The sequence below is a fragment of the Pontibacter locisalis genome (genome assembly GCF_042684605.1).
Taxonomy (GTDB): Bacteria; Bacteroidota; Bacteroidia; order Cytophagales; family Hymenobacteraceae; genus Pontibacter; species Pontibacter locisalis.
The window spans coordinates 1-57,671 of record NZ_JBHULU010000013.1 but is presented as its reverse complement, the minus strand read 5'-3'; the positions used below and the strand labels follow the sequence as shown (position 1 = coordinate 57,671).

The following is a 57,671-nucleotide window of genomic DNA, read 5'->3' as shown; positions in this document are numbered from 1 at the left end:
TTTCTCAGATTAACGAGACGGAACTAGAGTTAAAGGTGCAACTGCAAGATAAGTTAAGACAAACTTTTGAAGCGGAGATAGCTGACTTTAGGCTTGCTAGGTTAAATAATGAAAGTAGTAGTGAAGCATTAGATGGTGAGATAACCATTTTGCAAACAGAGGTGGTTAGCCTGAATAGCATCTTGGATGATTTAAGAAGCTCCTTATAAAGCTCTTCCTTTCATTTTGTCAAGTTTAATAACAAAAAATTAGATATTAGATAGTTCGCTATATACGACCTGCACGCCATAGTAGAAGTACCTGCGGCAATCTTCTTTCTAGACAGAGTGAGGACTTCTTCAGAATGATTTGGGCTGTACAGGCCGATGATGCCCGCAACAGCAGTTCTAGGGGGACTGGGCTATGCAACCATGGGAGGCCTGTTTGCTGTTCGCCTATGTAAGAGGAGTCTGGAGTTCTTTAGAGACTGCCTATCAGCAGGAATTCTGTTCCCTCGTGTTTGACACACTGTCTGACCCAGAGGAGATTACTGCAGCTTTAGAACTAGTCTCTACACGTCTTAATGAATACGTAAATAGATTGCGTTAATTATATGGCCTATGCTGAATATTGAGATATGTGGTTATTCTCATAGTAATAAGAATCATATGGGCTTAATATTCTTTGCGCTATAAAGCCCATATGATTCAGGGATTATGTTCCTTTACAAATAATATGTTGTAAGTACCTCAATCATGAAAATAATTCATAATTACAAGACGAAGCTGTTTGGGTTAGCAGACGAAACAGGTATTATTATCGAACCTTGCTTCGAAACTATTGATAAAGTTGATGAAGGATACACCTGTGTTAAGAAAAATCGCTGGTATAAATATTTATCCAAGTACGGGCACAGTCATACTGTTTCAAATTATGAATACCTAAAGCACAAGAATGACGAACTTGGGAAGGTACTGTTTGAAGAATTTTATATCAATGAATGGATTTTTCTCGATTATTTCGGCAACCAGAAGCCGAGAGAAAAATTTGCTGTACTTGAGCCTTTTAGTTATGGTTTAGCAATTTCTGCAAAAATAGATAGTGGGTATGATAAGGTTGTTAAGGGTAAGGCTGATATTATGATCAATGAAGATGGTCAAATAGTATTTGATAGAAATGAAATGAGAGCAAATATCCTAGCAAGCAACATAAGCTATGTTCACTATAACTTGTCAAGAATTTCCTATAACAAGGTAGCTGTTGATGGGGAGTTCTATAGACCAGGGAAGGCGGCAGACTCAAGAGAAAACACATATCTATGGTCTTACAATATTGAGGGTAAATGTATAAAGTAGATGTACAAGTTTTTATATAAAGGTAAGTACGGGTTTTCAGATAAGGATGGAATAGTTTTTTATGAACCTCAATTTCAAAATGTATATAAGGTTATTGAAGGGTGGGCATGCCTCTCAGTAAACCCATGGCTTGTATACAGTTCTAATAAGCAATTCTACATTTCAAAAGAGAAGCCTTCATATTTCTCAGAAAGTATTGATAATGTATTTACGGATACAAATGCTTTAATTAAGTATGAAGAAAAGGAATTTATAGAATGGACTTTTTTAGACGATCATGGAAATAAAATTAATAGTAGCGGCTTAGGCTTTGTAGAGCCCTTCCATTACGGACTTGCTATCAGTTATAACATAATTGACTACTTTAAAAATCAACTTCTTATTGATGAAAAGGGAGAAATTAGATTTGAAATTGATTTCTTCAAAAAGATGATCGGCTATGATTTCAAGCAATATTTTATTGAAAGATACTTATTTAACTTGATCGGAATTGTTACCATTGACGAGAGCAGGAAACGATATGAGCACCTTTTTCAATATATATCAGACTTCAGCTTCAAATTAGTTAAATCTGGACGATATAATTCAGATAAGTCATTCTATTACAGAAACCCGAAGGGTATACAGTTTTATAAAAATATAGTTAATCAAAAATAACTGTTCTTCTAAGTAGAGATTAAGAGGCTTTTTTGGAAGCAGCCAGTCTGAAACTTGTGAAACTGGCTGGTTTAAGCTTTAGAATCAAACTCATAGGCTACCTCACAGGCCTTACAAAGCCTCTTCTCAGGGAAGTACTCAGCTATATCACATCGGCCACTCGTCATCTGAAAAATTCCAGCCCACGGCTAGGACATTCTTCAAGCAATTATCTAGTTCAATTGATCAATCATAGATATTATTATCAATTCTTTGACTACCTTCATTCGCAGCCTTTATATGGCACAACTGAGCTATATACAGTCCATTGTTGTTAAGAATCGGTGGTCACACCCCGGAAATGCACATTCATCCCCTGACCTAACACAAAGCAGTCTTAATGTTTCTTTACTCGGAGGTTTTGTTGACATTTTCAGATTGTAAATTGATGTTATCAAAATAGCTACCACTCCAGCTTTAGAGAAAAAGAAGACATGGTCATAGACAAGGAATCAAATGTGGTCTACTTCTCTGACTTGATCCAGACTGGTAACAACTACAAGAATGCTTTTGAAAGAGTGCGGCCAGTTCTGGAAAAGCACCAAATTGACTACCGATTCCTAAAGGAGACAAAGGACATCTGGTGCCGGGACTACTTACCTATTCAGAAGGGGGAAAACAACTTTGTGCAGTTTCGCTACGAACCTTCCTACCTGAAAGAAGAACTCGAGCTACAGTCTGACCCTTCTCTAGTCCTTCCTGCAAATAATATCAAAGCCAGGTTCTCCGGTATCAACCTGGACGGTGGCAATGTGATCAGATGGTCAGACAAAGTGATCATGACCAGCCGGATCTTTGCAGAGAACACGGGAGCTGACAAGAATGAGTTGCTTCGTGAACTGAAAGACCTGCTGGAAGTGGACGTGCTACTCATTCCTGACATTAGAGAGGACATGACCGGGCATGCAGACGGGCATCTGCGCTTTGTTGACAACAAAACAGTTCTGGTAAACCAGCTTAATAACGAGTACAAGTACTGGCGGGAAGGCTTCCTTAAAATGATTAGGCAAGCAGGGCTTAATTATGTGGAAATGCCTTGGTTTACGCACAAAGACAAATTGCACAAAAACACAGCCATTGGCAGCTATGTAAATTATTTGGAGATTGGTAACCTGATTATCTTCCCCATTTTTGATTTGCCTGGCAATCTGGATACTAGAGCAGTAGAGACAATCAAAGCGGTTTTTCCTGACAGGATCATTGAAACCGTGAACATCAACGAGATAGCAAGCGAAGGTGGCCTTCTCAACTGTGTCTCCTGGACTATAAAGGAAAATAACTCAAATACGAGCCAACAGTAGGCCAGGTGTCTACCTTATTCTCCTGTTCTCGCTACACCTGTTCAGGCAAGACTGAAAGTAAGCCGGAACCTGAACATGTTCTATACCCAAAATGGTAGCAAGGTAGATGCACCACCACCGTAAACGGGGTTCGATGTGGTTACCCAAATTCCCTCAAATAGGAGGATTAATCTGTTGTTTTTGATTTTTGTTTCCTGCAAAACTACCAGCACCTTCTTTACCACTGCTTATAATGAACTTGATCAAGATATATTGATCCCAGATATAGGCTCCGTCCACTGCTCTTTAGAGAATTAGGTGAATTCTCTCATAAACGAGCAGAAGCTCCTTTGATCTCATCACACTAACAATGGTTTTACATCCATGTGGTATTAACACCCCCTTCTCCTACCTGGCCGCCCCCATGGCTTCTCTAAAGACTCAAGAATCTCTGACCTGTAGAAATATATCCTGCCGCCTTTACGATGGTAGGGGATCATACCTCTCTTCCTCCAGTTGAGAAGCGTTACACTGGTGATGCGAAGAAGAGCACATGCCTCATCCGTGTTGATAGGGTCTTCTTTGCCATTTTCCAAGGTCGGCTTCTGCTCTTGCCTTGAGACACTTAACAGCTCAACGACGCGCCGGGCGATAGCCTCAATGGCCTCTTCCGCTTTCATTTGGAATAGAAACTGGTTCTCCATAGTCAAAAAAATAATAATAAAACACAATAACTATCTTTACAATATATATAGATTATGTTATACTTGTAAAAGAAATTTTAACTACCCCTATGAAAACATCCTTTCGCCTCCTGTTAACCCTCCTTCTCCTTAGTTCCTGTACCTCCAGAGAAGAGCTGGCTGTCACTCGCTTTCAGGCAGCGGGCGGAGAAGTCGCCGCCGTTCTGTACTCCGAGGATTTCCTTAACCCGGACGGACTGGTGGGGAGGACCATCGAGCTCAGGTACCAGGATAGCGAGAAAATTGAATGGGAGCTGCACACCGCCCACTACAGTGATTCTGTTCAGCTCAAAATGCTGGAGGGGGACGGGCAGTCTTTCCTCATTGCCGAGGACAGCACGGGCTACTCGGCCTGGAACCTGCAGGGCAAGCGCGTGGCCGCGGTGAGCGGCATCGGGGACAGCGGGAATAAAGGAGAATCCGGCACTGCAAGAGACTACATGGCCCATGCAGCACTCACCAAACAAAAGTGGGCAAGGGTACTGGGGCTAAGGGCCGCAGAGAACTTAAAAATAACAGCCATTCACTGGCAATAAGCGAAGACCTGGATGAACAGCATGAAAAAGCTTTCCCTGTACCTTCTGCCCTTGTTGTTGGCCCTCTCGGCCATGGTGGCTGTAAATGAGTACGCCAGAGGCACTGTCAGCAGCGCAGGCTTAAAGGGGCAAACTAAGATGAACTCCGCCGTTGCCACGCCCGATGCCTGCACCTGGAACTGCTACAATGACACGGGCTACTGCAAGCGGCACCACGTGAAGCTGGTAAGCGGCTACTTCGGCTTTATCGATCCGCTTTACTTCGGCATGATCCGCGCTTTGATGTCGACGGGCGACTACGGCGTGGCAAACCTGCTCTTCCTGGTGGCCCTCTGGCCAATGCTCATGTCTTACCTGCTCATAAAGCCGCTGCTGATCCAGCTCCAAATTAACAAACTAAAGAAGCGCCATGGTTAAGATATTAACATACCTGGTGGAGCTCGTTTTCAACTACTGCACGGACTTCATGATCAACCTGGCAAACCTCACGCACCTCTCCTACTATGAGGTGAACGCGCTGATCTTCTGCCTCATCTGGCCCCTGCTCACTGCTGGCCTGCTCTTGCTGCTCTTCGTGCAGAAAGTAAGGTTAAGGCAGTACAAGAAAGTGAACCGCAACAGTTCGCCTGCACCAAAGGAAACCGTTGCAATGTAGAAGATGGTCTCACCTAATAATAAAATATAGATAAATTCTTAAGAGGATTTATTGCAGTACAACAATGAATTCGGCTCCTGATTAGCCTGAGACAGTTTTAATAAAAAAACAAGTTTACAAAGAGTAAACAGATCAGCTAAGAGTCAAAAGCCTGACTCACTAAAATAAAAGCAAAGAACAACTATGGAACGCAAACTACAGATCACAGGCAAGGGCAAACTCTCCGTCTCACCTGATATTGCCATCCTTTCTTTCGATGCTGAGGCACATGAGTGGGAATACGAGAAGGCGGTAAATGCGCTTAACAACAAAGTAGAGGAGCTACGCTCTATCATTGAGAAAGAAGGCATTGAACGGAAGAGTCTGAAGACAAAAGACTTCAGGGTCCGGAAAGAAACCACCTGGAGCAAGAAAACAGAGAAGAGCGAGTTCAATGGGTTCTCTGCCTCGCATAGCCTAGAGTTAGAAATTCCATTGGATAAAGGGATCATCAATAGCCTACTGAACCAGGTGGCAAAGCGACTAGACAATCTGGACTTCAGTATCTCCTTTGGCGTGAAGGATGCGACTCAGCACCAACAGCAGCTCATCTTGCAGGCCATTTCCAAAGCCAAGGAAAACGCCACACTTATAGCCGGGGCCACAGGTGTCCAACTGAAGGAGATTATGGACATCGATTACTCCTACCGAGAGCTGACTATTCGCTCACGACGCTACGACTACGCAGTTTATGAATCAGAAATGCTGATGTCCACTGCCGATGCCGCTCCTGACTTCGAACCGGATGATATAGATGTTGCAGAGACGGTGACAATTACCTGGAGAATAGAGTAAGTTCCTTATACTATTTCATTTTTCTTTATGTACTTTCTTACTGAACAAGATCCGAACTACACTGTCAAAGGCTCAAGAGACCCACTGGGTTTCCAGGTACTGTGGCAAGCTGCTGGCAGAACAATGATACCACATATATCCACTGTGTCTAATAGTGTGAAAGACTTTCAAATCTTATGCATTGCACATTACCTAAAAGAAAGATTTGATATTGATGACGCAAACTTTGAATCGTTCTTTATTCGGTTAGAACAAGTGATGGCCTATACCCGATATGAACGTGATAAAGAAGAAGGATTCAACGGCATAGACAAAGTTAGAAGGGTTTATGAAAACTCAAACAAAGAACTAAAGGTCTCTAGTAGCCTTTCTGATCAGATACTGTCTAATCAAAAAGCCTATGGAATCTGGGGTAAATATACACGCCCTTTTAGCGACATGCATTTTACCTCAGACAGCTCTTTTATAGAAGTCTTCGAGTCAAAAATTGAAAGAAATAATGAGTTTATAAAACAGGTTTCTAAACTGAAAAAGAAAGAGAAAGATCAGACATCCGTTATCTCAAAAGGGAAACTTCGCTTCTTTTATGATCTACTAGAGAAACCTGAGCAAACAGAAAAAGAACTATTTACTACAAAATTGCTAGATGATACGTGTAATAAGGAGCTCTTTCAAATGTTCGCTTCTAACAAAGAGCTGCTGAACCTTTCATTTTATGATTTACTGCAGGCTCTTTCTAGTAGGACTAACAACGATAAGCTTCAATATGCTTTACAACTGATTTATAACACAGAAAAAGTACTAAGTCCACTAAACAGAGTTTTCAGGTATTTGCAAACACAGTCATTCTGGAAGCAAGAAGAAATCGAAAAGAACAGTTTCATTGATTCCTGTCGAATAGAAGTAGATACCACATTACTTGATGATACTCCGAAACAACTTGCTTCTCTTCTAAAAAACGATTCTAACTGGGAGCTAGTGGTAGGCTTAACCAGACGCAATGAAGAGGTTTCACTAAAAAGAGGCTCTGCTCCATGGATTCAACAAAATGCCGCAGGAATTGAGGTTAACCATTTTGAGGGTGCCTCATTTTCCAGGAACTACGATCCTACCCTCCACAACGACAATTACTATTTTTTAAACACCTATGTTTCACTATTTAAACAACTAGACAACTGATGGAACATCATGTTTTAAGGGAGAAAATAAAGGAGCAAATTGGTGATAGAAAAGTAGTAGCGGCCTTATTCTACACCTTCAACTTTGACCCTAAGTTTTTTGAAAATTATGTTATGCCTCTGTTTGTGTCGGGCAAAAACTTTGGGGACGAGGCTATTTTTAATAAAATCATGTGGCGCACATGCCTGAAAGAAAATATAGTCCCTCCTGTTACTGTCTATTGTGATTACTTTGCCAAAAACAATACGGAGGCTCCATCTCTTGCTTATACCATAAACTGTATTAAAACACCTTGTAAAAAAGGGAAAATCACCAATTTTCATCCTAAGCAAATTTTAATTTTAGTTGAAGACCAGAATAAAATCAGGAAATTAATTTGCCTGATAGGTTCAGGTAATTTAACACCTTCAGGTTGGTGTGATAACCATGAGTGTTTCTCAATATTGGAAATTCAACCAAACAAAAGATACCCTAATAAGACAACAAAAAACATTATTCAGGAAATCATTCATAATACTGCACAATTATCTGATAGCAAAACATTTTCAGATGCTGAAACAGAAATCTATGAATTCCTTAGGTATGTTACTATAACCGAAACCTATTTTCACAGTTTAAATAACTCTTTTAAGGACTTTCTCGAAAATAAAATCTTCTCACAGGATACAGTTGCTGAAGTAGAAATAATCTCTCCTTTCTATAGCCCGAATACTGATTTATTTGAATATCTCATCAATAAAGGAGTTTCCAAAGTTAAAGGGTTGCTCCCTATGCTCAAGGATAGCGAAATAAGTATCGAGAGGGAAGCTTTTGTCTCTTACATGGATAAGGGCTATTTGTGGAGTAGCTGGAGTGATAATAAACTAAATACAGAGGTAAGAAACAACCACTCTAAGATCTACCGCTTCTATGGCAGAAAAAAAGTATATACCATAGTTGGCTCAGTTAACTTTACTATGCCTGCCTGGAACCAGTTCTATGCTGATAAGAACGAGGCTAATATAGAAGCTGCCATACTGTATGAGTCTAAAAAAGACGAAGTAAGGTTACTAAAAGAATATACCCATCTTAACCCAGACAATTTCAGATTCATCCTAAAAGATGACTTAGAGAATCAGACGGAATTTTATCTAGATAGACAAGCTCCAGAGATTGAGTTTACAATAAATTGGAGAGACAGAGCATTAATTGTAAGTGCTCCCAAAAACATTAAAGAAACGTGTTCCTTTAAATCTATACTAAATCAAGAGGTTGTTCAGAATAGAAAGCAAACCTACACATTAGGTGAGGCAGATGTAAAGCTACTCACTAAAAATTCTTTAATAGAAGTTCTTCAAACTACCGACACAAAAGTAGTCACCTATTACTACTATCCACACCAGCTTAATTTTGAAAGCAAGCCTTTGGACTTTAAGCTTGATGCTGCAACTATTATAAAATATTGGAACTACCTGTCTGACGACATAAAGGCAGAAAGCCTTACAAGAGAGTTAGCAGTAAGGTCAACAGATGAGTCTGGTGTTGTTGATGAAGAACGATTGGAACAAATTTCGTTGCTGAACGAAATGGCTGCTAATTTCAATGGTCTCATCAAGTTAGAGCGGTACCTATTTCCTTCGCACTCATTAAAGCAGGCAGAAAAGAAGCCTCAGTTTGACAGGCTTAAATATTACCTTCTAAGTGAGAACATTGACACCCTCCCCTATTATTTTGAAGAGCTAAAAACTCAGGTTGAAGAGGGTAAAAAGTACAAAAGCTTTTATTGGATGATTTTACAAATACTCATCCACAACTTTTATAAAAAAGCTTATAAGTGGCAGTACAAAAGTGGCCTCAAAGACGACTGGGAGCCCTTCAAACAGGCTGTCCTTCGACAAAGCAAGAACCTGCAACAGCATGCAAAAAAGGCAGCTGAGAACATACCAGGTTTAGATGCAAAACAGAAGTGGGTGGTGGATCAACTTGTGAAGAACTATGATTAATCTAAAGAGCAAGTATGCTGGGATACTTCAGCTAAAGACAAACGAATCCATAGCGGATGAGATCGCCTCGAGACAATTGAGTGTTATTGAAAAGGCCTATGACTATCTCTCTCAAGAAAACAATAACATCATTTACATAGCAGATGAAGTAGGTTTAGGTAAAACTTATATTGCATTGGGAATTGCTTCGCTTTTCAGACACTTCAGCAAAGAGCCTCAAAAGCACAGAGACTTAATTATTGTACCAAAAAAAAACCTCCAGCAGAAGTGGCAGAAGGAAGCAAATAACTTCTTCAACAACAATTATTTACCTGAAGGTTTTCTTTTAAAACAATATTTGGCAGAAGCAGATCTGATTAAAGACAGGCTCTGCTGTATTAATAGCGATGATGTGATTTCTATCTTTAGAATGACTTCGTTCAGCAGCCTCTCATCAACCAGGAAGTCTGAATTTTTCAGTTACTTATGTGATAGTTTGTTTAGTGGTGATGTCTTCTGCACAAAAATACTTACAGAAGCAAAATCTTATGGTTATTTTAACCAAGGTCATGAGTCCACCTTGAGAAAGCTTATTGCTTACCTACTCAATATCAAATCTGAAAAAATCAATTGCTTGATTATTGATGAAGCACATAACTATAAACACGGACTAGGAACTGAAGACCATGATCACGCTATCAGAAACGAAGTGACTGCAAGGTTCCTTGGTGCGGTAAAGGACGAAAAACTACTTAAGCAGTTTCCTTCATTAAAAAATGAAATCAAGTTTCCTTTAGCGGAAAAAGTAGTATGTCTATCAGCGACCCCAAAGGATCGTAGCCTGCTAGAAATTAAAAATCAGTTCTCTTGCTTCACATCCAATCATACTTTGGTAAATGCTTTTACCCCAAAGGATGTAGAGCAGAAGTTGAAGACCTTTTTGATTCGTGGTAATATGGAATACAATATCTCAGATGCTACCATCTCCCGGAATCAATGTCGCTATGAGCACAGACAGGGAAACGTCAATAAGTCTGAAACTGCCGAACCACTCAATATTGAAGATGACTTTAACAGCGTGTTTTGGCAGCTCTTACAATACAAGTCGATAAAACATCTGAACCAAAAACATAACGCCTCATTCGAGATTGGTATGTTAGCAGGCTTCGAGAGCTACAGACTTGACTTAGATAAAGCAATAAAACCAACACAATGGGATGAAAACGGAGAAGAAATAACTGAAGGTAAGGAGTATGAGTACACTTCCAAAAGAAGTGAAAAAGTGAGCCATGATTTTAATGTTATAAAGAAGCTTTTAGAGTCTTATAGTACAACTTTTAAGGATATTCCGCCTCATCCAAAGCAAAGTAAACTGGAAGATGAAGTTATTAATCAACTTAAGCGACAGGAGAAATCACTCATTTTTGTAAGAAGGGTTGCAACCGCTCATGAATTGGAAAGAAGACTGACGCAGCGCTTTGAGAAAGAAGTAATCTTAGACTGTTATCTTAAATTTGATGGCAGGTATTTAAAGTATAACACATCAGAGGTAAAGAAACTCAAAGACAGATTTAGTGAAAGGTATATCAGCGAAAAATTACCGAACTTCTTTACTGTCCTCCAAAAGAGTAGCAAAATCAAGAAGCTCCTACTAATTAAGAATACGACAGAACAACAAAGTCTGGAATGGTTAAACTTTACTTTTGAAAGCTTGGAGGTTGACAGTCCCCTAAGAAACATAATCATTAAATTCATTGACAAAGGCAGCAAAGCTGTACCCAAAAAGCTAACAGAGCCCTTTGTGGAAGTGCTTGAAGATAGCTATCTAGATTGGCAAAATACACAAAATGCTAGTACAATGGAGGCCGAAGAAGATGACGATGATGAACCTGCAGGCAACTTCTTTAACAGCTACTTTAGAAAAGGACGCCCCGGCTATAATTTCAGACAGAAGCTCTACCGTGAAAATTGGTTTGAACTAAACCTGTTCCTACTAATTAATCATTATAAATTGATAGAATATGACCCTAATGAGCTGTCAACTGTACTACAGGGAGTACATATAAAGGAGGAAAGTAAGAAGAGTCAAATTTTTGAGAGCTATCAGCAGGCTTATAAAGGCTTCTTAATCTCGAATGGAATCATAGGCCCGTCGTCTACTCAGGTAGATAAGAAAGGGCTAGAAGAGCTTACTGTAGATACTTTCTTAACAAGTTTACTATTACAAGAGTGTAAAAGAGAATTTGATGATTGGGTGCACAAAAGGATGAGAAAACTTGATGTGGAACTGTTGACAAAAGACTTTGAAGTACTCGGCAGCATCTTGAAAAGTGTTTTTAGGAATGGGTCCGGTTTACTACCTGCTTTTGTTGCAGATGCAGCTGGTGGGGCCTTTGATGTTACATTAAGAGATCTCATCATTAAAGAAGATGCACCTTTTCATTTTGTGCTTAAGGAGATCAAAACAATTCTACTAGATTATGACCTTATCATAGGCACAATCTTTCAGGAAAGGGATTCTAAAAAGGTGTCCACAACATTGAGAGGTTTAACACCAGTGGTAGGCATAAGCGGACAGGCAAAAAGAGACAGAAGTATTGTTGCATCTCAGTTTAGAACTCCAGGTTATCCTTATGTGCTTGTCACTACTGATATATTCAAGGAAGGTGAAGATCTACATACCTACTGCCAAAATGTTTATCACTATGGTATCGCTTGGAACCCTAGTGATATGGAACAGAGAACAGGCAGAATTGACAGAATAAACTCGCTTAGCTATAGGAAGTTAAACAAAAATAAAGTGGTTGACTTTGACAATAAGATCCATGTTTTCTATCCTTACCTAAGTCAATCTGTTGAAGTGAACCAAGTAATAAGGCTGTTAGAGAACATCAATAAGTTTGTCAGAACATTTAATGATATTGAAGCCAATGTAAATTATAATAGCAGAGTTGAAGTTGACAGTGTTTTATCTGCTTTTGATATTCCTGAAGCCATAGCAGAGAAGCTTATCTCTAAATATAATGTTGTTAACTTCAAAGTATAATGTACAATTATACGAATGTCTTACTTTGAAAACGTGCTAATCATCTAAGTCAAATAATATTATATGTCTAAGTCACCTAAGTGGTTCTCAATTAATGTTAACGATTCTACATCGGATTACTATGAATCTTTTGAAGAGGCAGTACAAAATGATAGCATATACATTGTAAAGAGAGAATTTGCTGGTACTTCTCAATCGGGTAGTACATTTTACTACAGGTACTCTTTTTACACATCTGAAAATAAGAGAATCTTTCCAAATCTTAATGGCTGTAAGTTTTTAGAAGTTGGTGATGAAGGCTGGTCACCTGCTTCCTCCTACTATGAATTTGTTAATTTAAATGAGATAGGAAGGAAAAGAATCAGATGGATCTTCCCTTTTGCTTTATCCAATTCGGCAGGAACAGGCTGTGCAGTTACCGTAAGAGACAGTAAAGGAAAAATCGAAACTATTGGCTTAAAAAACTTCAGAGAAGACTTTTGGCCCTTCTTCAAAGAGCTATCAAGAACTGGTTGCTGGGATGAATTTATATTGTCAAACTTCTTAAATGTAATTAAGACTAAAGCAGAGTCTACAAAAAGAAATGTGACTAAATATGGTTACTCTAAAATAGAGTTTGCATTCGAAAATTGTAAATCATTTGGGTATGATGTTACTTATTATAAGAAGTCATTTGACAGAGATATAAAGCTCATGTCTATTGTCAGACCTTTATGTGAAGATATTTTTAGTACTGAGGTATTGATGAAGCAAGTTTCTTCTTTCTCTAAGATTGAAAGTATAATTGAATTCACAACTAATACTCTAGAAGGAAAAAAGCCTTGGAGGAGGTAATGCATTTTCTCCAGAGTAGGCTAAGTCAATACTAATTAACAGAAATTGCCTTCCAGCCCCAGCTATCTTTTTTCTTATTGTAGCTCAATAAGGCCTTACCAAATATTTGACTGTCACTGGACATATTCAATTCTTTAACGAGCTTTGGCTCGATAAAAATATCATCTACAAAGGCAAACTCCTGCCCTTCCTTCTTTCTAAGGTTGCCTTTAAATAGCCTTAGAATTGCATCATTTGGCTGCTGATTAGTCTTACCTGCAGTTAATAGTTTATATCGGTTTCCATCTCCATCATTACTAAGCCTTACTTCTACAACATCACCTATTTCAAGTGACTTAAAGAACCTATCATATTTAAAGAAACCGTGCTTTTTCTGATTTATAATGAAGTTGGCTATTTTCTTATCTGAATTCACAAATTCTATCACGGCTAACTCCGCAGGAGTATCTGCAAACAAGATGTTATCAGCTACAGCACTATGACCTCTGTAGAACTTCATGTTGTTTCTGAAAGGTTCAGCACTAGTATACCATTGCGCACTTTGCCACTGCTGTACCTTGTTAGAAACTTTCCAGCCATTAGAGACCCTGGTATCAACAATAATCTTGATTTCAGTTCTTGCCTCATTGTAAAAGCCTTTGCTGATAAAGTATGCGGCCAACTTCTCCCTTATTTTTGATAGAAAGTCTTCCTGTGTTCTGCATAGCATAGCACGGCACAAGCAAGCAATTCTTTTCTCTTCATCATCCTGAAAAATATCAGCCAGAAGATCCCAAACCCAAAAATCATTTCGCTTCTTCTTCGCAAATGGCAAGAAAGCAGATAAAACATTTTCAGAATCTCCGACAGCTAAAAGAATTTGAGCCTTGTAGTATGGAGGATACTGAAGCTCTGGATAAGAATCTATAACCTCATCTAATTTAACGAGAAACGCCCCCAGCTTAGGCTTGTCTCCAGAGTAACCCGATGTAAAAGGGTCTGCCTTATATCCTTCTAACAACTTCTTGGCATAAGCAATATAGGCCTGTTCTGCCAGAGCCATTACATTCTTCCCATTTGGTAGTGTTTCCTGCTGAAAGTCATCCTTCCCAAAACTATCCAGATTCCACCAATCTACTAACTCCACATAATCAAATCGGTCTTTAAAACTTTTATGAAAAGCTTTGAAGAGGAATGAGTATCCTTCAGAGGGTTTTGTGAAGTGAAAGCTTTGAACGATCTCAAATACGGGCTTTATTTTATTTATATCAATTTGTCTTTGATGAGCTAGCTGGTAAGACTCTCCTGCTATTGTTATTTGATCATTCTCCTTTAAGAGTTGATATATCATTTTACCAACTTGCCAGGCTGTATTATCAAAAACCATTTTTTCATCTTCCGGCAACTCTAGGTCTTTCAACTCCTTCAGATAGCTAATGAATGTATCATAAGATTCAGCAGAAGCATTCTGCTTTAACAGATCATAAAGCACCCAAGCCATTGAGCGTTTATTCCAGACATCATGAGGCTTTGCTTCAAGGTCCTGCTTTGCAAGACTATATGCTTCTTCTAGTTTACCAGATTGTCTTAAGCTTTTTACTTCGTTAAATGACATGTTCCTTTTGTGAATATTGGTTCAACACACTTTCAACATTTTCTAACAGAAGCTTGCTGTTACACTGCTTACTAAGAGGAAGAGCCCTACCAAAGAATCCATCTTGATTATACTCAAAGTCAACTACAGCTTTCTCATCTCCACGACTAAATCTGTACCTTTCCCTGTAGTTTAGATGTTCCACATCTTCTACCTGAATTTTTTTTGATCCTAATGATTCTTCCAAAGAATCGAAGAGGTTTATCAGGAATGGAGTAGACTCTTCTAACTCCCAGTCATGTTCAATTTTTGATAATATACCAGAAGCAGTATTTCTAGATACATTAAACTGATTTATGCTTCCTAGTAATGCTTGTACTTCATCGGCAAAAGCTGCAGAATTCGTTAATGAAGGAACTTGAGCGAACTTACCGTTGAACTCATTCTTCCCATTGATCCAAAACTTAAAGGTGGCATGATCAGCTTCTCTACCTACCGTATACCATACTTCATAGCCTTGTCGTTTATAGGAGGTTATCTCCATGTACTTCTTTCTCACAAGTGATCGCAGAATAACAAAGTGGTCCTGAATAGAAAGTGGTTGCTCTTGCAAATTAAATCCTGTGAGTGCAGTAAGCGCATCCGCATCTAATACAAAACTTTCATTTTTCACTGGCTTACCCGTTAAGCTTTCATAAGCATCCTGAACAGTAGTCGGTATAAAAATAAGATTAGAGTATGATGTAAAATAAGGTGGATTGATGCAGTATAAATCCTTCGAAGCACGTGTTATAGCTGTATAAGCCCATCTATAGAAGTCTGAATTGGTTTTACCTTTCAAGTTATGCTTCTGCTCTTTGAAATTAAAGCTCTCACCAGCCACTCTATCCCAAATAGTCAGAGCTGCATCCCATTCCCCACCCTGTGCCTTATGGCAAGTGACAGCATAGCCGTACTTCAATAGTAAGGAGTTGAAATATATGTCTGACTTAATAGCTTCCTTAAACTCCGGAGACTTTGGCTTAAGGTTTGGGTACCTATTTTTGAAATCGATGTATAGCGCCTGCTGTTCTATCGGCTTTAAAAAGTTGTCTCCTTCCAGATAGTTTTCCAGCATATAACCTCCCACTACCCTCTCACCACCTGCATCATCGGAGACCATGATTTCAATCCATCTCCAAGTCAGGGTAACTAGTTTCCTTTCTCCTCCTTTAGCATTTACAGGAATGTTTCTTGACTCTGTAGTAGGTGTGCTCTTTACAACTACCCCAAACTCTCCATTCATTAAATCCAAGCGGTAATTATTCCCGCCCATGATAATATGATCACCAGCCTGAATTGATAATCTGGCTCCGAATCTATCTTCTCTAATTTTCTGATTGATGTCAAGAGCAGTTTTATTCTTATAACAGATAATTATCTTCTGTCCTTTGATGGAATTGTAAGTGGATAAAAAGTCAGCAAAAGAAGGATTATGAATGTCTCTTCCGTTACTACGCAAATCAAAATCATTGAAGTAACCGGATGTTAAGCATTTGCGCAGTTTTGCAGCAGCTTTCAATATGCCGCTTTCACCACCCTGTCGTTTTACTTCCTTTATCTCAACAGAGCGGACGCTAACAGAAAATTTTTCGTTTAGATATTCTTCATCAAGTGCGGGTGAAAAGCTCATTCCAACCGGAGGAAGCTGGGCAGGATCACCTACAAAAATTATTTTGGCATTTGTATTAGGAAGGTTAACTCTGGAATATTCAATCAGATCTGTAAGCAAAAATCCTGAACCGAACCGGAAGAACTCACCTTTACTGTACACATCTGATACCATAGAAGCCTCATCTATGATATATACTTTGTTATTTATTTCTGTATTGTTCCTTAGCTTAAAGTAATAGATAAAGCTCTCCGCACCTTCTCCATCTAACTCTTTGATCTCATCAAGATCTTTAAAACTATAAATACATTTATGAATAGTAACAGCTTCTTTCAGCGTTTTCTGCTTGATTACCTTAGCTGCACGACCTGTTGGAGCCATCAAAGCATAACCTCGCTGTGTGGCTTCTAAATATTCTACCACTCCCTGCAAAAGTGTAGTCTTACCACTACCTGCATACCCTTTTAGAATAAACACATTTTCCTCACTCTTTAGAAATGCATCTACTTCATTGAGAGCATTAGCTTGATCTGTAGTAAGATTAATGTGTTGAAAGTGCGTAAAAATACTCATTACAATATGTTTGTTTTGGAGTTAGGATAAGACTGGTTCCTCAATCTTCATGAGGTTCGGTAGTTCTTCTTTTACTTTACCAATACATTCTTCTATACACAAGGAAATAGTATTAAAATCTTTTAAAGACTTAAAGCTTAAATATTCATGTTTCTTTTCATCAGAAACATATTCTTTTTCTTCAATCATAGAAGATCTATGGGACAACTCATTTCTATACCAACTTATATATTCAGCATACTTGAAGTTCAAAATTTTCTTCTCCCAATTAGGCTCATTATAATTATGCAGTTGAATAAAAAACTTTCTTTTCAATGAGTAATTTACCTTGGATGAGGTACCGTAAGGCAGGTAATTCTCTAATGCTTTAGTACGATATTTGGTTTTATGCCTTAATGCTCCACTTTCTGAAAGTTTGTTATAGTAAATGACTTTTTTTCCATAGCTCTCGAAAATATCCCCCCTATAATAGCACTCATCATCTTTATGAATATTAACAGTTGCAACAGAATTAAGCCACTGCTCTTTTAGCTCATCTGGTTTATACTTTTCAAAAATATAAAAGTATAGACTTAGGATCTCCTCCAATTGGTAATGAGCAAATCGACAGAATTCTTCAAAATCTGGGCAACCATCCTCATTATTCTTACCATACCTTGCACGCCACATTTGCACATTATCTATTTCTAACTGCTTCCTGGCCCTATCAAATTGTTCACCTATAAAAGAAAAATCTATTAATTTATTAACAGGGATATTTATTCTCAGATAAGAGATAATCCAATCGACATTCACTCCTATCTGTCCTAGTCCTTCGGCAGAAATATGAGGTAATCCCTGATCATTTGGTAAAAAATACTTACTGAACCTAGCCCCAAAGTCCTGTATAAACCAATCAAATTCATCCTTCCCCTGTGTAGCTGACAGAATGTTTTCAATAAAATCTAATAAGGACTTTAGGTTAGCTATGTTCTTCTCTGTTGGCTCCATCTGCTTTTATTTCATACTTGTAAATAATGACATGGCATTCTCAAGCCCCTTATGTACAAGGGCATCTAATATATCATCAAGCTCAGTTGTTTTCACCTCTATTACTGGAGCAGTATGCATAGTTAGCTTCGTAAAACGATCATGAAGCTTTTGGTATGTTGAATCTTCCGGGCCCTTTACCATACTTAAAAAGTTTAACTTTCCTTCTATGACAGCTTTAAGAGTCGGAGACTTCTTTTTCCTGTTAGCTTTCTCAAAACCATACTCTCTAATAAAAATTTTTCCAGCCTTTAAATACCCATACTTCTCCCAGTAGTAAAGCCACATTCTTATCTGCTTAATGTAACGCCTATGAACATTAACTTTTTCATTTATAACTAGACCTGTTGCTTCCTGCCTGAAATCAGAATTTTGGAGCCGGGTCTTTTTAGGGTTAATCTGAAAATTCTGATCTTTTATGATCCGTTGAAGCTCCTTCGAAAAGTCGCCATCATTTACAAAAACATTTTCATGGGATGAAAAAGTAATGTCATCGGCATAGCGGCTATATTTTATCTTAAATCTTTTTGCGAGGCCTCTTAGCCTTACATCAAGCTTGTGAGCTACAACGTTAGTAAGAGTAGGTGACGTCGGTGCTCCCTGTGGTAAGACCTCACGATACTGCTTTACCCAATCTCCTATAGAGTTTTGTCTTTCCACTTCTAATCTTGTGCAACACAAAGCAGCGATCATATTAGCTAAATGGAGTCTTGACCTTTCTGCATTAAGATAGAAAGGGTGAAGCTGAAGACACTTCCATACCCTAGCCTGGTCCACACTTGGAAAAAAATCTTTTAAATCAATGTTATAAACGTAGCGCTTTCCTGTATGCAGAATAGCATTATCTACAATTGACTTACCAGGTATAAATCCGGTTGCGGTACAGTGAGGCTCGAATACAGATTGGAGAACAATGTTAAGGCAGCGCTGAATAGTTTTAAGCCCTCTGGTTGGTGCATGTATAGTCCTTGTACCGCCAGACTTTTTACTTATACTAAACTTTTCATAGCTGTTTCTGGAAAGCTTTGGGTTAGAATAGTATGTAAGAGACTTTAGAGAAATCTTCCGGGCTTTATCACCATAAATAGAAGTAAGAGTAAGATTAAGTAAGGCTAACAAGTCCTCTTTCGTTTGAATAGCTTCAAATTTTGACCTGATCTCATGTACCTGTACTTCTCCTAAATTCATATCACATAAATAAAAGAAAAGCCTGCCCTTGATACTCTTTATGTACTTGAGAAAAAAAAATCAAACAAAAACAGAAACATAAAGGGAAATAAGCACGACGTTCTGCTGACTTAAAAGCCTAATGATATTCTATATTATATCATTATGTCTAGCAACGACAGCATTGTGTTTCCCACACATTTCCCCCGCATTTGCAGGGAACATGCCGATCATTGGTTTGGCTGCAACAGCCAAACCCAGCATGCACGGTTCAATATCTTTAGGGCAGACTTTTCAAAGATCGTAACAGGCAATATTGCCATGTTTACCTATGCAATATGCAAAACTGTGCCAACATATAAAATAGCTTTTATGCTATCTATCTGATGTTAATGTATATCAAAACACATTAAATGTATATCAACTTCTGATATACATTTAATAGATAAGGAAAGTCAGCATCACGCTACTCCCGCATTACGGTTTATCTCATCTATTATTCCGAAGAGCTTCACCACCTGCGTCTCTTCCCTAAACACACCTGCAACACCTTCATGATTAATCTCAGTGAAAGGCGGTTCAAAAAGCATGGCTTTGTCGATCGTGCCGTTGATAGTCAGGAAATCAATTAGTCGGTTAACGAATGTAATCTGATCTGCTTGCAGGGTCTGCCCTACCAGGAACTCAGAAAAAGCTTCCTTAGCGGCGTTAACATCCAACCCTATGATACTTCTGATAAATGCTCCTAGTGGCTTTGGTACACCCAGCTCCTGCAGTAAGTCTTCTTTGGTACCACGCTCCTGACCATCAAATAAAAGTCGCTCCAATTCTTCAAGTTCAGCCGGTGTTATTGGCTGATTAGTACGGAGCCTGTTTATGGTAACATGGTGTTCGTTTTGACGAATGTAACGCTCTACACGCTGGCGGTAGCTTTCTAATTTGTTGCTTCCAATTATCTTCTTAATGTCGATTTCTTCAGCATTACCTTTAAACTCATCTTCAAAGTTGGTGTAGGCAATTACCTGCTTTTCTCTATCAATAAATTTTACCAGATCGCGCAGGCTCTCACGCATCTTCTCTAGTGCAGGGGAACTCACCTCCTGCCAGAACTCAGAAGACTTCACCGCTTTAATCAGAGTCATTTGGTTAGCTACTGCAGGTATGGCAGTCTTTTTCGTCAAAGAATTTGCCATCTCCTGCACGCGTGTTATATACCCCTTCTGCTTAACATCTTTCTCCAGTATAGATAAAATCAGGTTCAGCATAAGCAGGTCAAAGCGACGGGCCAATTCATCATTACCTTCTACAGGCGCCAAAGGTGCCAAGTGTTTGCTTATGTCTTGCCGGTCTACTTTGCTTAGTGTATCCCACAGGCTGCGCTGGCTATACTTGTCTACATACAGTAACTTACGCTTAACTAGAAAGCTGTCGCGGTTCATGGTAGCAACGGTATGGTGCAGCGTATCCAGCAGTTTATTGCGCAACTGCTGGTGTGCTTCATCATCCTGATAAGGTTCCTCAAGCAATAGCTCTGTCAGCTGCAAACGTGAGAGGAAAATTTGCTCACTTAGGCTCTTCTGAATAGGTGGTTGTATCCCTTCCGGAAACTCATCAAAGAACTCAAAATTTTCACAGAAGTCGAAAATGTAGAAAAACTCTTTATCCTGGCCCGGACCGAAAAGATCTGGTCGCAGACGAGTGCCTCGCCCAATCATTTGCCAGAACTTGGCACTAGATCTTATAGGCTTAAAAAACACTAGATTCACAATATCAGGTATGTCTATACCTGTATCAAGCATATCAACTGACACAGCAATTTGTGGCAGCTTATTCGTTTCCGTAAAATCATCAATCAGATCCTGTGCGTACTTTTCGTAATTATCTATTAGGCGAATGAAGCTGCCTCCTAGGTCAGGGAAAAGCTTATGGAATCGTTTCTCAATGAATAATGCATGATCATGACTACGAGCGAAGATAATGGACTTGCCTAGCTTATCACCTCCTTCTACCTTCAGCCCGTTTTCCATCAGGTATAGCAGCACCTTATCAACGGTATCCTTATTAAATAGCCATTTGTTAAGGGCAGGCGCACCAATTTCGTCAGGCATGTTACCAGTCTCCTCATCCCGAAAAGTGAGTTCATACTCTTCCTTTTCGGCATCGGTCAACTCTTTATACTTCACACCTTCCCGGTGGAATTTCAATGGCACTGACATAGCCTTAGGAGGCACCAGATATTTGTCATTGACAGCTTCCTGGAGTTCATAAGCATAGGTTGGCTGGTGACTTTCAAGACCAAACAGCTCATAGGTATTCTTATCCACCTCAGCCTTAGGTGTAGCTGTTAAGCCGACTACTAGCGCATCGAAGTACTCAAATATTACCTGGTACTTCTGATAAACGGAGCGGTGCGCTTCATCAACAATTATAAGGTCGAAATGGCCTGGACTATAGAACTTCTCATCTTTAGTGCGTGCGCCATCTATGAGGTTCATCATTGTTGGATAGGTGGAGAACACCATGCGGCTCTTATCCTCTTCCTTCTCCTTTGTCAGATCAACCGAGGATAGGTAAGGCACATGCTGACCGAAAGCATTTTTTGCCTGCCTGACTAGTGCTGTTCTATCAGCAAGGAAGAGTGCACGTGTTACCCAGTTGGCTTTGCTTAGCACCTCTACCAGCGCAGCAGCTGTACGTGTTTTGCCGGAACCGGTAGCCATAACGAGTAGTGCACCCCGCTCCTTTTTCATAAACTGCTCACCTACCCGCTTTATCGCCAGCTCCTGATAATACCGGCCTGCAATGTTTTTATTAATTACAGATAGTGTTAGGTCTTTGCGGATACCACGGCGATTTACAAGCCGTTGCAACTCGTCCTTGGTATAAAAACCTTGTACCTGGCGCGGCGCGTAACCAGGGGCGGGCACATCGTCCCACAGGTACGTTTCAAAACCATTTGTATAATAGATCACAGGGCGTTGGCCTGTCATCTTTTCTAAACAATTAGCATATAGCTCAGCCTGGTGTCGCCCTTTTTCAACAGCGGTCAAAGCCTTTTTTGCTTCTACAACTGCCAGAGGTTTTCCATTATCCCCCCACAATACATAATCAACATAACCTTTACCTGTTGGGTTAGTGCTAAGTGGCATGCCTGATACTTCATACTCACATACATTCACAGCTTGCACATCCCATCCAGCCTCGCGCAACAGCAGGTCTATGTAGCGCCGACGGGTTTCGGCTTCGGTAATAGGCAGCTGCACTTCTACAGGATGCTGCAGGTTCTGCTGCTTTATCTGCTCTACTTCTAGTAAACGCTTTTGCAGCTGGGCCAACAACTGCTGGTTTTTAGCCAACTCTTTGTCTTTGCGTTGAAGCTCATCCTGCTGTGAGAGGTATTGTTCTTCCATTTTTTTAGCCTCAGCTAACGAAGCATCTGGTCTTACAACTGCCATAGGCAGAAGTGCTTCGTTGAAAGGAAGTATGGTAGGACGAACGGGACTATAGGCACCTGCTAAAAATGCCATGAATCCGTAAAGATGGCGGATCGCAGCAAAGGCCTCTCCCGGGCTAGGACTTCCTTTATGATGCGCTGCAACATTACCCAGCTTACGAATGAAATTCACACTTTGAAAAAGATTGGCTGGAAGTAGTTGCTTAAAGCCTGGCTCATGTATAAGAGCAGCCAGGTTGTCTTGGTATGGCGGGTGTAATGAGCTATCGTTATCGTATAACCAGCGTACTGCATTTTCAATAGCTATTCGGCTGCAAAGGGCAGCATAACGAGGAGCAGCATGTACATTTTGTTCCGACTCTGCAGCTACTTTATATATTTCTGGCCAATAAGTATTTAAAAAGGTAAAGTTCGAATTCATAGGCTGGCATGTTAACAGCTATAAAAATAGCACTAATCTTTTATACTCCTAGATTTAAATACAGTAATCTGACTGTTATAACAAGTTAACATTAACTACCTGCGCTGCATTAGCATCTTCCGAATATCGGCGGCAGCTGCTTCAGCTGAGCCTTGCGGGCAATGCTCCCACTCTTTTGCCATGCTGTTAATCCGATACTTTTCGGGTGTTGGAAGGCGATAAGTGTGAAGGTATAGGTATACCATATAGTACCACTCATCGGAATAAGCATCTGGTAACCAACCCCAATGGTGAAACTGGCGGTGAAGAAAGAAATTCACAAGCATGTTTTTAGACGAGCTACCAAAAAGCTCGCTTGTGCTGTTGAAATAGCGTTGGGCTTCAATTAGATATGCAGGAGCTTCTATACCTGGCTTTTTGACCGTTTCGAAATAGGCGTAGCCATCGAAGCGGGTGGCACAGTTCATGATGGCTTTTGTTGTATCATGTGTAAGTTTTGAATCCATTTCAAATCTAAATATAGGATTAGGCAGTAAACAGCTTGTTCAACTTTGCAATTATTAATTTAGCTTCATGCAAACTCTCAGCATCACGTCTTAAGCTTTGGTTTTCTTTTTCTAAATCATAAACCTTTTGTTTTAGGCTTTTAATCTCCAAAGTCTGTTCTAAATCCTTCCAACCTCCACTATAGCTGCTAAGCTCTTGCACAGCACTAAAGAATTCCTCATAAGATTTGATTCCTCTTGTAAATGGAACAGTTCTCTCAACACCTAAACTATCTACTATTGTAAATGCAGTAAATGCGTAACCACCATAACCATCATTAACATTTGTGCATACTATACCTTCATGCTCTAAACTTATTGCGTTAAAATTCTTATCAAAAATGTAATGATTATCCTGCTCTACAAAAAAACTACCTATGTACGAACTCGCATCCTTAAGTAAAACATAGAATTTTGCTTTATATGTTATTACATCTTGCTTGTACAAACAAGATGTGATCAGCTTTCCATCATCACCTAGAGCATGCCATCTATCAGATTTGATTATATTGGTTTTTGATTTCATACAGGAAATAAAGCTTTACCCACCAGTAGTACTATGCAATAAATTATACAATCCTTTAATACTGTCTTTACTAGCATGGAATTTTTCTATCTCACTTCTTAATGTTTGATTCTCTCGCTTTAAATCTTCTACCTCTTCTTTTAAGCAATGTAAGTCATACTCGAGCCACGACTCAAACTGACTCAACACCTCCTGCATGAACTCTATGCACATTACAATGGCTTTTATGCTGTAGGAGAACCAAATCTTTCTTCTTTTACCTCTTTGGTCAACAATAGAGAAACCTATTCTCGTAGCTCCCGCAACACTTGGCTCCCACTCCTCCTCAGATATTTTGTTACATTCGAAATTACCTACTTTGATAGTGGTCGGTGTAAAATCTTTATCTAGTAATTCATAACTACAGAAATTAAAGCGCTGGCCTAGAGCGCCGATAGTGTGGTAAGCATAGTTTTTATAAACAAAATACTTTGCTATACTTCTTTTGCTCTCAGCAATGCTTCTGGTATCTACCCTGTAGCTATGATTATTTGCTTTTATAAGATACCAAACTCCATCCTTTTGTTTAGCAGAATCTCTTAATCTTTCCATTGTAGTAGGGCTACATTAACTAATAGTTGCATTTTGTTCATTCAAGCGTTTGTTCTCCTCCTTGAGTGCCGCTAATTCTTTCTTAAGCCTTTGTATCTCCTGCACTTTGAGTTGAAGTTCGTAAGCATCCCAAGTTGGTACATTACTTAGCTCTTGCATGTAGCGAATACATTTTGCGAGTGCCAAATTATCGCCGTAGAAATTTACTGTCTTAGATACACCATTCTTGTCTGTAATATAGCAGGATAAACTTCCCTTTATTTTATCATAGTAGCCTATCTTACCTGTTATACCATTCTCAATTAAGTCACACACTACAAGGTTTGCATCATGAACGATGAATTTCTCCAGCCAATAAAATTTATAAAAGTGTTTATCCTTATACCTCTCGCGAGCATGAAGAATTAAATACTTAATTTCTCCATCCTTAACAGGGTTAAAACTTGACTTAGGTAAAGTATCGCCAGTTTGAGTAATAACCCACCAGAGAAGAGGTTGGAATGATTCAGTTGTTTGTATCACATTTATGACCAGTTAAAATTAACCCCTCCTAATTTTCGTAAAGTAACTGTGTAAGCTTTCGCAAGTCGGATTTGCTTTTATAAATTTCATCCAACTTATACTCTAGCTCTTGAATTTTTATCCTTAACTTACTTATATCCTCAGACGTTGCTTTTATTATATCTTCCTGGTGTTTTACCTTTTTAGTAAGGTCTCTTTCTCTAATAGTCCCGTATTTACCTAATTCATCCATGTGTTTTATACATGCTTGGAAAGCTTCGATACCACCGTCGAACATGCTTGTTTCTGTAACACTGCATTTATCTACCAAGTTAAATCTGATTTTTCTGTAATGTACATCCTGTACATGAGCAACTTCTGCAAACTCTAAATCTTTACAGCTTATACCATTGTACTTTAACATAGCAGTAGTAAGCGCTGTATTAAACAACTTATATTTAAAGTAAGAAGTACCTGATCGTTGTGAATAATACATGCACTGCACGTAATAAAAGGCCTCATCCGACCTAACAAATTCAGGGAGCCTGCCTTCTTTCAGGACTTTACCTAATTGTGTAAGGGCATACCATTTATCAGGTATAGGTGGTGTATTTTGATCTGACATGGTGAAGTATTTACTTGAAACTCTATTTAATTTAGCTGCTACTTAGCTAAGAAGCTGAAAGATTAGCTATACGTTTAACAGACCATCTCGGCTCCTGCTCAAGTATGAAGTGCTTTCCATACTCCAGAAAATAGAGGTCTACTGTAGGTTTACTGATCTTAGACACTCTAATAAGCTTCATACCAGCTTCTAGTTTGTCATAACAGCGCTGGCTCGATACTTTAAGCTTTGACCATGCTATTGATTCATCCGCTGTACCCTTTATCTCAAAATCTTCGGTTAAGCCGTTATATGATACTTGTAAGTCTACGCCTTTCTTATTGGTTACAAAAGTCGCTGTACAATCTATTGAGAGAAAATATTCTTTAACTATAGCTACAGCAAGCTTACCAACATCACTGTTCTTACCTGTATTCGGATAAGAAAGCAGCAACTGAGCTAATTTATCTTCAGGAACCGTAAAAGGTATTGGAGTCATGAATAAGACCAGTTAATGTGAAAAGTTTTAACAAACCATACTAATTGAATTTCTAGAACCAAAATGGATCAAGCAAAGAATAGGAGCACTTGTTTATATTACCAAAACTGAACTATCCTTTAAATACCACTCATTATTTTTTGGCAGAATTGAAACTGTTCTACCTACCAAATGATTGTTTAGAGAACTCACAAATCTATCCGTGATTTTGCTTCTACCATTTACTTTTAGAGCTAAATCTCTAATGTCAATTGTTCCCCAGCCAATATCATCTACTCTTCTAAAATAGAGGTTCAGTTCTCTTATTACTTCTGGATAACCTAAGCGGTATGTTCCATTGCCTCCAGCTGTTGCGCCGAATGGTGCCGACTGCCCCTTTTTATACCCCGAACTAGTTCTTGTTAATGAATCTCTATAATAATCTATATCCGTTACCAGAGCTTCGAATTCAGAGTTTGTTGGCTTTTCATTAAATACCTGATTTGTCAACTCGATATTTAACGAGTTTAATCCTTTTTCATTCTCATAAGGCTCAAAGTCTACTACATAGCATTTTCTATCTAACCATGTGGTGTAGAGATAATCTGTAATATTATTTAGGAACTTGTCTTTTCCTTTAATGCTCGAAACGTGAAAAAAACGTTCTGTCTCATTTTCATCTTTAATGAAACCAAAACCTTTATCTTCAAAATATTTAGTGATTATCCCTTTCATGTTGCTGGTTAGATTAGATTACATATTTTTTAGAGTGGTTTATAAAACAGTAGATAGTACATTATGTACCGAAAAAGCAAGCATTCGGCTTTGATCTTGTGAGCAATTCTAGAGTTTGTTCCAAGAGCTACGCCTTAAGTTAGTTTTATACTTTCAGGCGAGAGAACTTCAACATTCACTACATCATGTAAATTGAAATTGTCCTGAAACCAATTAGCTAATTGCACACGACCCATGATTCTAGGTGTATAATTATTATTAACCTCCCTATTTATGTGGCCAATGATTACATTATTAGAATTTTCTCCTAATTGTATCTTTATTTCGGTGTTATGCTCTCCGAAAAGATCAGCGTGCAACACACTTATATTAAAGAAGCCCTGATTGTAGTAAGTCGGATGCAGTATAATTTCAAACATAAAATATGAGATTAAAACAGTAATAACATAAACCAATAGCAGATTACTGACCTCGGCTTTTACCATTAATTAGAGCCTTCAACTCGTGAAGAAGAACAGCAATATGCTTACCTACCTTATCAGTATCATTTATAGACCTGTCTAATTGCCTCAATTCTTCATAAGGAATCAAAATATAAACCTCAAAACCTATACTTACATTGATAACAGTTCTACCAGAGTTTATAAATTCGTTATTCCAAGTGGTACCTATTTGTTTTCTCCAAGCCTTATCAGTAAGCAAATCCAGAAGCTGCTCTAATTTTGCTGCATCATCTTTTTTCCAACGTCCTGCCAGATCTTCAAATGTACCTCGGTTCATAAAGCGATCTGAATATTGCTCCAAATCATTGCACAGGATGAGCTCAAATAAGTAAGACCCATAGTTATTTGCGAATTTGATATAAGGCTCTACAATTAGTTGGTAGTTTTTACTATTTGCAGTTAGAACCTTTTGCTTCGCCCATGCCAAGCCTGCTGGATTAGTAAATAATGACCAGCCTTGCCCTTTAGTGTTGCCAGGATAAACCCTCAGATTTAGAAAATCTTCATCGTTAGGGCCATTTATTGGATCCATAAGAGCCTCAGAAGCCCAAGATTCTTTAACTGGAATAGAGACTCTGTCTTTCAAGTACATCAGCTCATCGCCGTACTGCTTTTGAAGTATGGTATAAAGCCTTCGATAAATGGGGTGAGTGTTAACTGTGCCATTAACTGAGAAAGGAATAGAAGAAAACGGTATAGGCTCATCCCATTCAGGGTATCTGCTGCGAATAAATTCTGTGAAGTTTCTAACCAGGTGTGCTGGCTGTTTTAACATAATTGAGAAGTTACTTATGTCGTCTGCCAGACGAAGTACTTCTTTCCAACTTAATGAAACAGGAATTTCAGTAATATCATCCTCTACTATTTCTTTATACTTCTCAAGCTGGCCTTTCAACTGACCAAGGCAATTTGCCGCGTTTCGTTTCACTTCAATAATTATCAGAGTATCTTTAAAACGGATGGCCATATCCGTGATCGGCTCACTATTACGATAGATGTCAACCGTATCATAACCTTCTAAGTCTAACACATTTTCGGTTAAGGCTACCGCATAAACCTTTTCAGCAATGGCAAGGCTACTAATTTGCTGCTGTATACTTATTTGAACTTCGTCGTCGCTATTAATCAGGTGCAGCTGCGGATGCAGGTCTTCGCCAACTATTTTCTTAAGGATAGTATACAGAAAGAGTGGATCGTGCTGTAAACAAATTGCTAGTGCACGGGTGAGATTATTTTCCTGATGCTGTACCGACTCTGATTCAGCGTAAAAATGAAAGAAATTAAGGTGTCTGTTCTTCATGTAGATTTAGTATGCAATGGTTTTATTAGAATATCTATTAGAAAGCTGTCTCAAATAATTGGTAAATCATACCGGCCCTTTGCACCTACACCACATTTAGGAAACATACAACAAATTTCCAATCTACTCTAAATTGCTACTCTATAGCGTTACAAAATGGAGGAAACAACGAACTTAGGCTTTGCAGTAGGCTTCTCATCCTTCAATTGCAGTTCGCCTTTGAAGGCTTTTTGAAGAAGGGATTGAAAAAGGTTGTTGGATCCTTTCAATGTAGTTTCTACTGCAGCTTTCTGTTTAACTATCTTTTTTATTACTGCTATAAATTTTTCCTGCAATTGTAGCGGAGGGAGCAATACAGGTATTTCTCTAATTGAATCTTTATTTATAGTTTTTGTTACAGCACCCTTTACTCGTTTTTGAATTTCTGTAGTAGCAAATTCAGATGTTAAGTAATAATAAAGAAATTCACTTGTGGCTCTAGATTGATCAAACCTTAACATAAAAGCATTCATACCTAATGAAACAGGTGTTTCCAAATTTGGCATTAAATAAACTTTTCCTGCGCTACCAATTTTATTTATAATTATCTCTCCTCCATAAACCTTAGTCTTTTTAAGATAATTATAAGCATGCTCATCTATGTAGATAACATTATCTGTAAAATTGTTATTTTCCAAATCTGTAGTTCTTACCATCAAGGCGTAGTTCTTTGTTGTTAAGAGAGTAACATTGTCTCTTAACACTTCATAACTCCCATTTGCGTGATAATCAGTTAAAGTCTCAATTATATCTCCTAACAAACATGTATTCCAAGATTTACTATTTATCCCAGGATCGCCGAACATATCCAGGAAGACCGACTGCAGGAGCTGGTCGTAGTGTTGGAGCAGCTGGCGGTCTTTCTGGCGCAGGCGGTCGGCTTTGTCCAGCACCTGGGCTATGCGCTTCTGCTCTTCCAGCGGGGGAAGTATAATTTCTATCTCGGCAAGTTTCTTTTTATTGAGTGTCGCACCCATTACAGCGCGATCTGTATCCCTTAATAAATCAGCAACTTGAAGCGCGTAATACAAAAACCTGTTGTATACTTTGCTCCTATCTTTTATTAAAAGTGCTGCAATTGCTTCATTAGTATAAACCGGCTCTTTAGTAAAAGCTAACTTACCTATACTTAACTTAAAACTCATCAAGAGTGTATTAGCAGGTATAAGTTTGCAATTACACTCTCTCACTGCAGCATCTGTTATTTCTTCTTTCGTAGTAAAAACAGTATCAGACTTTAAATCTCTGATCGAAACCCAGCTATACCCTTTGCCCCAATAGGAAGAATTGTTTCTATCTGGGGTTCTTCCAATTTGAATGTCACAAATCTGACTTAGCTTAACTTTCTTCCAACTCATCCTAGTAACTCCTCCAATTCTTTCAGTTCATGTTGTCTTTCTTCGTCCAGTTGGCGGATGGCGGCAAGTATAACCTGCGGAGAATCATACTTCACCTCTTGGTACACGGCCTCCTTGTAACGGTTAATGCTAAGGTCGTAGGCATTGGCCTGTATGTCAGCTAGCGGCACCATAAAGCTTTGCTCGGTGCGGGCACGGTTGTGCTCAGCCTCGCGCTGCTGCCAGCGGGTAAGTATATCAGGGATGTTGTTGTTTTCGTGCTTGCTGACATCAAGTGGGTTGCGCTTATCGTCCAGCGAGAAGCCATCGGCCTGCATGTCGTAGAACCATACTTTGTCGGTACCACCCGAATTGGTCTTCGTGAAGATGAGCACCGCCGTACTTACCCCGGCATAAGGCTTAAACACCCCTGAAGGCATAGAGATAACTGCCTCTAGCTTCTGGTTGTCGATCAGTTCTTGGCGTATGGCCTTGTGCGCCTTACTGGAGCCGAAGAGAACACCATCCGGCACAATTACAGCGGCACGTCCGCCAGCCCTCAGCATGCGCAGCATCAGGGCTAGGAAGAGCAGCTCCGTCTTCTTAGTGCTTACCGTCTTCAGCAGGCTTTTCTCTACAGAGTCGTGGTCCAGGGAGCCTTTAAATGGCGGGTTAGCAAGTATAAGCGTATAGGCTTCGTTTATGGTGTTGGCCTCTGATAAAGCATCGCGGTAGTGCAGCTGCGGGTTCTCAATACCGTGCAGCAACAGGTTCATGGCCCCAATACGGATCATGGTAGAGTCGAACTCCAGACCGTTGAACATGTGGTTCTGAAAATGATCTATCAAATCGCTTCTCAAAAGCATCTCAGGGTGTTTCTCACGCATGTACTCCCCTGCCGATACCAGGAAGCCGCAGGTGCCCGCCGATGGGTCGCAGATGGTGTCTGTTGGCGTTGGTTCCATCATGTCCACCATCATGCGGATGATGTGGCGCGGCGTGCGGAACTGTCCATTGGTACCCGCCGTGGCCACCTTCGAAAGTAGGTATTCGTACAGGTCGCCTTTGGTGTCGCGGTCGTTCATGTCGATGGCTGAGAGCATGCTCACCACACGCTCCAGCAGATTCGGCGTTGGGATCATAAAAGTAGCACCCTTCATCTGCTGCGAGAACACGCTGTCTTGGCCGCCAAACTCCTTCATGAACGGAAACACCTTCTGGCTCACCACTTTGTACATCTCCTCTGCGTCAATGTCCTTAAAGTGGCTCCAGCGCAGTTGCTGCTGGTCTTCCGCAAAAATGGCGTCCTTTATAGGCTGGTTCAGCAAACTTGCCCGCTTCTCTTTAGCCGTGTGCAGCTCATCGAGTCTGCGGATAAACAGCAGGTACGTGATCTGCTCAATAACAGTAAGCGGGTTCGCAATGCCACCCGTCCAGAAAGCCTCCCACACGCGGTCTACTTTGCTCTTTAGTTCTCCGGTAATCATTGGTTGGTTAATGTGATGTTTTATAGCCTAGGCAACTGTTGCTTCGGGCTGGGTTGTTTGATACATAAATTGATAAGGAAGTAATAAACGATTCTTATTAGAGCCGAATACATTTTTTGCCATAGATGCACATGCGGCATACTCTTCTAACAGCAGTTTTACATCATCTTGATTAGAAGAATAAAGGTTAAAACCCATGTATAACTTTGAGCTCGATGGCTTCAATTGATCTCTATACTTGAATAGATTAAATCCCTTTCCTATCTCATACCAGTAATAAGTTGTAACAATTCTTCTATCGTGGAAATCAGTACCATGTTGATTTTCTATGAGTGCCTTTAGCTCATCATCAAAATCAATTATCGTGAGATTTACCTGCACACTCGGGATACACTCTTCAAAGTAAGTATCTAAATCTGTTTTTATTGACTCAAAGCTGTGCTTGCTGTCTTTTTGAGAGGCAATAATTGTTAGATCGACAGGTATAATTGTTTTCCTGTCAGGTATAAGCTCAAGCAATAAAGGTTTTAAGTTGCATTGTATTTTCTGCTCATATTTATCACAAAGAATATACCTGTCGGCTACTACAATTGCATTAATTGGGTGTTTATAGTCTCTTAATTTACGCCATGAGTCAAATCTTTCATCTGCTGCAATTTCAGGATTATTGGTTATTTGATACCTCAGTATTTCTTTAGATGTCAGGAAACGACTCCATTTCTTTTCAAGCTCAGCTGCGTTGATAAAGCTAAAGCCAACCTGTTTCTCTAATTGATCGCACTCATTGCAATCAGACCCAATAAAAAACATTTTAAAGCAGCTTCCCTGTTGGTAAAAAGAAGCTCCTTTTACTATCCCCGATAATTGGGCCTCTAAAGTGTATTGTGGTTCTCTTTCTTCAATGGCTTGCAAGAGTGCATTACTTTCTAAGTAAAACTCTAGCTCAGAGTAATCCGAGAAATTACATACTACTTTTAAACCTCGCCTAATACTTTTAACAAATTGAATAAAGCTATCATAAACAGCTCTCTTTTCTGCAGAAGAATTAAATTGAAAAAAACCGTCTAAAAAGCCTTTATCTACTACTAGCTCCATACCTATTCCTAGTTAACGTTATAGAGATGAGCATTCCTTAATCTCATTAACTCGAGCTTCCAGTTTGTAGCCTCATCTATAAAGCCAGGGCCGAAATCGTTTGTTAAGCTTCCATCGGGGTTGATGTTGATCTTACGAACAAACTTATCAAAGTCGCTCGGGATATTGCCATCCAAGTAGTATATAACAGAGTCCTCAGGTTTTGCTTCACCCGCTGCAGTTAAAACTTGTAGTCTGCGAATAAGGTATTCGCTGTGGGTTTCAATTAGAAGTGTTACTTCAAATGTCTGCGTAACGTCAACAAAGAAATCAGCTAAAAGAGACTGAAGCTTGGGGTGTAAGTTGGATTCAGGTTCTTCAATTAAGAGAAGAGGAATTTTTGTATTGGCACTATCCATTTTGAAACCTATCAGTTCCATATGATTTGTGTACCCCTTAGATTTGAGCTTAAAGGCAATATATAACAAAATAGGTAAAAATTGTGTTACGCCGTAGCCTAAATCAATTAAATCAATATTCCTACCATCCTTCTCAATTATAACCTCAGTAGCAATACCTTTTACTCTTTTTATACTTAATGAGTCACCAATATTGAACTTTACGAGCCACTTTTCTACAAATTTTTTAGCTGAAAAGCCATACTCATCAGTTTGTTGAAAGGTGTCCCATGATTGGCCAATGTTTAGTAATAATTTGTTGAACGCTGTGCCTTGAGATTGATTTGTATAAAGCCTTTGAGAATTTGCTCTAACCGCCTCTATTAATTTAACTTCAGCAAATGCCTGTTTTAAATTTTCATTTATAGCAGCTACTTGAGGGGCAATGATGTCCTGACACATTAAAAGAAAGTCATTAGAGATTACATCCTTTACTTTCAAATCGTTTGGGAGCACAGAGAAGGCCGATGAAGACTCTTCATTCAGTAACTCTAAGGCTGATAGATCTAAGACATTCCTTATAAAGAAATAGTAGTTAACATCTAGTGCATCATGATATTTTTGTAGATAACCATAATATGTTTCTACTGTTAAAAATTCAGCTCGGTTAGTTTCAAAACCATTGAAAGTAATATTGGAATACTCCTCCAGAATTCTCTCTTCAAGTTTATTTTTGATTGAACTTATTGATTCAATTGATAGATGCTCAGTAGCCTCTTTAAATTTTTGTTTATCAATAACTGAAAAGTCATAATCTAGGAAGTTTAGCAGAGTAACATTAAATCCAACCGGAATAGAAGCTACCCCTGAGCAAATCTCATCATATACCCCCTGTGCAAATGGGATTTTTTTAATCTTAACCTGATCAAGGAAGAACTTTAGGTTGACAAATAAATTAATAAAACCATTGCTTTCGCTTGTTTTACAAAGAACAACAGAATCGTCTATATTATCAGTTAGAATTAAGCTTTCCCTCAATGCAGCATCCTCAGAATACTTCTTGTCATTTACGTACTTTCCAACAAAAATGAAATCATCTACAAGATTAACATCCCTGCCTTGGCTTACTTTAAGCTTAAAATCTAACTCTTTAGACTGTGAATTAAAATTTAAAGCATTAGAAAAGGTACCCAGTTTGTGGCTGTTGCCTGAAAAGACTAGCTTATTAGGGTTATTTACATTATCTGACGCTAAGCTTAGTCCCTTAAAGATGCTACTTTTGCCAGAACTGTTAGTTCCAGTAAAAACAGAAATTGGAGCGAAATCAAAAAAATTAGCTTTGCAAAATACTCTAAAATTAGAGAATCCTATACCTGTAACTTGAGCCATTTATTTTATTGTTAAGTTATTGGAGTGCCACACCCTCTTTGGTCACTATACTTAAACCTTCATTAAATATAGTAATTCTTAAATCTTGTATTGCTGCAGTTTACTAAGTTTTGAAAAACAGATGGCTAAGCACCTGATATGCAAGAGGAAAATTATTTAACCTATAAATGAGGCCTCATAGCTTCTCCTTAGTTTAGCATTTTTGAGGTTTGTTTTACATTAATTGTAAAGAGCCTGCTGAATATAACCTGAAACAAAGGTGTAGGCAGATTATCTTCATCTAAAAGCAGAACTGACAGCTCACCCATAGCCCTGTAAATCTGAACGACTTTGTATTCCTCACATACATTTATTAATTCCTGTCTACAAATACTAAATATTCCATCTAGTCGCTCATCTGTACACTCAATGTACTCCATAACACCATGTAGCTTGCTGGGTAAATCTGCTGGTAGTGTTGTTGCTAAGACATAGTTAAACTTGAGTTGGGGAGGTACAATCGGGGTGCCATGCTGTTGGCTTCTTTTTATATCTGATAATCTCTTATATAGAAGCAAAGCTAATACCTGGTTGTGGGCTAGGTGTGACTCATGATTATTCACCTTAGTAAGATTAACTGCGGTTTGAATTACTAGAAACACTTTCTGAATTAACTGCCTTTCTCTTTCATCCCATGGACTTAACTGAATGAAATCTTCTGAGACTGTAAAATGAGCTGGGCTATAAAGTGCCTCCTCCTCAACATGCTGAATCAATTCATTGTACTGATCAGTTAAAATTATCTTATTGGAACACAAGAAGTAGGCAATTTGTGGAGCGGTCATGGGAACTTGCCTGTAGTGCAGCACCACTTTCATAGCTTCTGATAGCTTCATAGGGATAAGTTTTGTATGCTACCCTACTCCCAAGCAAAGTGCCAAAGGTAAAACAGGCCTTTTTTCTGCAAAACAGGCCCTACAAATAAGTCGTTATATCAATTTCATTTCCCCACTAATCAGAAGTTGATACATCAACTCATTACAGATGTGTCTCTAGCTCCACGAACTGCACTTCCTCGTAGCTTCTTAGTTTAGCTTTAAGTGTATTGATTGCCACTCCTAAAGAAATAGCTGTTTGGCGTTGATTACCATTATTCATGTTCAGAACTTTTAGTATATGTTCCCTTTCTACATCTTTTAAAAGTAAGGAGTGCTCCTGATGTACCTGTCTTACCCGCTTTGGAAGATCCTGGGGTGTTACTTCGTTAGGGCAAAAAACATATAATGATTCTATAAGATTCTCCAGCTCTCGAATATTACCAGGGTAGGAGTACCGTAATACCATTTGCTTGGCCTCCTTTGAAAATTGGAGCACCTTTTTCTTGCGCAAAGCCACTTTCTTACTTTCAATAAAAAAGTCAAGCATCTCTCCTACTTCCTCTTTGCCCCGTTCAGATAAAGACGGCAATTCCAACTCAGCTACACAAAGGCGGTAGTACAAATCCCACCTAAATTTCCCATCCCGACAAAGGTTTTCTAGTGGTGCATTAGTAGCAGCTATAACACGGACATCAATTTTTAGAGGAGTACCACCTATTGGCTGAATCTCTTTCTCCTGTAGAACTCTTAGTAAAGCTTGCTGCATCATAGGAGTTATGTCACCTATCTCATCGAGAAAAATGGTACCACCATGGGCAAAAGCAAATAAACCGTCTGTATCCTTATCTGCTCCGGTAAATGCACCCTTCTTATAACCAAACAACCTGGACTCAAGCAGATTTTCAGAAAGAGCAGAGCAGTTTATAGGTATGAAAGGCGCCTCTTTACGAATGGAATGATCATGTATATAACGGGCTAAGTGCTCTTTACCTGTTCCGCTTTCTCCTCTAATGAAGGCAGTAACATTGTCTGTTTGCGCTAATAGGAAGGCTCTTTCATAGACAGGTTTTAAGGAGTCAGTAATTAGGTAATCAGTAACAAAGGCTTCTTTTTCTCTTAGCTGTTGCTCCTTAATAATTGCGGTTACTGGTGTTTCAGAATGTTGTATCTGTACTTCCAACAGTTCTGGTTTACCTTCTTTTGAAAATCGACCTGGCTTTGTTTGAATAAGCCGAGTCTTAAGCCCTAAGGTTTGGTGGCAGAGGTACCAGCTCAACTGCATAATAGATGTACCTGGGGAGAAGAAAATCTCAATTTCATCCTCCTTATGCCTGAGAAGAAAACTTTCAACCTTCGTCTTTACCTCCTCAAGATCAATTACATTCTTAACAGGCAACAGTTCTTCCTCTACATGATGGCCTGGAAAGTCAGCCCTTAATTTTATACCAAGCCTTTGAGCATACCCCTCTTGTTTGCCCTCTGAATAAAGAAGTACATGCTTATCATATTTACCTGACTCATAAAAGTATTTGTGAAACTGATAATGAGGTCCATCTTCATTAACGCTCTTAAACACCCCATCTTCTCTTATAAAGTCGTGATTATATGCGATCCAAGACACCAACAGCTTTGCCATGTAAGTATATTTATTAGTATTCGATTACTGCGACTAATATAGATAATAATTATTCAGCTCAGGAGACACTAATCCACCTTTGTTTGCTAACAATAGGTAAAGATCCTATATTTTACATTTTAAAATGCATATATTTTTATAGATTAGTTTATTTTTACACCAATTACACTACTAAAATACATTGGCACCTTTTAAAAGTACTGTGTCAAAAAAGAAGATAGTGTATCAGAAGTTGACACAAGCTTACAAGCTTTGCATATAGCATACACCATACAAGTAATTAGTTATTAAAACCTTACGCCGACAAAGTATACTGAAAGTTAAGTGGTATACTATTTTCTAGGCACTAACATGAACTAAAACAAGCTTATGAATGACCCGACCAACAGTAGGTACAGGTATCTCACATTTAAAGGTAGTGGCACCTATCGCCGCTTTGTACAAGCTAAAGAAGACAAGTCTTTAGAGCCAGTAAACATGCCTTACAACTCACAGGATACTCCCGCACATGGTTCTTATGGTGAGCTACTTTTCAGACCTGAATGGCGTGCAAGAAGAGAAGAAATAATAAAGAGAGATAACCACAGTTGTGTTGTGTGTAGTGGCAGTGATGGCCTTCAGGTACACCACAGGCAATACCATTTTGTAGTGCGTCAAAATCAGTTTAAGCTCCCATGGGATTACCCAGGGCACTTACTAATTACACTGTGCAATTCCTGCCACAACAGAGGGCATAAGAAATTCAAGGTACCTACTATCAACATTTAATACTCAATACTTAATACTTATGGGACTATTTAGCTTCTTCCGTTCTAAGAACGGACACACAAACGGGTTTAGCAACACCGGACCAACAACCACTCAGCCTTTACCTGAGATCACAGAGGATGTATTTGTAGAAAGAAACAAGCCAGCTGATACAGTAGCTCCTGAGCAAGCGGGCACTACCACAGATGCAGGTATTAACACCTTGTTTCAGTTCTTAGAAAAAAACTACGAAGCAAAAGGGTATGATGATGCCTTGATTAATCCAGATACGACACATCTTAACCAAAACCTGGAAGCACTTAAAAACGACTTAGCAAGAACAATCAGAAAAGTAAAGACATTCTATGAGGATTTTATACGCGAAATAAACTTTCACATTAACAGCCGTGGGCGCAGCGGGATGATAGATACAGTAGAAGAGCTTGTAATGAAGCGAGAGATTGCTGAAGATCACATTCGACAAGTAATCGAAATAGAAGAGCAAGCGAAGAATAATGAAGGTCTAGGTCAGGGTATTATTATTAGCTATACCCGCGGCTTCAGAAATGGCCTTGCTTCGATTTCACATCACTCCATCTTAAGAAGAAACTTCTAAAGCTATGAGAAATTTATGGATGCGTTTTGGCTGTTTTTTAACAGGCTATAACTACGGTATTGTCAGAAACTCAAGTGAAGTAGCAGCGAAAGCAGTAAAACGCTATACTTCGGCCTTACTCATTGTGTGTATTATATGGTCATTTATTGGTTACTCATTTACAGAAAGATACTTAGAAGGTGGGTTATGGGAATCAATTGCTGGAGCTGTCATTGCTATTATCATCATTATTCAGATAGAGAGGCAAATCATACTAAGCATTAACCCAAGTAGATGGCTGTACTTCTCCAGGGGATTAATAGCAACTATGATGGCTCTCATAGGAGCCGTTATTGTTGACCAGATCATCTTCAAACAAGACATCGAACTTGAGAAAGTAACCTTCATAGAAAATCGTGTAAAAACCGCTTTACCACCTAAAACAGCAGAGCTAAGAAATCAAATTGCGGCATTAGATTCAGCAATTACTACTAAAGAAGAAGAACGCCTTGCATTGATAGCTGATGTTGCGAAAAACCCTAATATTAAGAGTGTTTCTTCTAACATAATTCCTACAGTAGTAAGTCAAACAGAAGTTGATTCTACTGGACGAACTATCACTAAACAGCGCGTTCAAAACGCAAAATCAGTAACTGTAAGTGACATACCCAATCCAAAGGCCAGTATGATTGAGCCCGTACAAAAGAACATAGACGATCTTCGTAAGCAAAAGGACCAAAAGGAAACAGCTTTATTAAATATAAGACAGCAAGTTGAGAAAGATATAAGTGATAAAGTAGGCTTTCTGGATGAACTAGAAATTATGCACTCCTTAATTACAAGATCAAATGTTGCCCTTGGCATTTGGGCATTGTGGTTCTTTTTCCTCCTAGGTCTAGAGCTACTGGTATTGATCAGTAAGATGAATGAAAAAGAGAATGACTACGAAAAAACTGTAAAGCATCACATGGACTTACAGGTACGCAAACTTGAAGCTTTAGCTAGAGCTGCAAATGGTAAGGTAGTAAACTAATACATTAGCATTCCCTAGTATTTAAAAATAGGCTGCTAAATTTCTATTTAGCAGCCTATTTTTTCTCTGTTGTATAATATTTAATCGGCAACAGAATTAGATTTAACAGCTACCTATCAGAGTGTCGCCTATCATTATACATTCTCAAAGAACTTCACCGCGTACTGACAGTATTCAATAATCTTCTCCCTATCAGTCTCAAACTCGCTTCTGCTTCCCAAATAGTTTCGGCAGGTTGGAGTGATCTCTTTCCCATCTTTCAATTCTTGATACGAAATGCACTTGATATGCTTTTTAGAAACAAGTACGATAAGAGCATTCTGATAAGGATAGTCTTTGTTCTTATCAATATCCTTTAGTTGGAACGTGCCACTAGCTCTAAACTTTACCTCAATAAAGTGTGCCTTTCCATCCTTATAAACCACTAGATCAGGCATCCTTCTAATTTCCATAGCCACCTCATCACGCACGCCTTTAAGTAAGTCCATGATGCCTGGTATGGTGTTTTCCATACCGTACTTGAACACCTGAAAACCCAACGAAAGAAATAGCTGTTCCACCAAAGTTTCAGCAATTCTGCCTTTTTCCTCTGTTCAGTTACTTTATAAGTGGCGCTATCTAAATCTTTTGTGTTTCCATCTTTTTCAAAGTAATATGTGCTATTACCGTTGCTACATCATAAAGATCTGCTACTCGATCTTTTATCTCATCATCACTACAATGGGATAGACCTAGATCATCCCTAAAGGTCCAATAAATTTTACGACAACTCCCCTCATCAAAATTTATAGCCTTTACATGGTGGGTCCATAAAACTGAAGGCTCTATTTGCTTAAACTCTTCAGGAGTGTTATTGATATTTCTCCTTTTTCTCATGCTCTATTTATATTTGGTTCCTTTATTCAAACTATTGATTATCTAGCACTTTGCCTAATGAGCGAAAATATAGTTCGAAATTCTCTTGCCTTTCTGACGCCACATCACAAGCCCAGCCTTCAAAACAAACTCCTTAAGAAATATTTGGTAAGTAACGGTTTGTTAATAATGTAACCGAAGAACACGCTTAACTAAACAAGCTACCCTGTTCCGGTACCGGAGCCACTACGGCAGGAGAGTCATTGACAGGTGAGTTCACCAGCGGCGACACTGCATATTCCTTCATTTCCTCTGCCGGGTATGGCTTCAAAAGATCGAGTAACACTTTGTTACCTTTTGTCACATCCAGCCACGCCTCCTCCTCTTTTGGATGCAGCATCACCGGCATTCTGTCGTGGGTAGGTCTCACTAGCTCGTTTGCCTCTGTGGTAATGATGGTAAAGGAGCCTACTACCTCCCCCGTTTCCTTGTCCGCCCACTCATCCCAAAGCCCTGCGAAAGAGAATAGCTCCTCATTCTTTAGCAAGAAGCGGTAAGGCTGTTTCCCGGCCGAAGATGTTCTCCACTCATAAAAGCTATCGGCTGGCACCAAGCAACGCTTGCTGTTGATCAGCTCCCGAAACATCGGTTTCTCTGTGAGCGTCTCTGTCCGTGCATTTACAAACTTATGCTTGTAACTCTTCTCCTTTGACCAGTGAGGCAATAATCCCCAAGAGAAGAATTGCAGCTTGTCTGGCTCCTCATTCGTCATCACCGGCAACAACTGAGAAGGAGCGGCATTATAGCGCGTATTAGCATGGTACTTCTCCAGCAGCTTAACAGCCTTAGAGCCGCCTTTGGCTCCTTTCTTAGGTATGATCGTGTATCTTCCGCACATGGTTTAATATTAAAGCTCTTCTTGTATTAAACTCCTTAAAATTTAATTTGATACAAGGGTACTTTCGAAAGCTTTAACTAGAATAATATATATTAAAAATACATTATATTTATACACTAATAACGGATTCCTAAACTGTATAAAGGCTCTACAAGGTGAAAGCTTAATAGCAAAATTTACTTTAAGAAATTGGTAGCCGCCTTTTTTGTAGGGATAGACATACCAGCGCATGAAAAACTCAGAAGCACTTACCCTTATTCGAGAAGGACTACAGCAGAAAATGAACGAACACGGCTGGAGTTTTAAGCTACGGCCCGAAATTTCAGGGACCGAATGCACCACCTGGGTTCAGGCGAAGGACGTAACAGATAAGCCCATTATACCAGCCTCCTGTCAGCTGATAACCGGAGGAAGAGATTATCCTCCCGAAGGCTATGGCAAACTAGACAATGTGCAGGACCGTCTCAAGCATGCTTTATCAGTTCTTGCTGATTACGCCTCTAAATGCGGATTGAATGGTAACGGAACACCAGTTGATCTTGTACAGGCCATCATCAAGAAGTATAAGGCGCACCTCGAGGAGAACCAGCTAGCAGCCGAAGGTTATAAATGGGAACTTTTGGAGCAGTTTAAAGGGCGACCAGACCTGAGTGCTCCGGATTTCTACGAAGAGATTAAAGGCATAGACTATGCAAACCTGATTTACCCTGTGGGAATTGGTGTCATACAGCAACTGGCGAAAGAGAAGCCGGAGCAGTACCGTGATTGTTTTAAGATCTTGTTTGATGAAACAGAACCCGTTGGGGATCGGATAAAACTGTTCACTTCAGAAGTCAATGCGTTATTCAGATCAGTTGAAAACGACCCCAAACGCCACCACCACCATGATGAGCGCACCATCGGCACCATGCTTGCTTATTATGATCCAGACAAGTACGCACTGTACAAAGATTCCTTCTACCGCAAGTACTGCAAGCTTATAGGCGTTCCGTCTGAAAAACCCGGTGATAAATACCCTCATTACCTCGGGCTATTGGAAAGTTTTATTGACTCACACATCAAGCCAAACACAGAATTAGTTTCTAGGGTAAATCAACTCTTACCGGAAGGGTCGTTTAAGGATCAGAACCACAAGGTGCTGGGTCAGGACATTCTGTATGTGATGCTAGACGGTGAGACAAGCCCTTCACAGAAAGAAGAGAAAGCATTTCGGGATATACTGAAGAAATCCTCGCCAGAAGATTTGAATGCTTACTTCCAGATACTAGACAGGCTGATTGAAGAGCTGAATATAGCTGATGAGACTCTCCTGGCCTTCAGCACGTCCGACCAGCTTAGCTTCCAGATAGGCATAAGGTATTGCCTCAACCTCAAGGGAGACAAGTTTTATTTCATAGCACCTGAAGAGTATATTATTGAGGGAGTAGAGAAAGGGCAATTCGATGGCCAAGCACATCCATCATTTTTTCATAAGGCTTCGGTTAGTGTTGTCATGCAGCATTACCTAGCCATCAAACAGGCTGTTCAGTTTGAGTTGGAGAACAATAAGTACTCCAACAAAAAGAAATATGATAATCTGGCGTTCCGGAAGGCTGCTTTCGACAAAGATTATCGAGCCACATTTTTTGATTTTCAAGAGATAGATATTATGCCGACTACAACTGTGACACTAACCAACGGTAAGCCATACCTACCGCTCAATCAGATCCTCTTCGGCCCTCCCGGCACCGGCAAAACCTACCATACTGTTAACAGAGCGCTGGAGATACTGGGTGAACAGGTTGAAGGAGTAGACCGGGCTACATTGAAACAAGTGTTTGAGGACAAGGTGGCTACGGGGCAAATCATGTTCACTACTTTCCACCAGAGCATGAGTTATGAGGACTTTATTGAAGGTATAAAGCCACAGGAAGCTTATGATAAGGAAGGTAACACCATTCTCACCTATAAGGTTGAGCCGGGTATTTTTAAAAAGATATGTGACGCAGCTAATACAGAAGAAGATTCTGACAATTTTGATGAAGTCTATGAACAGTTTGCAGAGGATGTTCAGGCAGAGGGGTCACTCTTGCTACATACTCCCCGGCATAACAAACCCTTCAGGGTATCAATGAACTCAAACAAAAATTGTGTGGCAAGGCCAGAAACAGACACGGCAACCCCTATGGTCGTAACGAAAGACATGGTGAGGGACTATCTCTTCTATGGGAAGATTCGGGACTGGAAGCCGTATATTTTGGGTATCAGCGATTATATTAAAGTTAAGTACAAGGTTTCTGTTCTACCACAAACTAAGCAGAAGAAAGACTGTGTGCTTATAATTGATGAAATCAACCGCGGCAATGTTTCCCAGATCTTTGGAGAATTAATTACTCTGATTGAAGAAGACAAACGTCTGGGTAAAAATGAACAGTTAGAAATAACCCTCCCCTACAGTAAAGAGAAGTTTGGCGTGCCGGCTAACCTCTACATCATCGGCACCATGAATACCGCAGACCGCAGCGTAGAAGCCTTGGACACAGCACTGCGCCGCCGTTTCAACTTTGTTGAAATGCCACCGAAGTATGATCTTGAGGAGCTTCAAAAAGAAGTGGAAGGCTTCAAGCTCGCAGACATCCTGAGGAAGGTTAACCGACGCATTGAAAAGCTTCTGGGCAAGGACAACCTTATCGGGCACAGCTATTTTCTTTGCGTCAAAGATGCAGGTGATCTGCGTGCTGCTTTCCAAAACAAGATCATCCCGCTCTTGCAGGAGTATTTTTATGGCGATTACGGCAAGATTGGATTAGTACTGGGTGAAGGCTTCTTTGAAGCCAAAGAAGACGAAGACGATGATATATTCGCCAGCTTTGGCGACTACGACTCGTCAGGACTGGCCGAGAAAGAAGTTTACCACTTGGCCGATCTGATTGGAGCAAACCGAATGACGGATACAGACTTCAAGGAAGCGCTTGAAAAGTTGATGCAGTAGGCATGCTTGAACAAGAGAACCCTATTACGATATTTGAGCACAGCAGCCTTTGGGTGCATAAAGGTGAGAAGCGCCTTACTGAAATACAACTACAGGCGCTACAGGCTTTTCATGGTGAGGACGGTGTTCCTTACTATACCCTTATCCATAAAGGCGTCAGGTTTACGGAGTATGTAGGCGTGCTGCAGGTAGGTCATCTTACCATTGAAGTACTCCCAAAAGCCGATAAGAGTGAGGACAAAGGCAAGTGGCGCAGCGTACTGATCGGGATGCTGAAAGCCGTAGGCGTGTTTGATATTCAGGCACCCAGCACTAGTGATCTGCGGCTAAAATCAAACTCTGTTCTCGATCTGTACTTTACCTTGTTCCTGCAGGAGGTGGAGTACCTGCTGCACCGGGGCCTTGTGAAGAAGTACCGTAAAACGGACCATAACACCACGGCCCTAAAAGGCAGCATTAAATTCGCGCAGCACATCCAGAAAAACCTGGTGCACCAGGAGCGGTTCTATGTGCGCCACACCACTTATGATGTGCAGCACCAGCTGCACCAGATCCTGTACAAGACGCTCCTGCTCCTAAAAAACATCAACACCAATGCTGCACTGCAAAGTAAGGTCGGCTCTCTCCTACTAAACTTTCCGGAACAGCAGGATGTAAAGGTAACGGAGGCGACTTTCGAGAAGATCACCTTCAACCGCAAGACCGAGAGCTACCGAAAAGCGCTGGATATTGCGCGGCTACTTCTATTAAACTACCACCCTGACGTGAGCAAAGGCCGAAATCATGTGCTGGCGCTGATGTTTGATATGAACCTGCTCTGGGAGAGTTTTGTGTATGTGAGCCTGCGGAAAGGCCTGCAAAGAGAAAAGTCAGGATTTATTATTCAGGACCAGGTGCACAAGTACTTTTGGAAGCCAGAACACGGCAGCCGCAGCAAGATCAAGCCAGACATTGTTATCAATAAATCTAGGCCGGATTGTGTGGTGCTAGACACTAAATGGAAGAACCTGAACGGTTACAATCCCTCTCCCGATGATCTGCGGCAGCTGTATGTATACCATGAGTACTACCGGGCAAAGAAAGTAGCTCTGGTTTACCCTGGTGCTGCTCAAAGCTCAAGAAGCGGGAGGTACTTGTGCCAAGACACAGGCAGCCTGACAGACAAAGAGTGTAGCATTGTTTCTCTTCCCGTTACGGATAATATTGATACCTGGCAAAAGACCATTTATAAACAAATTATACAATGGCTAACGCTGTCTTAGCTTAGATCAAAGTCGTTCTTCCCATTCATAGATAGTGCTATTATTTTCAAGCAAGTAAGTAATTACTTTTCTTTAACACATCCTCAAATTACCATACTTGGTATTAAAGTATTAAAGATAACCTGTTAGATAGCAGTCAAAAATAGTGCAGGCTATACTTTAACTAAAGTAACAAAAATTTCTGTTGTGCTATTAGGCGGGTGTAAAGTTGGTAAACCAGAGATTATTCTGCTGATAAATAATTGTTCCACTCCGCCCTGCTGCCGTTAAAAGTATTGAGATCTATCCACCCCTCCGCTCCCTTAAGTTTACCTATATGTGAGTGTTGCCAAAGCGTCCATTTTGCATCAATATTTGGGCTTTTACTAAATGAGCATATCCAGATGCTTTTTGTATCAAAGTTTCCCTTGATATATGTCCTATAGCCACTCTCATTAGTATAGATCATTACTTTCTTCTTTACCTGACTTTCTACCTCATCTATAAAATTCTGAAGTTCAGCCACCACTTCCTCTCGTTTAGAGCTTCCAGAATTCCCCCACTCTTCCACGTCCAGTACCAGGGGTAACTCAAATCGCTTTCCTTTGATGTGTTTTAAAAAATTCTTTGCCTGCTCTTTTCCACTCCTGTTAAACCTGAAGAAGTGATAAGCACCTACAGGTATGTCAGCATTTTGAGCATTGCTATAGTTTCTCTCAAAGCTTTCATCTTTGAAGTTGGCACCTTCTGTTGCTTTAATAATCACAAAGTCAACACCCTGCTCCTTTACTTGTGCAAAATCGATCTTGCCAGTATGGTTAGAGACATCAATTCCTGTTACAGGATACATAGTCTTGTCAATCTCTACTCCTGCTGTCTTCATAATAAACAAGTAGACAATAACTACTGCGGCACATACACCTAACAGGCAACATAGTAGTATCCATTTGTAAACCTTCTTCATGTTTTAGTAGCTATTATAAAAGTGGCAGATCAAGATGTGTAATCATGGCCTATAATGAAAGGACGTAACTTAGATTACCGTTATATGGAGCGTGCCATTACGCTCATACTTCACGTAGCACCTTCCTTCTTTGCGCAGCTGGTCAAGCGCAGCAATGAAAGCCACTCGTTGTTCTTCGTTTTTATCAAAAGAAGTATAACTCACATCAAACGTTTTTCCTTTTAAGTGGCTGCTGTTTCTGATAGAGTTGCTGTTTTGCTTCATCAATCTTTCAACTGAAGCAACAGAACGGGTTCCGCTGGAGATCGTAAAAGGAAAATATGTCAGTCTATTCTCCCGGCTTTTAGCATGGTAAGTATAAGCTAACGTATCAATAAACTTCAGTGCCTTAGGCAGTAAATAAGGCTTGGAATGATTGAAATCCCGAACGTTATAAAACTGATTTGAACTTAGCTCTATCAAGGTTTCATTGGCTAAAAGCGCTTCCAGTCCGGCATCATTGGTTTGTGGCAGAATACCTTCCGTTTGATACGCTTGCTCATGAACAGCCACTTTATCATCAAATAGTGTTGCACAATTATCACAGCTGCTTGTGCGGCCATAAAGAAGACTCACGCTCCTACCTGCCAAATACCTTATTTTTCTTTTGATCTTGTAGCGCAGTGGGAAAGCTAGTAGACCTGTAAGTATAACAACAAAGATAGCTAGCAATAAAATATTCCTGTACTTCTTCATATCATTAGCTAAAGCTTTAGGGCAGTTACTGGGTGTACAGTCTCTACATACCTTTCGTTACTACCTTCCTGGGTGCGAATAACTTCGATTGTTGTAGGGGCCTTAATAAGGATTTCCTTGGTCTGATCACCAAATCTGCGGTACTTCAACTCAAACTGCTCCAGTAGGGTCTCGCTATTCAGGTCAATATTATAAAGAGTACCATTAACTGCTGCCAACAGGTTACTATTTGCAACTTTATAAATGAATTTATAATCGTATTCACCCCCTGTTGCCAATTCTAATTTATTTGTCAAGCCTTTTACTGGATCAAGAAAAACAAGAAGTGTTTCTCCTGGGGATTCCGCACCATATGCCAGCTTCAAAACAACTCCATTATCTAATTTCATCAAGGATGGCTTGCAGTAAAAGTAATTCACATCCTCTCCTGACATTTCACGCATTCCCAAGTCAAACTTCTCGCCATAGTAGGTTACTGACTCGCAGGCTCTATCCAAGATTAAGTCTTCTGTTTTTACTTCGTAGACGCTTTTCGCTTCGTTGAATGTAAAGTCTACAAATTCAGGTGTTGCTTTCTCCACCAAGTTGACTTGTTTGTGCCTCGAGCTTTCTGTCATGCAGCTCGTGAGTAACTGAATTGGCAGAGCTAAAAGGAGTAAAAATCTAATATTCATAATATAAAAGTATGTGTTTAAATAATAAGCTTTCTGAGGGGTGTAACAATTTGTAACATGCTTAAAACAGGCTTCCTTGCTCCGGCACCTGCGCTAGCAAAGCAGCTGAGTTATTAGGTACAGCATTGACTAACGATGAAACGGCATAAGCTTTCATCTGCTGTGTCGGAAAAGGCTGTAGCAGCTCCTGTAACAAGTGGTTACCTTTCGTTACATTCAGCCAGGCCTCTTCTTTTTCCGGAGATAAAATCACCGGCATCCGGTCGTGCGTCGGCTTTACCAGTTCGTTGGCTTGCGTCGTGATAATGGTAAAAGTCTGCTGCACCTCTCCTGTTTCCGCGTCCGCCCACTCATCCCACAGGCCGGCAAAGGAGAATAATTCTTCACTTTTCAGTAGGAAGCGGTAAGGCACTTTTCCGGCACCTGTTTTCCGCCACTCATAGAAGCCGTCCGCCGGAATCAGGCAGTGCCTGCGGCTGACCAATTCCCGGAAACTGGGCTTCTCCAGCAGCGTTTCCGCACGCGCGTTGATCGGTTTGTTCCTGTGGTTTCTGTCTTTGGACCAATGCGGCAACAGGCCCCATGAAAAAAGCTGCACCCTCTCCGGCTCATCACTGGTTACAACGGGTAACAATTGCGAGGGTGCGGCATTATACAGCGCTTCCACCTTATGCTTCTCGAGCAACCGTGCTACCCGGGAAGCTTTGTTGTTCTTGTCTTTTACCGTAGTGGCCACGGAATACCTGCCGCACATATGTTGTTTTGTTACTTTTTGTAACACCTATTTCTGTTTCCGCTATTTAGTAAGTCGAGATCTTTAAAGCTACGCTTTCTCCGCCTTTATGAAAGCTGACGGTGTACAAGCTGTAGCCCGGATCATCGTGTGAGTACGAAGCAGGAAAATCTTCCGCTTTCACCTTTCCGGCCAGCACTGTTCCGCTGAAATCCGGTGGGGCATGATTCTTCATGAACTCCGGGTCCGAGCTGATCCGGGTCAGCAGCTCTTGGTACTCCGCCTTCGGAAGCCGGACCAGGCAGTGCGCGTCAAACTCGTTCTCAAAGCCTAGCCCCTGTACCATTTCATCTTTCGCCAGAAAGCTGGCCGATGCCGGAAAAAGGGTGCGCGTGTGATCCTCAAACTCCGCCCTGTAAAAAGCCTCATCCAGTGTATTGGTGTTACCCTTTGTTACGCTTTGAAACGCGCCGGCAATGAAGATCACGCCTGCTCCCACTACCGTGATGCCAAAGGACACCACGCCGCCGGCTACGGCCTTCAGCCACTGCTTTTTGACTAGCTGGTATACAAGAGACGCAAAGACCAGCACACCAGCCACCAGCGCCAGGTACAGCGGGTATACACTATTGCTTCCGCTCACTTCAAAACCAACCACAAACAGGATGGTCCAAAAGTATATAAAAAGCATGACCCACCATTTGTCCAGTAGCCTCATAGAGAAAGTTTTTTAGATTGTTTACCTACCATAGTAGATCTGCAACTGCGCCCATTCCTATAAGCAGAGCCCGTAACAAAAGGTTACGCCAGCAGGCCATGCGAGGAGCACACTTAAATATAGTGAAAGTTAAGTATAAGCGCGGCACTTTTGTGCCCGCCGTTACAACTTGTAACATATTCTCAGCAGCTGATTTTCCTTCCGCATCTGCACCTGGCAAAAAAGCAAAAACAGGATGCCGGGGGAAGCATCCTGTCTGTTACTGTTCTGTTTCCGATTTTTTCCTCGGGGGCGGACCGGGTGCAAGTGCAAGGTAGAGCGCCACACCCAATACAAACACCCCTACCAGAAGCAGTAGCCAAAGTAGGCCGGATGACCTGCCTGCCTCTGTTGCGGCAGGACCCAGCTCCAGGTCAGCTGCCGTCAGTTCAAATTCGAATGCTTCCATAGGTTAACTGCGCTTGAGGATGGTTACTAAAGTTTTATTCCTGTCCACGTAGGCCCAGGCGTAGCGGCCCGTGCACTGGTATATTTTCTCGTCTATTTTCTCGCCGGTTAAACAGAAACCGACATGAAAGCCCCTGTCATGCCTCAGCTGCACGGCGAAAGGCTTAGCGCCATAGGCAGCGTGAAGCTCTTCCAGCACACGCTCGTTGTGCAGCACCTTCTGTAGTAGCGAGGCATATGGCTCCTGTTCCCATACAGCTTCCTTCTCTTCCCTTGCCTGTTGCTGCAAATGCTCGAGTTGTTTCGTCACCTCGACCAGGCGTTCCTGCAGCACATGCGTGTCTGTGCCAAACAGGGTGGTGGTGAGCAGGTAAGAAACGTACTGCGATATGCTCATTTCCAGTCCGGCTGCCCCTTTCCGCAGCTGCGCGTCGGTGAAGCAATCGACGCGTCCCGCAACGGGCATCGTGCGTTCTGCTTTCTTTTTCATGATATATTGTTTTTTGGTGTTGTTACTAACTCTATTTTCTTCAGTGCCCTGCGGTCGGGGCCGCCATCCGGAAAACTGATGATGTTATAGTGGGCAAGGCGCGAATGGGCTCTTTCCCCATAGTCCGGAAGAAACTGATCTGGTGGGTTGTTAGAGACGAGGATCGTTCTGACACCATACTGGTTGAAGGCATTTTCCCTGTAGCACAGCATTTCGTCTATCACCTCAATCTTTGTTCCCATCCGATTCACAGGAGGCTCCCATCCCACGTCATCGATTAACAGCTCCGGGGGAAGCCCGCCTGTGCCATGCATTCCTATGCCTGAACCGTATTTATAGAAAGGTTCATAGCCTGTTTCCATCACCATTCCAGCCAACTTCTTTGCCTCCAGCTTTACAAAGTTTCTTATCCTCCAGATTTTGTTAATTAAGGAGCTTTTACCACAACCCGTGTGCCCATGCAGGTAAAGATTCTTTCCTGCATCCAGGCCCATCTTTTCCATGGCAGTAACATCTCCAGAAAAATAGGCTGCCAAAGCCTGGATCGGCCTGCGGTTCCAATTATCTAACTGTATACCTTCAATGAGATGAAAGTAGAGCTGATTGGGATCTATCCAAGGGTATGGTTTAACCGCGCCCACCGACCCGCAGATGCGCCATGCTTCCTCGGCCAGCAGTGACGCCAGGTTGGCTGTTTCTGTTTTCATTTTTCTCGAATTGGTTTATTTTAGAAATCCAGTTCCGGACGCCAGCGCGCCAGTCTTCCATTTTAGCGCTGCCCACCTTCCAGCCTTTGGCCGAATAGTAGTTGTGAAACTTCTGGGCCACTTCTGCTGGTCGTATAGGCGGTGTGGTTTCTGATACCAGGGATGAAGCGTAGTCCCTCACTTCTTCAACAGTAGGCGTAGCCATTTTAGAAAATGAAGAAGAGTTATCTACCACAAACGAGCGGGAGTTACGCTCCCTTTCTCTCTCTTCATTTCTGTTATCATTACTTTTATCATTCTTATATAAAGGGGGACACTTTTGTCCACCCCCCGGGACAGGATTGTCTCCCCCCTCTCCCACATCTGTCCCGGGTAGAGACAAAAAATAGATGTCTCGACGGTCACACTGCAAACGGTTGATCTCAATCCGGATAAAGCCCAGTTTCTCCAGCTTTTTAAGCCAGCGGGAAATGGTCTTCGGACACTTATTAAAGAGCTCGGCAAAGTACCTGTTCCTTGGCCAGCAGTGACTGTTGCGCCCACACAACAATTTGATTTCTGCCAATAGTAGCTTTTCATTCGCATTCAGGAGCTTACTAAACCGGAATGAATGATGGACAACGGAGTTGTTCTTAGGAATTTTTACCGCTACCATTTCCCGCCTTTCTTGTTAACGCGAAGGGCTGCTTCCGCCTCGATCTCATCGATCGTGCGCACGGTGTTCAGGCGCACGTACTGGTCGCAATATTCTCGCTGAATGTAGATCACCTTGCCGTTGGGCCTGCTGTGCTTGAGCTTTTTGGCGGCCATCAGCCTGTAGACGGCGTCCTCGGAGAGGCTCAGGTAACTGGCCGCCTCCGAGACGTTGAAGAAGGTTTTGGCGGCCAGCTTAAAGGACGCCAGGATGCTCTTGATGGCAAGGAGCTCTTGCTTTAATGTTGTCATGTGTGTTGTAAATTTTAAATAGTGAATAATTGATTACAGCACATAATTAGGAAGCTTTTAACCCCTTCACAATGCTGCTGTAAAAAGCAGACTCACTTTTCAACTTCCAGTCTCATTATCCAATAAACAGCCTCATCTCAGGCCTCAAATATTCATGTTTCAGACTCAGTAAAAATCGTGTTGCAAATTGTCACGCAAAAAAAAAGACCACTCATCGCGGTCTCTTTTTATTCATCTGTGGCAGGTTAAACTATGCTAATACTCCTCTTCAACTCAGCCTCCATTTTAATGTACCACTTTTCCTTTATCAGCTGCTCATACTTCAGACGATTGGCAGCATTCTTCAATTGTTTCTGAGTAAATCTTTCTCCATCAACATTTCTAAAGGTACCAATAAAGCGCGGGTACAGCCACCGGCCAAAACGACGTAGCTCATCTTCTGAATAGTCTTCCAGCCCTAAACCATCCTCAGCGTTCAACACATCATTGATTGACAGCCATCTGAGCATTTGAATCACCTTGCCAGGCCCCCTGAGTAGCTGAACAGGAGATGAGGGGCCACTAGCACTAAACAAACTGGCTATAACCGAAGAAGGAGTTTCTATAGCGTGTATGACTTTTTGCTCAACAAAAAATCCGTGGATTTTCGCCGCTGCAGCTGGTGCAGGACCTTTATTCCACGGGAATCCGTGTGTTCTTTGCATTAACTCCTCTTTTGAGCCTTCTTTAAAAGGTTCATTTAGCGTTGTCTTCCAAGTGTTGTCTCTCCCGCTGGCTTGTTCATCTAAGATATGAGGTTGGTTTGTGATAACCGGGGTGCCAGTTTCACCGGTACTTTCTTCGGGTTTTTCTACAGGTAACGCAGGACGGTCAGGAAGATCAGAGTACAAGCCCCTACCTTCTTTATGAACCAATCTTACTGCCTTTTCCCTCAGCTCCACGAGCTTAAGCCTGACAATAGCCTGACAGACCCCATCCACTAAATACTGTACGCGCTCATCCAACCTGTCTAACTCCTGCAACCAGGGGAGGGCATTCTCCGGCGCAGTACCCGTTAAATAGGCAGCAGCAAAGCGTTGAGCTAAGTTATCAACTTGGGGTTTCTCGTTAAGCTGCATAAAAGGGTTGCGTACGCTCTTGGCATCCATCATCCCGATGTGCGCATGCAGAACTTCATCAACTGTACTTAAGTATATTCTGGGACTAACCAAGGCAGCTTTAAACTTAGTGGCCATGCCCTCCATAACAAGTTTTGCATTGGCTATTCCCCCTGCTAAACTTAACCGAGCTACTCGTAACAGTTCCTGCTTAATAGTTTCATCACCGTTTTGCCAGTGGTCGTGACAGGACGACACAGCGTCCCAATCCATCTGATACTCTTCCATGTCTTCAATAGTTAAAATAGGATCTCAGGAAGGTTCTCCACGGCCTTTTCCTTGAGCGACTCGACCAGCCGCACGTACTTCTGCGTTTCGATCAAACTGGAATGGCCTAGTAGGCCGGAAACGGAACGAACGTCCGCGCCGGATATGAGCAGATTGGTGCCGAAGGAGTGGCGGGCGCAGTGCCAGGTGACCTTTTTGCCCACCTTGGCCTTGTCAGCCCAGTTCTGCAGGTGCTTGCCGCATGTCGTGCTTGAGGGCAGGGTGAACACCTTCTGCCGCTCTGCCTTTGCCTCACTGGGATTGGCTTTTCCCTTCTTTTCCTTTACCGCTGGCTTAGGCCTTTCTCCCAGCAGTTTCATGGCTGTTGTGTTAAGGTTCACCACCACGTCCTTGCTTGTTTTCTGCTGCTTCACGCGCATCACTGTGCCCACGACAGACTTCCAGTCCAGCTCGTTCACATCACAGAACCTGAGACCGGTGACGCAGCTGAAAAGAAAAGCCCGCTTTACCTCCGGCAGGAAACACTCCTCACTTGCCATTTTCTGGATCTCTTCGACGGTGAGCACTTCCTTTTTGATGCCCTCGGTTTTGCGGTTCTCTATTTCCTCGGCAGGATTGGCAGGGATCAGCCCTTCCTTCACGGCATGCTTGAGCACCTTGCGGAACTTCTTGAAGTAATTGTAGGGTGTCTCCCCCTTGCACTGCTGCTCGAGGTAATCGCGGAATCTGCCGCAGAGCCTGACGGTCACCTCTGAAAACCGAAGCATCTCGGGCTCATCCACGAACTTCTTGAACTTACCGGCCATGGCCACGATCACGCGTCTATCTTTCTTGGGGTAGGTGTCAATGAACTCATCCAGGTAGGCTATAAAATCAGCCCTGCGCTGCACGGAGGCTTTGACGATCATGGAGTTCTTCGAGAGCTGCAGTTCACGCTCAGAGCGGATGCGCTCGGCCAGCAGTTGGTTGTCCTTGTTCTGCAACCTATCTTTAGTGGTCTTCGGACTTTCCATCAGGTGCAGCCCGAGAAAGTCGTACTTGCGCTTGCCGTTTTCGTTGTAGTCCAGGTACAGGGACTCGCCCCCGGCAGGAAGCCTGCGGGCCCGGAGCTTTACAAGTTTACCCTTGACGATTACGCGTGTTTTCGGGGCCTTGTCGGCCACCGTTTCGTTTGAAGCTTTTGCCATCCTGTCGTTGTATTTTCAGAGGAATATTTTGAAGTCCATCAAACATAGCAAAAGCTGAATAGAGTAACAAAAAAGTAACATTTTTTATTTTACAACCTCCTATTATCACCAAAAAAGACCCACCAACACGAAAGCAAAAGTGGGTTTAAACGCAGTTTAGCAGGTTTTATTGGGAGATAGAAGTTGATGTTCGCATACTGTGTTCCCCTACGGGCTACTGAAAGGGAAAAGTGATCATTCGCATCGCTTTTCCCTTTTTCTTTTTTCGCTAGGTAGTTGTTTACTTCGCTGGAAAGGGCGAAAAAGCCGTTCACCCTTATGGTTCGATAACCCATCCCCTTCGCTTTAACTTTATCAAAGCTTACTTAACATTCATTTGCTCAGATTTATTTCTACCAAAGAAGATTAAACAATGCGCCTGCTCAGCTTAGGCCGGATTACGGGTATTGGAACCGGTGTGGCCGTACAAGACAGAAGCAAACACAAAATCATCGCACACTTTCTACTCTGCTCGATTGGCTTTAGCTGTCACTTGGCGCTTTACTGTATGTTTGAAGTAAGTCTACTCATGCAGGAACCACATGTGTTAGAAGCCACATGTGTTCTACACATCGACAACCAAAAGAAACTGAATTAGATTTAAAAACGAAAGGGACCAACTCCAAATACCCACTGTACGTTAACGTGCACCAGCGCGTACGATAACGCACATTCACTGTGCAAGCACACTCCAACCAGAATCAAAAAAAAAATTCCCAAACAACTTATTATCAATGCTTTAAAAAGATGGCACAGAATGTGATATTAGGAAATCGGTATATTTCTTCACCTCGCGTAAACACATGTTAATTATGCTAACAAATTATATCAAAATCGACTGCCGTACACTATACAGAAACAAACTGTGCACGACACGAAGCGTAAATGGCCCAACCAATGGGATGAATCTCTGCTTATGGTTAATCGCACTGTTTACCTTCCTTTCCCACAGTGATAAATTCCACCCACAAACAGAGCGCTCCTACAAAGTAACGCCGCCGGTAAACGACAAGGAGGAAAACCATACTATGCCGCTGCCCCTGTTTTCCTTGCACAGCAACTGAAGAGCAATAGCAAAGGATGTTAAAAGAGTCCGCACATCAAAGTCACTTTACGGAGAGGTGAAATATGGCGAAAAAGAGTTCACTGGCTGTTTTCCGCATCTACCACAAATCAAAATCAAATACTAAATCTTTAAATCAAATACCAAATTCAAAAACTATGGAAAAAAGAATAGAGCAAATCGAAAAAAAACTCAAGCTCCAGAGAGCCTACACACTCATTACCTCCTGTGCCTTAGGCCTGTTCCTGTTGCTGTCGTTCACCGGCAAGAACAATGACGTGATCAGGACCAAAGGCATAGTGATTGTAGACGAACTGGGCAGGGAAAGAATCCTGATTGGAGCCCCTATTCCTGAGGCTAAAAACAGGGTAAGAACAAATCTGGAGAGGGTGAAACAAATCTGGGGCAAAAACATGTCTAAAGAATATATGGGATGGTACAAAAACTATAACCACTCGGCCAACGGAATGGTGATACTCGATGAGAACGGTTTTGACCGGGTTGCGATTGGGGATACTCCAGACCCGAACATTGGCAAAAGAATAGGTCAGGGAACAGGCGTTGTAATAAACGATGAACTTGGCTTCGAAAGGTCCGGTTATCAGCTTCTCAATGTAAAAGGTAAAAACAGAATGGTGTTAGGCCTCGACACAAATCAAGGTACAGAAGGTGTGGCACTCTCAATTTTGGAGGACGGTACGGCAGGCCTTGGAATTATGGGCAAGGGCACACTTGGCTTTTTGGGCATTGCTCCCCAAAACAGCAACATGATAGGCAATGACAAAAGCTTTTTTGGCCTGATGTTCAGAGACAAGTCAACCATTAAGTATAGTATGAACTCTGAAGAGTTGGATACCTTGAAACTTAAGTGAAGGTAGAGATCACCTGCCAACCCCGTCTCTTATAACCTTTTTTAAGAGCTGGGTCTCACCCATTGTCGTTTAGAAGGCACAAAGACAGAAGTGCTGGTGCATCACACCAGCACTTCTGCTTCTGCCGTAGGCTGCAGTTGCTCCAGCATAGCCTCATGCCGGAGCAACTGCAGGTCATGAACCTACAAAGCCGGTTGCCTCATGGTCCTGTTCTACAAAGACATTTTACGGGCCAGTGAAGGTTTTAAGTTATAAAACAACCAAAACATCAAGATAACTTCGCCAGGACAATAGCAGGAGCCACTTACGTGTAGATGCGTCAAAAAACCACCTATAACTGAGGCTGATAAAAGAGAAAAGTTCCTGATTCCCTGCTGCCGAAACTCTCCTCTAAATATATTTCTCAGGCAGAGCAACCTTTTCTTCGGATTAAGAATCTTAGTGTTATAGTTAAGGTATTTACAACAGCACTAATACCCTGGGACAGACCAGGAAAGGAAAGAATGGCAACAGAGCAAATGGACCCGGCTTAAGTTTGCCTTTGCTCACCTTTAGAACAACCATAACTATTATATAGAAAACAATCCTAAGACAAACCACATGAAGAAGATTATATTGCTTCTTGCCTTTACTGTATCAAGCATAAGTTTATCCGCCCAAAGCAAAGCATTCTTAACGGATACGCAGGATATAAGACCTCAGCATAACATATACTTAAACCTACTGGGTGATGCCTCCATCGCCTCCTTGAACTATGAAAGGCTGCTTTTCATCACCCCAGGCTTTTTCTTCTCGGGTAAAGCAGGTGTAGGCTACAATGAGGAATTCAGTATTTGTTCCTCTGGAGATTGTTCACCAGAAAGATTCCTGACCATTACCCACCACATAACCGGAAACCTGGGGAAAGGTAGGCACTTTGCCGAATTTGGGTTGGGCGGTACTCTCATCAATGGAAACACCGACGAGAAATACTTAGCATACCCTATAGTAGGATACAGGCTACATCCCTTAAGGTCAAAAAAAGTTAATTTCAGAATATACGGAAGCGTGCCTTTTACGGGCCTGGACACAGAAGACATTCTGTATGCGCCCTATGGGTTGAGCGTAGGCATAAGCCTATAATACATATGCTCTGAGGAAAACAAGAAGCACAGAGAGATCAGATTGTTCCTCTGCCTGCAGCCACCAGATTAATGTGAATAAGGTTCGATAACTCAATCCTTCGATCTACTACAGCAAAAAGCCCCGGCTATTGTACAGTCGGGGCTTTTTTGTTCATTTTGTCCCGTCCTAAAATAGGTTGACACTTAAAACAACCTATTATGGAAAAAGCAGCAGAGAAAAAAAGCAAGCGCAGTCAGCGCGATTATCCCTTAGGCTTTAAACTACAAGTGGTAACTGAGGTA

General features: G+C 41.0%; 54 protein-coding genes (1 of these 54 running past the window's edge). 19 read left to right on the top strand and 35 right to left on the bottom strand.

Going from position 1 to position 57,671, the window contains the following annotated elements; all coding sequences use genetic code 11:
* The 4 genes from ACFSRY_RS10120 to ACFSRY_RS10105 form a co-directional block, all read left to right on the top strand.
* Positions 1-209: the final stretch of a DUF6035 family protein gene (locus ACFSRY_RS10120; RefSeq protein WP_377506384.1), read on the top strand. It extends 1,636 nt beyond the left edge of the window; 209 of the gene's 1,845 nt are visible here — the last part of the coding sequence; the start codon falls outside the window, past its left edge; the stop codon is at positions 207-209.
* A gap of 525 nt (positions 210-734) precedes the next feature.
* Positions 735-1,334: a hypothetical protein gene (locus tag ACFSRY_RS10115; protein ID WP_377506381.1), complete on the top strand. Its 600-nt coding sequence runs from the start codon at positions 735-737 to the stop codon at positions 1,332-1,334.
* The gene (locus ACFSRY_RS10110; protein WP_377506378.1) at positions 1,335-1,991 is read left to right on the top strand and encodes a hypothetical protein; all 657 of its coding nucleotides are present in this window, start codon (positions 1,335-1,337) and stop codon (positions 1,989-1,991) included. It abuts the gene before it with no gap.
* A gap of 473 nt (positions 1,992-2,464) precedes the next feature.
* Positions 2,465-3,331 (top strand): agmatine deiminase family protein, encoded by an 867-nt coding sequence (locus ACFSRY_RS10105; RefSeq protein WP_377506375.1) that lies wholly within the window; start codon positions 2,465-2,467, stop codon positions 3,329-3,331.
* A gap of 371 nt (positions 3,332-3,702) precedes the next feature.
* Here the strand turns inward: ACFSRY_RS10105 and ACFSRY_RS10100 are convergent, their stop codons facing one another.
* Positions 3,703-4,014, bottom strand: a complete 312-nt coding sequence (locus ACFSRY_RS10100; RefSeq protein WP_377506371.1) for a helix-turn-helix domain-containing protein — start codon at positions 4,012-4,014, stop codon at positions 3,703-3,705.
* A 239-nt stretch (positions 4,015-4,253) separates the two neighbouring features.
* Between ACFSRY_RS10100 and ACFSRY_RS10095 the strand changes: the two genes are divergently transcribed.
* The 8 genes from ACFSRY_RS10095 (at position 4,254) to ACFSRY_RS10060 (ending at position 13,098) form a co-directional block, all read left to right on the top strand.
* Complete coding sequence (locus ACFSRY_RS10095) at positions 4,254-4,589, top strand: hypothetical protein (RefSeq protein WP_377506367.1); 336 nt, start codon at positions 4,254-4,256, stop codon at positions 4,587-4,589.
* A gap of 21 nt (positions 4,590-4,610) precedes the next feature.
* On the top strand, positions 4,611-5,006 hold the full coding sequence (locus ACFSRY_RS10090) for a hypothetical protein (protein ID WP_377506364.1): 396 nt from the start codon (positions 4,611-4,613) through the stop codon (positions 5,004-5,006).
* Positions 4,999-5,244 carry a hypothetical protein gene (locus ACFSRY_RS10085; protein ID WP_377506361.1) on the top strand — a complete coding sequence of 82 codons (246 nt, stop codon included), beginning with the start codon at positions 4,999-5,001 and terminating at the stop codon, positions 5,242-5,244. The genes ACFSRY_RS10090 and ACFSRY_RS10085 overlap by 8 nt, the downstream gene beginning before the upstream one ends.
* A gap of 183 nt (positions 5,245-5,427) precedes the next feature.
* The gene (locus ACFSRY_RS10080) at positions 5,428-6,078 is read left to right on the top strand and encodes an SIMPL domain-containing protein (RefSeq protein WP_377506358.1); all 651 of its coding nucleotides are present in this window, start codon (positions 5,428-5,430) and stop codon (positions 6,076-6,078) included.
* Positions 6,079-6,234: 156 nt separating this feature from the next.
* On the top strand, positions 6,235-7,257 hold the full coding sequence (locus ACFSRY_RS10075) for a hypothetical protein (RefSeq protein WP_377506355.1): 1,023 nt from the start codon (positions 6,235-6,237) through the stop codon (positions 7,255-7,257).
* The gene (locus ACFSRY_RS10070; protein ID WP_377506352.1) at positions 7,257-9,239 is read left to right on the top strand and encodes a hypothetical protein; all 1,983 of its coding nucleotides are present in this window, start codon (positions 7,257-7,259) and stop codon (positions 9,237-9,239) included. Before ACFSRY_RS10075 ends, ACFSRY_RS10070 begins: the two co-directional genes overlap by 1 nt.
* Positions 9,232-12,264: a helicase-related protein gene (locus ACFSRY_RS10065; protein WP_377506349.1), complete on the top strand. Its 3,033-nt coding sequence runs from the start codon at positions 9,232-9,234 to the stop codon at positions 12,262-12,264. The genes ACFSRY_RS10070 and ACFSRY_RS10065 overlap by 8 nt, the downstream gene beginning before the upstream one ends.
* 63 nt (positions 12,265-12,327) lie before the next feature.
* Positions 12,328-13,098, top strand: a complete 771-nt coding sequence (locus ACFSRY_RS10060; protein ID WP_377506346.1) for a hypothetical protein — start codon at positions 12,328-12,330, stop codon at positions 13,096-13,098.
* Positions 13,099-13,129: 31 nt separating this feature from the next.
* Here the strand turns inward: ACFSRY_RS10060 and ACFSRY_RS10055 are convergent, their stop codons facing one another.
* From ACFSRY_RS10055 to ACFSRY_RS09965, 19 genes are all read right to left on the bottom strand, one after another.
* Positions 13,130-14,692 (bottom strand): DUF7017 domain-containing protein, encoded by a 1,563-nt coding sequence (locus ACFSRY_RS10055; protein ID WP_377506343.1) that lies wholly within the window; start codon positions 14,690-14,692, stop codon positions 13,130-13,132.
* Complete coding sequence (locus tag ACFSRY_RS10050) at positions 14,682-16,895, bottom strand: ATP-dependent DNA helicase (protein ID WP_377506340.1); 2,214 nt, start codon at positions 16,893-16,895, stop codon at positions 14,682-14,684. The genes ACFSRY_RS10055 and ACFSRY_RS10050 overlap by 11 nt, the downstream gene beginning before the upstream one ends.
* Positions 16,896-16,916: 21 nt before the next feature.
* Positions 16,917-17,885, bottom strand: coding sequence for a hypothetical protein (locus ACFSRY_RS10045; RefSeq protein WP_377506337.1), 969 nt, complete (start codon positions 17,883-17,885; stop codon positions 16,917-16,919).
* Between the two features lie 6 nt (positions 17,886-17,891).
* Entirely contained in the window at positions 17,892-19,112 is a 1,221-nt protein-coding gene (locus ACFSRY_RS10040; RefSeq protein WP_377506334.1) for a reverse transcriptase domain-containing protein, read from the bottom strand.
* 440 nt (positions 19,113-19,552) lie between these two features.
* Entirely contained in the window at positions 19,553-22,966 is a 3,414-nt protein-coding gene (locus tag ACFSRY_RS10035) for a DEAD/DEAH box helicase family protein (RefSeq protein WP_377506331.1), read from the bottom strand.
* Positions 22,967-23,061: 95 nt separating this feature from the next.
* On the bottom strand, positions 23,062-23,472 hold the full coding sequence (locus ACFSRY_RS10030; RefSeq protein WP_377506328.1) for a hypothetical protein: 411 nt from the start codon (positions 23,470-23,472) through the stop codon (positions 23,062-23,064).
* 19 nt (positions 23,473-23,491) lie between these two features.
* Entirely contained in the window at positions 23,492-24,037 is a 546-nt protein-coding gene (locus ACFSRY_RS10025; RefSeq protein WP_377506325.1) for a hypothetical protein, read from the bottom strand.
* 15 nt (positions 24,038-24,052) lie between these two features.
* Positions 24,053-24,628 (bottom strand): hypothetical protein, encoded by a 576-nt coding sequence (locus ACFSRY_RS10020; protein WP_377506322.1) that lies wholly within the window; start codon positions 24,626-24,628, stop codon positions 24,053-24,055.
* A 15-nt stretch (positions 24,629-24,643) separates the two neighbouring features.
* Positions 24,644-25,150 (bottom strand): hypothetical protein, encoded by a 507-nt coding sequence (locus ACFSRY_RS10015; protein ID WP_377506319.1) that lies wholly within the window; start codon positions 25,148-25,150, stop codon positions 24,644-24,646.
* Positions 25,151-25,178: 28 nt separating this feature from the next.
* Positions 25,179-25,754 carry a hypothetical protein gene (locus ACFSRY_RS10010; RefSeq protein WP_377506316.1) on the bottom strand — a complete coding sequence of 192 codons (576 nt, stop codon included), beginning with the start codon at positions 25,752-25,754 and terminating at the stop codon, positions 25,179-25,181.
* A gap of 46 nt (positions 25,755-25,800) precedes the next feature.
* Positions 25,801-26,232, bottom strand: a complete 432-nt coding sequence (locus ACFSRY_RS10005; RefSeq protein WP_377506313.1) for a hypothetical protein — start codon at positions 26,230-26,232, stop codon at positions 25,801-25,803.
* 93 nt (positions 26,233-26,325) lie between these two features.
* Entirely contained in the window at positions 26,326-26,946 is a 621-nt protein-coding gene (locus tag ACFSRY_RS10000; RefSeq protein WP_377506310.1) for a cold-shock protein, read from the bottom strand.
* Between the two features lie 462 nt (positions 26,947-27,408).
* Positions 27,409-28,749, bottom strand: coding sequence for a hypothetical protein (locus tag ACFSRY_RS09995; RefSeq protein WP_377506307.1), 1,341 nt, complete (start codon positions 28,747-28,749; stop codon positions 27,409-27,411).
* A gap of 149 nt (positions 28,750-28,898) precedes the next feature.
* Positions 28,899-30,146, bottom strand: coding sequence for a restriction endonuclease subunit S (locus ACFSRY_RS09990; protein WP_377506304.1), 1,248 nt, complete (start codon positions 30,144-30,146; stop codon positions 28,899-28,901).
* Positions 30,143-31,612: a type I restriction-modification system subunit M gene (locus tag ACFSRY_RS09985; RefSeq protein WP_377506301.1), complete on the bottom strand. Its 1,470-nt coding sequence runs from the start codon at positions 31,610-31,612 to the stop codon at positions 30,143-30,145. Before ACFSRY_RS09985 ends, ACFSRY_RS09990 begins: the two co-directional genes overlap by 4 nt.
* A gap of 27 nt (positions 31,613-31,639) precedes the next feature.
* Entirely contained in the window at positions 31,640-32,707 is a 1,068-nt protein-coding gene (locus ACFSRY_RS09980; protein WP_377506298.1) for a hypothetical protein, read from the bottom strand.
* Between the two features lie 8 nt (positions 32,708-32,715).
* Positions 32,716-34,473: an AAA family ATPase gene (locus ACFSRY_RS09975; protein ID WP_377506295.1), complete on the bottom strand. Its 1,758-nt coding sequence runs from the start codon at positions 34,471-34,473 to the stop codon at positions 32,716-32,718.
* 188 nt (positions 34,474-34,661) lie between these two features.
* Complete coding sequence (locus ACFSRY_RS09970; RefSeq protein ID WP_377506292.1) at positions 34,662-35,348, bottom strand: hypothetical protein; 687 nt, start codon at positions 35,346-35,348, stop codon at positions 34,662-34,664.
* A gap of 142 nt (positions 35,349-35,490) precedes the next feature.
* Entirely contained in the window at positions 35,491-36,966 is a 1,476-nt protein-coding gene (locus ACFSRY_RS09965; RefSeq protein ID WP_377506288.1) for an RNA repair transcriptional activator RtcR family protein, read from the bottom strand.
* 369 nt (positions 36,967-37,335) lie between these two features.
* Between ACFSRY_RS09965 and ACFSRY_RS09960 the strand changes: the two genes are divergently transcribed.
* The 3 genes from ACFSRY_RS09960 to ACFSRY_RS09950 are packed head-to-tail and all read left to right on the top strand — an operon-like array spanning position 37,336 to position 39,341.
* Entirely contained in the window at positions 37,336-37,734 is a 399-nt protein-coding gene (locus ACFSRY_RS09960) for an HNH endonuclease (RefSeq protein ID WP_377506285.1), read from the top strand.
* 19 nt (positions 37,735-37,753) lie between these two features.
* Complete coding sequence (locus ACFSRY_RS09955) at positions 37,754-38,329, top strand: hypothetical protein (protein WP_377506282.1); 576 nt, start codon at positions 37,754-37,756, stop codon at positions 38,327-38,329.
* Positions 38,330-38,333: 4 nt separating this feature from the next.
* Positions 38,334-39,341, top strand: coding sequence for a DUF4407 domain-containing protein (locus ACFSRY_RS09950; protein WP_377506279.1), 1,008 nt, complete (start codon positions 38,334-38,336; stop codon positions 39,339-39,341).
* Positions 39,342-39,475: 134 nt separating this feature from the next.
* On the opposite strand, the gene ACFSRY_RS09945 is transcribed toward ACFSRY_RS09950, so the two are convergent.
* From ACFSRY_RS09945 to ACFSRY_RS09935, 3 genes are all read right to left on the bottom strand, one after another.
* The gene (locus ACFSRY_RS09945; protein ID WP_377506276.1) at positions 39,476-39,901 is read right to left on the bottom strand and encodes a hypothetical protein; all 426 of its coding nucleotides are present in this window, start codon (positions 39,899-39,901) and stop codon (positions 39,476-39,478) included.
* A 58-nt stretch (positions 39,902-39,959) separates the two neighbouring features.
* Positions 39,960-40,217: a hypothetical protein gene (locus tag ACFSRY_RS09940; protein WP_377506273.1), complete on the bottom strand. Its 258-nt coding sequence runs from the start codon at positions 40,215-40,217 to the stop codon at positions 39,960-39,962.
* Between the two features lie 187 nt (positions 40,218-40,404).
* Positions 40,405-41,094 (bottom strand): SOS response-associated peptidase, encoded by a 690-nt coding sequence (locus ACFSRY_RS09935; RefSeq protein WP_377506270.1) that lies wholly within the window; start codon positions 41,092-41,094, stop codon positions 40,405-40,407.
* 229 nt (positions 41,095-41,323) lie between these two features.
* On the opposite strand from ACFSRY_RS09935, the gene ACFSRY_RS09930 reads away from it, so the two are divergent.
* Both ACFSRY_RS09930 and ACFSRY_RS09925 read left to right on the top strand, forming a co-directional pair.
* The gene (locus tag ACFSRY_RS09930) at positions 41,324-44,065 is read left to right on the top strand and encodes an AAA family ATPase (protein WP_377506266.1); all 2,742 of its coding nucleotides are present in this window, start codon (positions 41,324-41,326) and stop codon (positions 44,063-44,065) included.
* 2 nt (positions 44,066-44,067) lie between these two features.
* Positions 44,068-45,327: an McrC family protein gene (locus tag ACFSRY_RS09925; protein ID WP_377506263.1), complete on the top strand. Its 1,260-nt coding sequence runs from the start codon at positions 44,068-44,070 to the stop codon at positions 45,325-45,327.
* A gap of 223 nt (positions 45,328-45,550) precedes the next feature.
* On the opposite strand, the gene ACFSRY_RS09920 is transcribed toward ACFSRY_RS09925, so the two are convergent.
* From ACFSRY_RS09920 to ACFSRY_RS09865, 12 genes are all read right to left on the bottom strand, one after another.
* On the bottom strand, positions 45,551-46,270 hold the full coding sequence (locus ACFSRY_RS09920; RefSeq protein ID WP_377506260.1) for a glycoside hydrolase family 25 protein: 720 nt from the start codon (positions 46,268-46,270) through the stop codon (positions 45,551-45,553).
* A gap of 69 nt (positions 46,271-46,339) precedes the next feature.
* A complete protein-coding gene (locus tag ACFSRY_RS09915; protein ID WP_377506257.1) occupies positions 46,340-47,005 on the bottom strand; it encodes a DUF5715 family protein in 666 nt (221 codons plus the stop codon).
* Positions 47,006-47,013: 8 nt separating this feature from the next.
* The gene (locus ACFSRY_RS09910) at positions 47,014-47,679 is read right to left on the bottom strand and encodes a hypothetical protein (protein ID WP_377506254.1); all 666 of its coding nucleotides are present in this window, start codon (positions 47,677-47,679) and stop codon (positions 47,014-47,016) included.
* A gap of 61 nt (positions 47,680-47,740) precedes the next feature.
* Complete coding sequence (locus tag ACFSRY_RS09905) at positions 47,741-48,433, bottom strand: SOS response-associated peptidase (protein WP_377506251.1); 693 nt, start codon at positions 48,431-48,433, stop codon at positions 47,741-47,743.
* A 46-nt stretch (positions 48,434-48,479) separates the two neighbouring features.
* The gene (locus ACFSRY_RS09900; protein WP_377506248.1) at positions 48,480-49,130 is read right to left on the bottom strand and encodes a hypothetical protein; all 651 of its coding nucleotides are present in this window, start codon (positions 49,128-49,130) and stop codon (positions 48,480-48,482) included.
* A 259-nt stretch (positions 49,131-49,389) separates the two neighbouring features.
* The gene (locus ACFSRY_RS09895; RefSeq protein WP_377506244.1) at positions 49,390-49,578 is read right to left on the bottom strand and encodes a hypothetical protein; all 189 of its coding nucleotides are present in this window, start codon (positions 49,576-49,578) and stop codon (positions 49,390-49,392) included.
* Positions 49,579-49,581: 3 nt separating this feature from the next.
* Positions 49,582-50,043, bottom strand: coding sequence for a hypothetical protein (locus tag ACFSRY_RS09890; protein ID WP_377506241.1), 462 nt, complete (start codon positions 50,041-50,043; stop codon positions 49,582-49,584).
* A 20-nt stretch (positions 50,044-50,063) separates the two neighbouring features.
* The gene (locus ACFSRY_RS09885) at positions 50,064-50,774 is read right to left on the bottom strand and encodes a hypothetical protein (protein WP_377506237.1); all 711 of its coding nucleotides are present in this window, start codon (positions 50,772-50,774) and stop codon (positions 50,064-50,066) included.
* On the bottom strand, positions 50,695-51,429 hold the full coding sequence (locus ACFSRY_RS09880) for a helix-turn-helix domain-containing protein (protein ID WP_377506234.1): 735 nt from the start codon (positions 51,427-51,429) through the stop codon (positions 50,695-50,697). Before ACFSRY_RS09880 ends, ACFSRY_RS09885 begins: the two co-directional genes overlap by 80 nt.
* The gene (locus ACFSRY_RS09875; protein ID WP_377506231.1) at positions 51,423-51,719 is read right to left on the bottom strand and encodes a helix-turn-helix domain-containing protein; all 297 of its coding nucleotides are present in this window, start codon (positions 51,717-51,719) and stop codon (positions 51,423-51,425) included. The genes ACFSRY_RS09880 and ACFSRY_RS09875 overlap by 7 nt, the downstream gene beginning before the upstream one ends.
* Positions 51,720-51,964: 245 nt before the next feature.
* Positions 51,965-53,104 carry a hypothetical protein gene (locus tag ACFSRY_RS09870; RefSeq protein WP_377506228.1) on the bottom strand — a complete coding sequence of 380 codons (1,140 nt, stop codon included), beginning with the start codon at positions 53,102-53,104 and terminating at the stop codon, positions 51,965-51,967.
* A gap of 11 nt (positions 53,105-53,115) precedes the next feature.
* The gene (locus tag ACFSRY_RS09865) at positions 53,116-54,291 is read right to left on the bottom strand and encodes a phage integrase SAM-like domain-containing protein (protein WP_377506225.1); all 1,176 of its coding nucleotides are present in this window, start codon (positions 54,289-54,291) and stop codon (positions 53,116-53,118) included.
* A gap of 1,260 nt (positions 54,292-55,551) precedes the next feature.
* Between ACFSRY_RS09865 and ACFSRY_RS09860 the strand changes: the two genes are divergently transcribed.
* Together ACFSRY_RS09860 and ACFSRY_RS09855 are read left to right on the top strand one after the other, a co-directional pair.
* The gene (locus ACFSRY_RS09860) at positions 55,552-56,265 is read left to right on the top strand and encodes a hypothetical protein (protein ID WP_377506222.1); all 714 of its coding nucleotides are present in this window, start codon (positions 55,552-55,554) and stop codon (positions 56,263-56,265) included.
* Positions 56,266-56,865: 600 nt separating this feature from the next.
* Complete coding sequence (locus ACFSRY_RS09855) at positions 56,866-57,387, top strand: hypothetical protein (RefSeq protein WP_377506219.1); 522 nt, start codon at positions 56,866-56,868, stop codon at positions 57,385-57,387.
* Positions 57,388-57,671: the final 284 nt, after the last annotated feature.

What these genes read in the sequence shown, in the direction of transcription:
- ACFSRY_RS09995 (WP_377506307.1), bottom strand. Translation starts at nt 28,749, where the DNA reads ATGAAGAACAGACACCTTAATTTCTTTCATTTTTACGCTGAATCAGAG.
- ACFSRY_RS10085 (WP_377506361.1), top strand. Translation starts at nt 4,999, where the DNA reads ATGGTTAAGATATTAACATACCTGGTGGAGCTCGTTTTCAACTACTGC.
- ACFSRY_RS09980 (WP_377506298.1), bottom strand. Translation starts at nt 32,707, where the DNA reads ATGGAGCTAGTAGTAGATAAAGGCTTTTTAGACGGTTTTTTTCAATTT.
- ACFSRY_RS09955 (WP_377506282.1), top strand. Translation starts at nt 37,754, where the DNA reads ATGGGACTATTTAGCTTCTTCCGTTCTAAGAACGGACACACAAACGGG.
- ACFSRY_RS09990 (WP_377506304.1), bottom strand. Translation starts at nt 30,146, where the DNA reads ATGAGTTGGAAGAAAGTTAAGCTAAGTCAGATTTGTGACATTCAAATT.
- ACFSRY_RS09880 (WP_377506234.1), bottom strand. Translation starts at nt 51,429, where the DNA reads ATGGTAGCGGTAAAAATTCCTAAGAACAACTCCGTTGTCCATCATTCA.
- ACFSRY_RS10090 (WP_377506364.1), top strand. Translation starts at nt 4,611, where the DNA reads ATGAAAAAGCTTTCCCTGTACCTTCTGCCCTTGTTGTTGGCCCTCTCG.
- ACFSRY_RS10040 (WP_377506334.1), bottom strand. Translation starts at nt 19,112, where the DNA reads ATGAATTTAGGAGAAGTACAGGTACATGAGATCAGGTCAAAATTTGAA.
- ACFSRY_RS09985 (WP_377506301.1), bottom strand. Translation starts at nt 31,612, where the DNA reads ATGATTACCGGAGAACTAAAGAGCAAAGTAGACCGCGTGTGGGAGGCT.
- ACFSRY_RS09905 (WP_377506251.1), bottom strand. Translation starts at nt 48,433, where the DNA reads ATGTGCGGCAGGTATTCCGTGGCCACTACGGTAAAAGACAAGAACAAC.
- ACFSRY_RS09925 (WP_377506263.1), top strand. Translation starts at nt 44,068, where the DNA reads ATGCTTGAACAAGAGAACCCTATTACGATATTTGAGCACAGCAGCCTT.
- ACFSRY_RS10115 (WP_377506381.1), top strand. Translation starts at nt 735, where the DNA reads ATGAAAATAATTCATAATTACAAGACGAAGCTGTTTGGGTTAGCAGAC.
- ACFSRY_RS10070 (WP_377506352.1), top strand. Translation starts at nt 7,257, where the DNA reads ATGGAACATCATGTTTTAAGGGAGAAAATAAAGGAGCAAATTGGTGAT.
- ACFSRY_RS10030 (WP_377506328.1), bottom strand. Translation starts at nt 23,472, where the DNA reads ATGGATTCAAAACTTACACATGATACAACAAAAGCCATCATGAACTGT.
- ACFSRY_RS09895 (WP_377506244.1), bottom strand. Translation starts at nt 49,578, where the DNA reads ATGGAAGCATTCGAATTTGAACTGACGGCAGCTGACCTGGAGCTGGGT.
- ACFSRY_RS09860 (WP_377506222.1), top strand. Translation starts at nt 55,552, where the DNA reads ATGGAAAAAAGAATAGAGCAAATCGAAAAAAAACTCAAGCTCCAGAGA.
- ACFSRY_RS09890 (WP_377506241.1), bottom strand. Translation starts at nt 50,043, where the DNA reads ATGCCCGTTGCGGGACGCGTCGATTGCTTCACCGACGCGCAGCTGCGG.
- ACFSRY_RS09965 (WP_377506288.1), bottom strand. Translation starts at nt 36,966, where the DNA reads ATGGCAAAGCTGTTGGTGTCTTGGATCGCATATAATCACGACTTTATA.
- ACFSRY_RS10050 (WP_377506340.1), bottom strand. Translation starts at nt 16,895, where the DNA reads ATGAGTATTTTTACGCACTTTCAACACATTAATCTTACTACAGATCAA.
- ACFSRY_RS10045 (WP_377506337.1), bottom strand. Translation starts at nt 17,885, where the DNA reads ATGGAGCCAACAGAGAAGAACATAGCTAACCTAAAGTCCTTATTAGAT.
- ACFSRY_RS09885 (WP_377506237.1), bottom strand. Translation starts at nt 50,774, where the DNA reads ATGAAAACAGAAACAGCCAACCTGGCGTCACTGCTGGCCGAGGAAGCA.
- ACFSRY_RS09865 (WP_377506225.1), bottom strand. Translation starts at nt 54,291, where the DNA reads ATGGCAAAAGCTTCAAACGAAACGGTGGCCGACAAGGCCCCGAAAACA.
- ACFSRY_RS10100 (WP_377506371.1), bottom strand. Translation starts at nt 4,014, where the DNA reads ATGGAGAACCAGTTTCTATTCCAAATGAAAGCGGAAGAGGCCATTGAG.
- ACFSRY_RS09870 (WP_377506228.1), bottom strand. Translation starts at nt 53,104, where the DNA reads ATGGAAGAGTATCAGATGGATTGGGACGCTGTGTCGTCCTGTCACGAC.
- ACFSRY_RS09855 (WP_377506219.1), top strand. Translation starts at nt 56,866, where the DNA reads ATGAAGAAGATTATATTGCTTCTTGCCTTTACTGTATCAAGCATAAGT.
- ACFSRY_RS10055 (WP_377506343.1), bottom strand. Translation starts at nt 14,692, where the DNA reads ATGTCATTTAACGAAGTAAAAAGCTTAAGACAATCTGGTAAACTAGAA.
- ACFSRY_RS10020 (WP_377506322.1), bottom strand. Translation starts at nt 24,628, where the DNA reads ATGGAAAGATTAAGAGATTCTGCTAAACAAAAGGATGGAGTTTGGTAT.
- ACFSRY_RS09930 (WP_377506266.1), top strand. Translation starts at nt 41,324, where the DNA reads ATGAAAAACTCAGAAGCACTTACCCTTATTCGAGAAGGACTACAGCAG.
- ACFSRY_RS09940 (WP_377506273.1), bottom strand. Translation starts at nt 40,217, where the DNA reads ATGAGAAAAAGGAGAAATATCAATAACACTCCTGAAGAGTTTAAGCAA.
- ACFSRY_RS09950 (WP_377506279.1), top strand. Translation starts at nt 38,334, where the DNA reads ATGAGAAATTTATGGATGCGTTTTGGCTGTTTTTTAACAGGCTATAAC.
- ACFSRY_RS10025 (WP_377506325.1), bottom strand. Translation starts at nt 24,037, where the DNA reads ATGAAATCAAAAACCAATATAATCAAATCTGATAGATGGCATGCTCTA.
- ACFSRY_RS10005 (WP_377506313.1), bottom strand. Translation starts at nt 26,232, where the DNA reads ATGACTCCAATACCTTTTACGGTTCCTGAAGATAAATTAGCTCAGTTG.
- ACFSRY_RS10110 (WP_377506378.1), top strand. Translation starts at nt 1,335, where the DNA reads ATGTACAAGTTTTTATATAAAGGTAAGTACGGGTTTTCAGATAAGGAT.
- ACFSRY_RS10010 (WP_377506316.1), bottom strand. Translation starts at nt 25,754, where the DNA reads ATGTCAGATCAAAATACACCACCTATACCTGATAAATGGTATGCCCTT.
- ACFSRY_RS09920 (WP_377506260.1), bottom strand. Translation starts at nt 46,270, where the DNA reads ATGAAGAAGGTTTACAAATGGATACTACTATGTTGCCTGTTAGGTGTA.
- ACFSRY_RS09970 (WP_377506292.1), bottom strand. Translation starts at nt 35,348, where the DNA reads ATGAAGCTATCAGAAGCTATGAAAGTGGTGCTGCACTACAGGCAAGTT.
- ACFSRY_RS10000 (WP_377506310.1), bottom strand. Translation starts at nt 26,946, where the DNA reads ATGAAAGGGATAATCACTAAATATTTTGAAGATAAAGGTTTTGGTTTC.
- ACFSRY_RS09910 (WP_377506254.1), bottom strand. Translation starts at nt 47,679, where the DNA reads ATGAATATTAGATTTTTACTCCTTTTAGCTCTGCCAATTCAGTTACTC.
- ACFSRY_RS09875 (WP_377506231.1), bottom strand. Translation starts at nt 51,719, where the DNA reads ATGACAACATTAAAGCAAGAGCTCCTTGCCATCAAGAGCATCCTGGCG.
- ACFSRY_RS09900 (WP_377506248.1), bottom strand. Translation starts at nt 49,130, where the DNA reads ATGAGGCTACTGGACAAATGGTGGGTCATGCTTTTTATATACTTTTGG.
- ACFSRY_RS10060 (WP_377506346.1), top strand. Translation starts at nt 12,328, where the DNA reads ATGTCTAAGTCACCTAAGTGGTTCTCAATTAATGTTAACGATTCTACA.
- ACFSRY_RS09960 (WP_377506285.1), top strand. Translation starts at nt 37,336, where the DNA reads ATGAATGACCCGACCAACAGTAGGTACAGGTATCTCACATTTAAAGGT.
- ACFSRY_RS09915 (WP_377506257.1), bottom strand. Translation starts at nt 47,005, where the DNA reads ATGAAGAAGTACAGGAATATTTTATTGCTAGCTATCTTTGTTGTTATA.
- ACFSRY_RS10065 (WP_377506349.1), top strand. Translation starts at nt 9,232, where the DNA reads ATGATTAATCTAAAGAGCAAGTATGCTGGGATACTTCAGCTAAAGACA.
- ACFSRY_RS10080 (WP_377506358.1), top strand. Translation starts at nt 5,428, where the DNA reads ATGGAACGCAAACTACAGATCACAGGCAAGGGCAAACTCTCCGTCTCA.
- ACFSRY_RS10035 (WP_377506331.1), bottom strand. Translation starts at nt 22,966, where the DNA reads ATGAATTCGAACTTTACCTTTTTAAATACTTATTGGCCAGAAATATAT.
- ACFSRY_RS10105 (WP_377506375.1), top strand. Translation starts at nt 2,465, where the DNA reads ATGGTCATAGACAAGGAATCAAATGTGGTCTACTTCTCTGACTTGATC.
- ACFSRY_RS09935 (WP_377506270.1), bottom strand. Translation starts at nt 41,094, where the DNA reads ATGTGCGGAAGATACACGATCATACCTAAGAAAGGAGCCAAAGGCGGC.
- ACFSRY_RS09975 (WP_377506295.1), bottom strand. Translation starts at nt 34,473, where the DNA reads ATGGCTCAAGTTACAGGTATAGGATTCTCTAATTTTAGAGTATTTTGC.